Below are 56,425 nucleotides of genomic sequence, written 5' to 3'. Positions count from 1 at the left end.
ATTGGCCCCATCGGCATCTGGCTCGGCAAAGGGCTGGCGCTGTTTATTGAAGGGCTGTTCAGTATTTCGGCAAGCTTCGCCGGGCTGGTGGTGGGGGCGATTCGCCCGGTAGCGATCCTCACCGGCATGCACCACGCCATGACGCCGATTGCGCTGCAAAACTTCAGCGATCGCGGGTATGACATGCTGATGCCGATGATGTTTATGGCCAATATGGCGATTGCCGGTTCCACCTTTGCTATCTGGCGCTTGAGTAAAGATCGCCAGGAGAAGAGCGTCAGCTTGTCGGCAGCCATTTCAGCGCTGCTCGGCATTACCGAACCGGCGCTGTTTGGTGTCTTAACACGCTACAAAAAAGCCTTTATTGCCGCTACCGTTGCCAGCTCGCTGGCCTCAGCCTTTATCGCCTTCTTCGGCGTGCGGCTCTACGGCTATATTTTGTCGAGCATCTTCAGCCTGCCAGCCTACATAGGCCCCTACTTTATCTTTGCGCTGTCGGGCGTGGCGATTGCGCTGGTGCTCTCCTTTGCACTCACCACGCTGCTGCTGGCGAAACAGTAGCTTAACGTCGGTGCGCCAGGCGGCGCACCAGCCTCTCTCCTGCCATCTGCACGCCCTGCACCAGCACCACCAGAATTACTACCGTCCCGACCATCACCTGGTCGTTAAAGCGTTGATAACCATAGCGGATGGCAAGATCGCCCAGCCCGCCGCCGCCAATCACGCCTGCCATCGACGAGAAACCAATCAGCATCACCACCGTCAGCGTAATGCTCGCCAGCAGCGAGGGGAGCGCTTCGGGCAGCAGCGCTTTGCCAATCACATGCCACAGGTTGCCGCCCATCGAGAGGATCGCTTCAATACGACCATACTCAACCTCATCAAGGGCGTTTTCCGTTAAGCGCGCAAAGAAGGGAAAGGCGCCGATGGTGATCGGCACAATCGCCGCCGTGCTGCCCAGCGTGGTGCCGATCAACAGGCGCGTGAAGGGGATCAGCGCAATCAGCAGCACAATAAAGGGCAGTGAGCGGCCGACATTGACGATGCTGCCGAGTACGGCATTCAGCATTGGCATCGGTGCCAGGCCATTGCGGCGCGAGATAAATAACAGCACGCCAAGCGGCAGGCCAATCAGCACGGTAAACAGCGCCGCCAGCCCGACCATATAGAGTGTCTCCAGCGTGCCGTTCACCAGCAGCGGCCAGAGTTCGTCCCAGCTCATGCCACCACGCATAATGGCCTCCCGTTAAAACCGTGGCGGGCGAGAAACGCCTGCTCGCTTTGCGGATCGTGTAACAGCGACTGGCGCAGTTTTGATCGCGGCGTCATCAGCAGATCGGCGATTTTGCCATGCTCAATCAGCTCGCCATCCTCCAGCAGCGCCGCGTGATCGCAGAGGGTTTTCACCACCTCCAGCTCATGGGTGATCAGCACAATCGTCAGATTCAGCTTCTGGTTGATATCCGCCAGCAGCGATAGCACCGAGGCGGTAGTTTGCGGATCGAGGGCGCTGGTCGCTTCATCGCACAGCAGCACCTGCGGCCGGGTAGCCAGCGCGCGGGCGATGCCGACGCGCTGCTTCTGCCCGCCGGAAAGCTGCGAGGGGAAAGCGTGCGCTTTATCACTCAACCCCACCAGCCACAGCAGTTCCTCAATGCGTGACTGGCGCTGCGCTTTCGGCACGCCGGCAATCTCCAGCGGCACGGCGATATTTTGCGCCACCGTGCGGGCATGAAGAAGATTGAAGTGCTGGAAAATCATGCCGGTACGCAGGCGGTGCGCGCGCAGCCCGGCATTATCAAGCCGGGTGATGTCGCAGCCGTCGACGATAATGCGGCCCGCCGTGGGCCGCTCCAGCAGATTAAGGCAGCGGATCAGCGTGCTTTTTCCCGCACCGCTGCGCCCAAGAATGCCGTAGATCGCCCCCTTCGGTACGTGCAGCGAGAGATCCTTTAATGCCGGTCGGCCTGTTCCGGCATAGATTTTACTCAGCCCTTCGATGGCAATCATGACTGCGGCGCGACCGGGATCACCGAACCGTGATAACGCTTGCGAATAAACTCGGCCACCTGCGGTGAGGTGAGATCTTTAGCCAGCGCTTTGATGCGCGGATCGTTGGCAAGCTGTGGCGTGGTGACCAGAATATTGGCGTAGGGGTTATGCTCCGCGCTCTCCAGCCCCAGCGCATCTTTTGCCGGTGTTAGCCCCGCTTCCAGTGCATAGTTGCCGTTGATCACTGCCAAATCGACATCATCCAGCGAGCGCGGGATCTGCGGGGATTCGATCTCAAGGATCTTCAGGTGTTTCGGGTTTTCAGCGATGTTTTTCGGCGTCGCCTGGGTGGTGGCCGGATCGGTAAATTTAGCGTCGAGTTTTATCAACCCCTGGCTTTGCAGCAGAAACAGCGCGCGACTCAGGTTGGTGGGGTTATTGGGCACGGCAACGGTGGCGTTATCCGGCAGCGAGGTAAAGTTTTTGTATTTGCGCGAGTAGATGCCCAGCGGCTCGATATGCACCGTTGCCGCCACGGCAAACGGCTTGCCCAGCACCTTCTCCTGATCTTTCAGGTAGGGCAGGTGCTGGAAGTAGTTGGCGTCGACGTCGCCATTTGCCAGCAGTTCGTTGGCATTCGCGCCGTTGCTCAGCTCCACCACTTGCAGATCGAGCTTCGGATCGAGGGTTTTAATGTAGTTGAGGATCTCGGCGTGCGGCACCGGATCGGCGGCGACACGTAAGGGCGCGGCCTGGGCGGCGAAGCCCGCCAGCGAGAGAGACAGCGCGGCACCTGCCAGCGTCAATGCGACATATTTCATGGTCTTTTCCTTGTAGTTAGCGTCAGGCGATCAGCTGTTCTGTGCGGCTGCGCAGCACATCGCGGTAGTAACGTTCCGCCACGTCCGGGTGGGATCGCAGGCGGCCTTTCAGGTAGTTCCAGCCCACATCGCGCAGCAGCGGGTTGAGCGGATCGCTCTCCGGCCCGCGCGCCTCCTCTGCCAGATGAGGGGGGAGGGTGTAGAGCGGCACATTGGCTTCCAGCTGTGCGCCGAGGAAAAAGGCGATGGAGAGGCGCTCGCGATCCGCTGGCGGGGAAACCACCCGGTGCACCGTGGCGCGCAGATAGCCGTTAGTCGCCAGCTCCAGCAGTTCGCCGATATTGACCACGAAACTGCCAGCTCGCGGCGCGGCGTCGATCCAGCGATCGGGCGCGACCTCGACCTGTAACCCTTTTTGCTCATCCTGCAACAGGAAGCTGAGGAAACCGGAATCTTTATGCGCCCCGACGCCCTGCGCGCTCTGCGTGGCGTGCTGACCGGGATAGCGGATCAGTTTGATGTGCTCGTTAGGCTTGCTGCCATACAGCGCGTCGAACGCATCGGCGGGAAGTTGCAGCGCTTCGGCAAAGGCGCGCAGCAGGCGCAGCGCCATCGATGTCATGGCGCGCTGCCAGTCGAGCAGGGCGGGCTTCAGCGTCGGTAAGGCCTCTGGCCATAAATTTGGCCCCTGTAACCGTCGCCAGCGCGGATCGCTTTCGCTCAGTAACAGCGCCGGGCGCTCGGCGCCGATATCGAACTGTTCACGCCAGTCCGGCTGGCCGCGGGTGATCTCCGATGCGGCGCGGTTGTAGCCGCGAAAGTGGGGAGAGTGGATCATCGCTACCTGCTCTTTTTGCGCCTCGGTGAGAGCGAAAAAGCGGCGCGCTTCGCGCTGCACGGCATGCTGTAAAGCGTCGTCGACGCCGTGGTTAATCAGGTAGAAAAAGCCGATGTCGCGCGCGGCGTGGCGCAGGTCGGCGAGGAAGGCATCGCGTTCAGCGCTGCTGGTGTAACGGGCGAGATCGAGAACCGGTAAGGTGGCTGCGTTCACTGTTTTCTCCGCAAATAGTCGATAAAGGGGGATGTGTCAGGTTCGGGGTTGGGCGGCAACAACAACGCATGATCTTCTCCTGTTAGCGGGTTTAACTCAGCTTGCCTCAGGCGAGAAAATTGAACCAATAACCTTCTTTTCTAATTTATGACCGCGCAGGATCATGTGCTTTTGCGAAAAACGCATAACGCGCGCTGCTTGAAATGGCAACACATCTCCGATAGACTTTTGTTATGTTATAACAAAACAGATGAGTGAATTATGCGACCTGATATCCATCCCCATTACCGCACCGTGGTGTTTCACGACACCAGCGCCAACGAATACTTCAAAGTGGGTTCGACCATCCGAACGGATCGGGAAATTGAGCTTGAAGGGGTGAAATATCCCTATATCACCATTGAGGTCTCGTCTGCGTCGCACCCTTACTACACCGGTAAGCAGAAAGTGATCTCCAGTGAAGGCAGCGCGGCGCGGTTCCAGCAGCGCTATGGCCGGTTCTTTAACGATAAGAAGGCGTAAACCATGCAGGTACTCAATTCATTGCGCAGCGCAAAGCAACGCCACCCTGACTGCCAGATTGTCCGGCGCAAGGGGCGTATCTATGTGATTTGCAAATCGAACCCGCGCTTTAAAGCGGTGCAGGGTAAGAAGAAGAGACGTTAAGCGCGAAGCGATGCCAGCGAAGCGCGCTGCTTGCCGTCGGCGGTAAAGTTATCGGCGGCAAGCCAGCGTTGCAGCGCCTGGTCAACGGCGGGCCACTCGCCATCAATAATCGAAAACCAGTCCGTATCGCGGTTATGCCCCTTACGCACCATCGCCTGGCGAAAGCGCCCCTCAAACTGAAAACCTAACCGCAGTGCCGCCCGGCGCGACGGTTCATTCAGGCTGTGGCACTTCCACTCATAGCGGCGATAGCCGAGCGTGTTAAAGGCATAACGCATCAACAGCCAGTGCGCTTCCGTCGACGCAGGAGTGCGGCTGAGCAGCGGCGAAAAATGCACGTGCCCCACCTCCATCACCCCATTCTCGCTATCAATACGCATCAGCGCCAGGCTGCCGACCGGTTTGCCGGTGCGCAGATCGATCACCGCAAAATGGATGGGATCGCGCAGCGCACAGTTGCTCTCAACCCAGTGGCGATACTCCGCTTCGTTTTGTTCCGGCTCGCGGGTGAGCCAGGTCCAGCTTCGGTTATCCGGTGCCTGCTGGTGCGCCTGAAACAGCGCGGCAGCATGATCGACGCTGAGCGGTTCGAGGCGGCAGAAATGGCCTTCAAAAGTGAGACGTTGCGGAAAAGGGCGGGGCTGCCAGTCGGGCAGGGCCTCGCCGACAGGTTGTTGATATTGATTCAGCTGAGTCATCGTTTCTCCTTGAGAAGGCGGGTGGCGGTCGGTTTTTATCAGACCACAAATCGCAAAGGAGAGATATTCCTGAAAAGAGGGAGGAGCGTGCCGCGCTGTTACGCGCGGCAGCATGCCGGCTTAACCGGCAGAGTGCTGAGCCACAGACGCGGTGGGTTGCGCAGAGGCCGGGCGGGTGAGGGTATAAATGTCGTAAAACGACAGATCGCCCTTACGCGTGATCATCTTTTCCAGCTGGGCTTTCTCTTCAGCGCTGACTTTCGGCGACTGCATAATCGCGTCGATCAGGCTTTGCGGCACAAAGCGGGTGTTATACCACTCGCCGTTGTAGCAGACGCGGAAGTCGAGCACGTCGATATCTTCAAAGCGATAACGCGGGTAAACATCAAAGAAGAAGAAACCGTTCAGGACGATGAAAAGCACCACCAGCAGCCAGACGGAGCCGATAAGGGTGTCGGACAGCAGCATCACCGCCAGGGTCGCAAAGAAGGCCAGATACATGCCGATAAACAGACCCGGATGGTTGCGAATAAAACTGATGCTGAAGCGCGGTCGGTTGTCCCGTTTCTCGCGCTGGTTGATCTCTTCAATCGTTTCGGTGAGCAGCCGCTGTATTTCTGTCATCTTGGGCCTTTATTGATACTGATTTGCAGGTGGACACGCTATTTTAAGTTGCCGTCCAGTGTGAAAAAAGTAACAGTTTTGCCACAAAAAAAGATAACAGTTACTAAACGGTTGCTTCGGTCAGATGTTTGATAATACGTGCCGGGTTGCCGCCGACGACCACATTGGCAGGTACATCTTTCACCACCACTGCGCCGGAGGCAATCACTGCATTATCGCCGATGGTAACGCCCGGATTAATCACCGCGCGTCCGCCAATCCACACATTGTGACCAATCGTGACCGGCTTACCATATTCCACGCCGCTGTTTCGCTCGACAGGATCAAGCGGGTGCGTCGCCGTATATATATGAACGCCCGGAGCCAGCATACAGTTATCGCCAATATGAATCGGGCAGACATCGAGCATTACGCAATCGAAATTAGCGTAAAAGCTTTCGCCAAGGAAAATATTGTAACCGTAGTCGCAGCGGAAAGTGGGCTCGATATAAGCCCCTTCGCTCTGCCCGAGCAGATCGGCAAGAATCGCTTTACGTTCTGCTTTTTCATCCGGGCTGGAGTGGTTGTAACGGTGCAGCAGGTGCCGCGCGCGCAGCCGATCGGCGCGCAGAGTGTCGTCGCCCGCCCGGTAGGGAAGACCGGCGATCATTTTCTGTTTTTCATCATTCATTTTTTAGAGTGTACCTGGTACGGAGGTTGAACGATTGACTGTGGCAGAAATAACATCTCTTAACATTGAGAAGAATTAGCGAACAAATTTCCACACCGACGAGGGGATTTTGTCATAAAGCTTATTCATGGTCAGTTCAGCCAGACGATGATCGGCCGCTGAATAAAACACCGTAAGCTCGTCATCGGTCAGTTCGTATTTATTTTTTTCAATAACGCGTTCAAGCGTATCAATTGATTGGCAGCGCCTTAAACGCATCAAATAATCAATTTTTGTTAATGGTTTTTCGGACATATCTTTACCTTAGTGTTGAAAAATTAACAAGAGTGACTTACTGGATTAGCCTTGCTTACATTGACGAAACTGCGAAACAGCTTGCTGCCTGTTTTACGCCATTTCTGTAAGTCGTGTGTATTAATACCGTAACTGCTAAACAACATAAACGTGTCATCAAGGTATTCGTCGATCAATTCAATCAGTTTATTATCTTTGTCGTGCTTAATTTTATAATTCAGCGCGAAGGTTGCAATATGCTCAATCAGCTCATTTAACTGCAGGTTGATGGCTGATGTGGGATCGTTAACCCATCCATGATGGCTCTCTTCCAGATTGGCGAGGCACTCCTGGTGCAACGATTCGCAGAGAAATTTAAGCTGCGCAATATCATGCCTTTTCGGCGAGTATTCGTCCATAACGCATCCCCTTCTGAGTGGTAATTTTTTTACTAACCAAAGGCTGATTCAGGATGGGAACTTCTGCTCTGACCAGAGACATATGCTGATTTATGTTCGTTGATATAACTATAAGCCACTATGAATAGGATTTCATTGAGCTATCACGAAAAATTACAAATAATATCTTTTCCTGCGGAAAAAGCGGCGCGGCACAGCGAAAAGTAGCGATGCGAATCGTCTCATAAGGCTAAGTAAGTCAGCGGACTGCCTTACAATTCATTAAGTTAGCATGAGTCCGATTATTCCGCTTATAAGAATATTTTTCTGCCAGGATTTTTCTGACTTAAAGTAATATTAAGAGAAATTAAGATTATTACTGGAAAATATAGCACATTCGCAAATACACAGTGATTATATGCCTTAATGCTAACGCATAAATTAATCAGTTAAACAATAACGTATTTAATGATCCGATGAGTTGGAAAGCACAACGATGTAAAAAAGAAAAGGCCGCTATGCGCGGCCTTTTCTTATATCAGCAGAGAGGATCAGTGCTGTTCAACCTTGTGGCTGTGTTCAACATCGTCGTTGCGGCGGCTGAAGCGGCGGCGAACCACCACAAAGAATACCGGAACAAAGAAGATGGCCAGCACGGTCGCGGTGATCATCCCGCCCATTACGCCGGTACCGACGGCGTTCTGCGCGCCGGAGCCCGCACCGGAACTGATAACCAGCGGCAGTACCCCAAGGATAAACGCCAGCGAGGTCATCAGAATCGGACGCAGACGCATACGGACCGCCTCAAGCGTCGCTTCAATCAGCCCTTTGCCCTCTTTATCCATCAGATCTTTGGCGAATTCGACGATAAGTATCGCGTTCTTCGCCGACAAGCCAATGGTTGTCAGCAGGCCCACCTGGAAGTAAACGTCGTTGCCAAGACCGCGGAACGTCGCCGCGAGCAGGGCACCGATAACGCCAAGCGGAACCACCAGCATCACCGAGAACGGAATCGACCAGCTCTCATAGAGCGCCGCCAGACAAAGGAAAACGACGATAAGCGAAATGGCGTACAGCGCCGGTGCCTGGTTGCCGGAGAGGCGTTCCTGATAGGACATGCCGGTCCAGTCGAAACCGATGCCGGTTGGCAATTTACTTGCCAGCTGCTCCATCAGATCCATCGCTTCACCGGTACTGCGGCCCGGTGCAGCCTGGCCCAACAGTTCCATTGACGGCAGACCGTTGTAACGCTCCAGACGCGGTGAACCATACTCCCAGTGGGTAGTGGAGAACGCGGAGAAAGGCACCATCTGACCGTCCGTCGCGCGCACATACCAGTTGCCAATATCGTTTGGCAGCATGCGGTATTTCGCCTGCGACATAACGTAAACCTTCTTCACGCGACCGCGGTCGATAAAGTCGTTCACGTAGCTGCCGCCCCAGGCTGCACCCAGCGTGGTGTTGATGTCGCTAATCGACACGCCCAGCGCCTGCGCTTTCTCCTGATCGATATCGATCTTGAACTGCGGCGTATCTTCCAGACCGTTGGGACGCACGCCCACCAGCAGATCCGGATGCTGCGCAATCTCGCCAAACAGCTGGTTACGTGCCTGCGTTAACTTATCGTGACCGAGGTTAGCCTGGTCAATCAGCTGGAAGTCGAAGCCGGTTGCGGTACCCAGTTCAACAATTGCCGGCAGGTTAAAGGCGAAGACCATCGCATCTTTAATCTGCGAGAAGTGCGCGCTGGCACGACCTGCAATTGCCGGAACTTTGTTCTCCTCACCCGCACGCTCATCCCAGTTTTTCAGCGAAACGAACGCCAGACCGGTGTTCTGCCCGCGGCCCGAGAAGCCGAAGCCGTTAACGGTAAAGACCGAGTTAACGTTGGCTTTCTCATTCTCCAGGTAGTATTTCGTCACTTCGTCCAGCACCTTCTGCGTACGCTCTTGCGTCGCGCCGGCAGGCAGCTGGGCCATGGTCAGAAACACGCCCTGGTCTTCATCGGGCAGGAACGAACTCGGCAGACGGACAAACAGCACCGCCATGCCCGCAACGATAACAATATAGAGCAGCAGATAACGACCGGTGCTGCGCAGGATATTGCCCACGCTGTCGGTGTAGTGGTGCGTGCTCTTATCGAACATGCGGTTAAACCAGCCGAAGAAGCCTTTTTTATGCTCGCCGTGATCGCCTTTGGCGACCGGTTTCAGCATGGTGGCACAGAGTGCCGGCGTCAGGATCAGCGCTACAATCACCGACAGCACCATCGCGGAAACAATGGTAATGGAGAACTGACGATAGATTGCGCCGGTAGAGCCGCCGAAGAAGGCCATCGGAATAAATACCGCCGACAGCACCAGCGCAATACCGACCAGCGCGCCCTGAATCTGATCCATCGAACGCCGGGTTGCCTCTTTTGGCGGCAGACCCTCTTCCATCATCACACGTTCGACGTTCTCCACCACCACGATGGCATCATCCACCAACAGGCCTATCGCCAGCACCATACCAAACATGGTGAGGGTGTTTATCGAGTATCCGAAGGCGTTAAGAATGGCGAAGGTACCCAGCAGTACTACCGGCACCGCAATGGTCGGGATCAGCGTCGCGCGGAAGTTCTGCAGGAACAGATACATGACCAGGAAGACCAGTACGATCGCTTCAACCAGCGTTTTTACCACTTCGTTAATAGAGATCTTAACGAACGGGGTGGTGTCGTACGGGTAAACCACTTTCAGGCCGTGCGGGAAGAAAGGTTCGAGACCGGCAATGGTCGCGCGTACCGCTTCTGCGGTATCCAGTGCGTTCGCACCGGTCGCCAGTTTGATACCCAGACCCGCCGCCGGTTGACCGTTGTAGCGTGCGACAACGTCGTAGCTTTCGCCGCCCAGCTCAATCTTCGCCACGTCGCGCAGGCGAACCTGCGAACCATCGCTGTTCACTTTCAGCAGAATTTTGCCAAACTCGTCGGTCGAGGTGAGACGGGTCTGCGCGATGATCGAGGCGTTCAACTGCTGCCCTTTCACCGGCGGCGTACCGCCCAACTGCCCGGCCGCGACCTGGGCGTTCTGCGCTTTAATAGCCGTGATCACGTCGACTGGCGTCAGCTGGAAGTTATTGAGCTTGTTCGGGTCCATCCAGATACGCATCGCATACTGCGCGCCGAACAGCTGAACGTCACCCACGCCTTTGGTACGGCTGACCGGATCTTTAATGGTCGCGCCCACATAGTCGGCAATATCTTCCTGCTTCATTGAGCCGTCGGTACTGATCATACCGAGCACCATCAGGAAGCTACTGGAGGATTTCTCAACGCTCACGCCCTGTTGCTGCACTTCCTGCGGCAGAAGCGGCATCGCCAGCTGCAGTTTGTTCTGCACCTGAACCTGCGCGATATCCGCATCAGTACCGGAATCAAAGGTGATAGTGATCTGGACCGTACCAGAGGAGTCACTGGTGGAGGACATATAAAGGAGGTTATCGATACCGTTCATGTTCTGTTCGATAACCTGCGTTACGGTGTCCTGCACCGTTTTCGCATCAGCACCTGGGTAAGAAGCGGTGATCTGAACCGCAGGTGGCGCAATCGTTGGATACTGCGCCACCGGCAATTTGAGGATCGATAGCGCCCCCGCCAGCATGATGATAATCGCGATAACCCACGCAAATATGGGGCGATCGATAAAAAACTTAGCCATGTCTTAACGGCTCCTGTTTAAGTTAAGACTTCGGTTGCTCTGACTGGCCGTTGGCCTGGGCTTGCTCTTTCTTGTCAGATGTCACTTCCTGGGCCTTGACCTGCACGCCAGGTTTGACTTTTTGTAACCCTTCGATGATCACGCGATCGCCGCTTTTCAGGCCATCGGTAACCAGCCACTTGTCGCCAATGGCCTGGGTCGCGGTGATATTGCGGATTTCAACTTTGTCGCCTTCACCTACCACCATCGCCGTTGCGTCACCGCGCGGCGTACGGGTCACACCCTGTTGCGGAACCAGCAGGGCGTTCGGGTTAACCCCTTCTTCCAGCTTGGCGCGCACGAACATACCCGGCAGCAGCGTGTGGTCCGGGTTCGGGAACACGGCGCGCAGGGTGATTGAACCGGTGGTCTGATCGACGGTTACGCCAGAGAACTCAAGGGTACCGGACTGGTCATATTTCATGCCGTCGTTGGTCACCAGTTCCACTTTCGCTTTGCCGTTATCCTGCTTCAGCGAACCGTTAGCCATCTCCTGCTTGAGGCGCAGGAAATCGTTGCTGGATTGGGTGACATCGACGTAGATCGGGTCAAGCTGCTGCACGGTGGTCAGCGCAGTGGTCTGCCCGCTCTGCACCAGCGCACCTTCAGTAACGGTAGAGGTGCCGGTGCGGCCGCTAATTGGGGAGGTGACTTTGGTGTAAGCCAGGTTGATGCGCGCGTTCTCGACCGCAGCTTTTGCGGCGATAACCGTGGCGTTTGCCTGCTGCGCGTCTGCCTGCGCCGTATCATAATCCTGTTGGCTGATGTATTTGGTGCCCAACAGTTTCTTATAACGGTTCAGGGTCATCTGCGCGATATTCGCCGCTGCCTGCGCTTTGGCTAAATCGCCTTTCGCACTGTCGTAGGCGGCCTGATAGGTCGCTGGATCAATCTGATAGAGCGAGACACCCGCTTCGACGTCACTGCCTTCGGTAAAGTTGCGCTTCAAAATAATGCCGCTAACCTGCGGACGGACTTCAGCAATGCGATATGCAGTGGTGCGACCCGGCAGCTCGGTGGTGATCTGCAGAGGTGCCGCTTTCACCGTTACCACGCCGACTTCCGGCGCCTGGCCGGCTCCCTGCTGCTGCTGCGCAGGTTTATCGTCACATCCTGTAAGCGCTAAGCTGCCCGAAAGCATCAGAACGACCGCCAGAGGCGTTAGCCCTCTGTTTATGTTCATAAGTAAACCTCGAGTGTCCGATTTCAAATTGATCAATGGATCAAAGGCCCAAAAACCCATTGCTGCGTTTATATTATGGTCGTGCTATGGTACAAACATTCACAAATGTATGTAAATCTGACTCCTGTAAATTCACCGACATATGGCACGAAAAACCAAACAACAGGCGCTTGAGACGCGACAACACATTCTTGATGTTGCCATGCGGCTGTTTTCCCGGCAGGGCGTCTCATCAACTTCGCTGGCTGAAATTGCGCAGGCGGCAGGAGTAACTCGCGGCGCGATTTACTGGCATTTCAAAAACAAGTCAGATTTGTTTAGTGAAATTTGGGAACTGTCGGAGTCCAGTATTGGAGATCTTGAAACTGAGTATCGGGCAAAATTCCCTGGCGATCCACTCTCAGTATTAAGAGAAATATTGGTTTATATTCTCGAAGCCACCGTTGTCGAAGAGCGGCGTCGGCTGATGATGGAAATTATCTTCCATAAATGCGAGTTTGTCGGCGAAATGGCGGTAGTGCAGGAGGCGCAGCGCGATTTATGTCTGGAAAGTTACGATCGCATTGAAAATACACTCACTGAATGTATTCAGGCGAAATTATTGCCCGCTAATCTTTTAACCCGCCGTGTCGCGGTGCTGATGCGCGCCTATGTCTCCGGAATTATGGAAAACTGGCTCTTTGCGCCGCAATCTTTCGATCTGAAAAAAGAGGCGCGCGCCTACGTCGCCATCCTGCTGGAGATGTGCCAGTTCTGCCCGACGCTGCGCGACGACACGCCGGCTCTCAAGGCATAAGCAGGCCGCCAGGATTTCTCCTGGAGGCCGCTCACTCTTCTAGGTAGTTGTCTGCACGCGTGATATTCTTCGCGCGTGGCCACTCCGGCCGCTTTCCCGAACAGACAACGATCGCTCAAATTATGTTGCACACCAATCGCACACCTAACCCGTTCGCAGCATTTGCCGCCGCACTGTTTCTTATTTTTATCAGCTTCTCAAGCCTGGCGGCGTCCGCACAGAGCGGAAGTGATTTGCCTTCGCGCAGCGAAGTGCAGAATCAGCTCGACGCACTCAATAAACAAAAAGATCACTCCGCGCAGGAGAAGCTGGTTATTCAGGATCTCAATGAGACTCTTGATACGCTGGATAAAATCGACCGCGTCAAGCAGGAGACCGCGCTGCTGAAGCAGAAAGTGGCGCAGGCGCCGGAGCAGTTGCGTCAGGCTACCGATGCTCTTAACGCGCTGAATGATAAAGACAGCGATGAGGAGACGCGCAAAACCCTTGCCACGCTCTCGCTTCGTCAACTGGAGTCGCGCGTTTCGCAGCTGCTTGAAGATCTGCAAACCGCGCAGAACGATCTCTCCAACTACAACAGCCAGCTGGTGTCGCTGCAGACGCAGCCGGAGCGCGTACAGAATGCGATGTACAGCGCTTCGCAGCAGTTGCAGGAGATCCGCAACCGTCTGAACGGCACGGTTGCCGGCGAAGGGGCCCTGCGCCCGACGCAGCAAACGCTGTTACAGGCTCAGCAAACCCTGCTTAATGCGCAAATTGAACAGCTGCGCAAAAGCCTCGAAGGCAATACCACTTTGCAGGATACGCTGCAGAAGCAGCGGGATTATGTCACCGCAAACAGTAACCGCCTCGAACACCAGCTTCAGTTATTGCAGGAAGCGGTCAACAGCAAACGTCTGACGCTGACGGAGAAGACGGCGCAGGAGGCGGTGACGCCGGATGATACCGCGCGCATTCAGGCGAACCCGCTGGTGAGCCAGGAGCTGGAGATTAACCACCAGCTGAGCCAGAAGCTGATTGAAGCCACCGAAAGCGGCAACGCGCTGGTGCAGCAGAATATCAAAGTGAAGAACTGGCTCGACCGCGCCCTGCAATCCGAGCGCAATATTAAAGAACAAATTTCGGTGCTGAAGGGGAGCCTGCTACTGTCGCGCATCCTCTATCAGCAACAGCAGACGCTGCCCTCAGCCGATGAGCTTGAGGATATGACCAACCGCATTGCGGATCTGCGTCTGGAGCAGTTCGACATCAACCAGAAGCGTGACGCGCTGTTCCAGAACGAGAACTTCGTCGCCAAACTGGAAGAGGGTCACCAGAGCGAAGTCAACGACGAAGTACACGACGCGCTGTTGCAGGTGGTCGATATGCGTCGTGAGTTACTCGATCAACTAAACAAGCAGCTCGGCAACCAGCTGATGATGGCCATTAACCTGCAGGTCAATCAGCAGCAGTTGATGAGCGTGTCAAAAAGCCTGCAAGAGATCCTGACTCAGCAAATCTTCTGGGTAAACAGCAACAAGCCGATGGACTGGGAGTGGATCAAAGCCTTCCCGCAGACCCTGCGCGATGAGATCAAAGGCACCCGCATTACCGTCAACTGGGAAAAAGCGTTGCCTGCGGTGGCGATCGCGTTTCTCGCCGGGCTGCCGCTGCTGCTGATTGCCGGGCTGATCCGCTGGCGTTTGCGCTGGCTGAAAAAGTATCAGGCAAAGCTGGCGGAGCAGGTTGGGCAGCTTCGCAGCGACAGCCAGCTGCATACGCCAAAAGCGATTCTCATCGATCTGATCCGCGCCTTGCCGGTCTGCCTGCTGATTCTGGCGGCGGGGCTGATTCTGCTTACCATGCAGCTCAATATCAGCGAACTGCTGTGGGCATTCAGTAAGAAGCTGGCGCTCTTCTGGCTGGTCTTTGGCCTGTGCTGGAAAGTGCTGGAGAAAGAGGGCGTTGCCGTTAACCACTTTGGCATGCCAGCGCAGCTGACCAGCCACTGGCGGCGGCAGATTGTGCGCATCAGCCTCGCGCTGCTGCCGCTCCACTTCTGGTCGGTGGTCTCTGAGCTGTCGCCGCTGCATCTGATGGATGATGTGCTCGGGCAGTTTGTCATTCTGCTGAACCTGCTGGTGATCACCGCGCTGGTGTGGCCGATGTTCCGCGAAAGCTGGCACGATAAAGAGTCCCATGCGCTGCGCCTGGTCACCGTTACGGTGCTGGCGATTGTGCCGATTGCCTTAATGGTGCTGACCGCGACCGGCTACTTCTACACCACGTTGCGCCTTGCCGGGCGCTGGATCGAAACCGTCTATCTGGTGATTATCTGGAACTTGCTCTACCAGACGGTGCTGCGCGGTTTGAGCGTGGCGGCGCGGCGTATTGCCTATCGCCGTGCGCTGGCGCGTCGCCAGAATATGGTAAAAGAGGGCGCGGAAGGCGCCGAGCCGCCGGAAGAGCCGACCATTGCACTGGAGCAGGTTAACCAGCAGACACTGCGCATCACCATGCTGGTGATGGTGGCGCTGTTTGGCGTCGTCTTCTGGGCGATATGGTCAGACTTGATCACTGTGTTTGCCTACCTCGACAGCATTACGCTGTGGCACTACAACGGCACCGAAGCGGGGGCGGCGGTGACCAAGAGCGTTACTCTCGGCAGCCTGCTGTTTGCGATTATCGCCTTTGTGGTGGCTTGGGCACTGATCCGCAACTTGCCGGGTCTGCTGGAAGTGTTAGTCCTGTCGCGTCTCAATATGCGCCAGGGCTCCTCCTACGCCGTCACCACTATTCTGAACTACGTCATTATCGCGGTCGGAGCGCTAACGGTCTTCGGATCGCTCGGTGTCTCGTGGGATAAGTTGCAGTGGCTGGCGGCGGCGTTGTCGGTCGGTCTCGGCTTCGGGTTGCAGGAGATCTTCGGTAACTTTGTCTCAGGCCTGATTATCCTTTTTGAGCGCCCGGTGCGTATCGGCGATACCGTCACCATCGGTACCTTCTCCGGCACGGTCAGCAAGATCCGTATTCGTGCGACAACCATCACCGACTTCGATCGCAAAGAGGTGATTATCCCGAACAAGGCCTTTGTGACCGAGCGGCTGATCAACTGGTCGCTCTCCGATACCATCACCCGCGTGGTGATCCGTATCGGTGTGGCCTATGGCTCCGATCTGGAGAAAGTGAAGAAGGTGCTGCTGAAAGCGGCGATGGATCACCCGAAAGTGATGCACGATCCGGAACCGGCGGTCTTCTTTACCACCTTCGGGCCGAGCACGCTGGATCACGAACTGCGTCTGTATGTGCGTGAACTGCGCGATCGCAGCTATACGGTGGATGAGCTTAACCGCACCATCGATCGCATGTGCCGGGAAAACGACATCAATATCGCCTTCAACCAGCTCGAAGTGCACCTGCGCAATGAGAAGGGCGATGAGTTAACGGAAGTGAAGCGCGAGATAAAGGGCGACGATCCAACACCTGAAGTGTCGTAATGGTTAGCCCCTCTTCCTCAGGGAAGGGGGGCTACCGGCTGTAACTGCTTCTGTTCAAAATCCCGTTTGACGATCTCCAGCGCTTTTAACACCAGATCGGGGGCGATCTCATGCTGTTCAAGCAGCATAATCAGATCGACCGCCAGCTTGACCTCATCCGGGGCATTTTCCAGCGACATCATCTCTCCTTGGTTAACGGGTTAAACGCGCCAGCACGCGCTCAATATTCTCCAGCGCTTTGCGACAGCGGCCGAGCCGGACATCTAATGCTTCCACTTCTTTATGCAGCTTCTGCTGCTCGGCAAGTGTAGTAACCGACGCTAAACGTACGTTACGCTCGTTTTTCATCGCCTGCAGGCGGCGCTCATACTCCTGATGCTGCAAGCGCCGCCGCTGCCAGCGCGTAATGCCGGGCGAGGCGTGATCCCACTGGCGCAGTGGCCAGACGGCGCTCTCCCGCGTCAGCGCGGCGATTTGTGCGGTTAAATGCTCCGCCAGCCAGAGCGCCTGCGGCAAATGGTTGCGCGCCACGGTCTCGCGCAGCGCCGCCAGGTTTTTATCGGTCTCATTAAGATAAGCACGCATGCGCGTATCTTTTGTCTGAAAAAGATGGCGATCAAAACGGGCGCTGACGGTGACGTGATCCGCCAGCGGCGCGGCCTGCTGGCGTAACCGGGCAAGTTGCTGCTCCAGCCTCTCTAAAAGCGCGTCGCTTTTCATCTCTCATTCCCTCTTTTTCACGGCGATTATGGTACATTAGCCGCTTATTCCGGCAACGATTAGCACTATGCAACGCACTATTTTAATCATCATTGGCTGGCTGGCGGTAGTGCTCGGCACCCTGGGTGTCGTTCTGCCCGTTTTACCGACCACGCCTTTTATTCTGCTGGCCGCCTGGTGTTTTGCCCGCTCGTCGCCGCGTTTTCATCACTGGCTGCTCTACCGCTCATGGTTTGGCGGCTATCTGCGGCACTGGCAGCAGTATCGCGCCATGCCGCCCGGCGCAAAGCCGCGCGCGATTGTTATTACGCTTCTGACCTTCGCGGTCTCGCTCTATTTTGTGAAGATGATGTGGGTGCGCGTTTTGCTGCTGATCATCCTCGCGTGTCTGCTGATTTTTCTCTGGCGGATACCGGTGGTTGATGCAAAGCAACAAAAAACCTAATGCGCTGCGATGGCAGTTGCAATTCTCGCTCACTGCCAGTAAATTCGAGCGTTTTCGAGCACGGGGTCAACTGGTTAAAGCTTAACCAGAGGCCAATTGAGCCTTTATCATACGTCCCGTGAGTAATACCGTTTCTATCAGGCAAATATCCATGACAGCGACTGCGCAGCAGCTTGAATTTCTCAAAAACAGCATCAAAAGCATTCAGGATTACCCGAAGCCGGGCATCCTGTTCCGTGATGTCACCAGTTTGCTGGAAGACCCGAAGGCGTACGCCCTCAGCATTGAACTGCTGGTTGAGCGTTACAAAAACGCCGGGATCACTAAAGTTGTTGGTACCGAAGCGCGTGGCTTCCTGTTCGGCGCGCCGGTGGCGTTAGGCCTCGGCGTTGGCTTTGTGCCGGTACGTAAGCCGCGTAAATTGCCACGTGAAACTATCAGCGAGAGTTATGAGCTGGAGTATGGCACCGATCAGTTAGAGATCCATGTTGATGCGATCCAGGCTGGCGACACCGTGCTGGTGGTCGACGATCTGCTGGCAACCGGCGGTACCATCGAAGCGACGGTGAAACTGATCCGCCGTCTGGGTGGCGAGGTTACCGACGCGGCGTTCATTATCAATCTGTTCGACCTGGGCGGCGAAGAGCGCCTGAAAAAACAGGGTGTTACTAGCTACAGCCTGGTCTCGTTCCCGGGGCATTGATCCCGCGTACCTTCATCCCTCACGCCTGAGGGATGAAGTGCATTCTCAGCCGATGCTGTGTTAGCATTACCCCTCGTGAATCCACCTTCCAGCGTTTCAGAGCCTGCCAATGAGTTATCAGGTCTTAGCCCGAAAATGGCGACCGCAAACTTTTGCTGACGTCGTCGGCCAGGAGCATGTGCTGACCGCACTGGCGAACGGCTTAACATCAGGACGCATTCATCATGCGTATCTGTTCTCCGGCACCCGCGGCGTCGGAAAAACCTCTATTGCCCGTTTGCTGGCGAAGGGGCTTAACTGCGAAACCGGTATTACGGCGACACCGTGCGGTGTCTGCGATAACTGCCGTGAAATCGAGCAGGGCCGTTTTGTCGATCTGATTGAGATCGACGCCGCGTCGCGCACCAAAGTGGAAGATACCCGCGATCTGCTGGACAACGTCCAGTACGCGCCGGCGCGTGGCCGCTTCAAAGTCTATCTGATTGACGAAGTGCACATGCTCTCGCGTCACAGCTTCAACGCGTTGTTGAAAACCCTTGAAGAGCCGCCCGCGCACGTTAAATTCCTGCTGGCGACCACCGATCCGCAAAAACTGCCGGTGACGATCCTTTCCCGCTGCCTGCAGTTCCATCTTAAAGCGCTGGATGTCGATCAGATCCGCACCCAGCTTGAACATATTCTCACTGATGAGAAGATCGAATCCGAGCCGCGTGCGCTGCAACTGCTGGCGCGCGCCGCCGACGGCAGCCTGCGTGATGCCCTGAGCCTGACCGATCAGGCAATCGCCAGCGGCAACGGCCAGCTTTCCGCTGCGGTAGTCAGCGCCATGCTCGGCACGCTGAATGACGATCAGGCGCTCTCACTGGTCGAGGCGGTGATTGCCGCCAACGGCGAGCGGGCAATGGCGCTGGTCCATGATGCCGCCTCGCGTGGCGTCGAGTGGGACGCGCTGCTGCTGGAGATGCAGAGCCTGCTGCACCGCATCGCCATGGTTCAGCTCACCCCAGCGGCACTCGGCAGCGATATGGCATCGGTGGAGCACCGTCTGCGCGAACTCGCGCGCACCGTACCGCCTGCCGATATTCAGCTCTACTACCAGACGCTGCTGATTGGCCGCAAAGAGTTACCCTTCGCGCCCGACAGACGGATGGGCGTTGAGATGACCCTACTGCGCGCGCTGGCGTTCCACCCGCGCGCGCCGCTGCCTGCGCCAGAAGTGCAGCAGGCTTCGTTTGCGCCGGTCGCGCCGACGGCGGTGATGTCGCCGCAGCAGGTCGCTCCTGCACCGCAGGCGCAGCCCGCGCCCCAGCAAGATGTTCCGCTGCCGCCCTCTACCAGCCAGGTGCTGGCGGCGCGCAGACAGCTGCAGCAGGCGCAGGGAGCAGACAAAGCAAAAAAGAGTGAACCGGCAGCCGCAACCCGCGCGCGGCCGGTGAGTAACGCCGCGCTGGAGAGGCTCGCCTCTGTCACCGAGCGCGTACAGTCCCGCCCGGCGGCGGCAACGGCCGACAACAAGCCGGTGAAAAAAGAGGCCTATCGCTGGAAAGCGACCACCGTCGTTGAGACGGTAAAAGAGGTCATCGCCACGCCAAAAGCGCTGAAAAAGGCGCTTGAGCACGAGAAAACGCCGGAGCTGGCGAAGAAGCTGGCAGAAGAGGCGATCGAGCGCGACGCGTGGGCAAAAGAGGTGAGTCTGCTGAAATTGCCTAAACTGGTCGAGCAGGTGGCGCTGAATGCCTGGAAAGAGCAGGATGGCGCGCGCATCTGTCTGCACCTTCGCAGCGCCCAGCGCCATCTCCATTCGCCCGGCGCGGTGAAGACGCTCGGCGAGGCGCTTGGCGAATTGCACGGTTCTGCGGTTGAACTGACTATTATTGAAGATGATAATCCGGCGGTGCGTACGCCGCTGGAGTGGCGTCAGGCCATCTATGAAGAGAAGCTCGCGCAGGCGCGCGAGTCGATTATTGCGGATAGCAATATCCAGACCCTGCAGCGCTTTTTCGATGCGGATCTGGATGAAGAGAGTATCCGCCCCCTTTGACAGGAAGAGCGATACTTCCCGTTTTCAACCCTGAATGTGACTTATCAACCTGGTGAGTCACCACAGCTAAAGAGAGAAGCCTATGTTTGGAAAAGGCGGTCTGGGTAACCTGATGAAACAGGCCCAGCAGATGCAAGAAAAGATGCAGAAAGTGCAGGAAGAGATCGCGCAGCTGGAAGTGACCGGCGAATCAGGCGCGGGTCTGGTGAAAGTGACCATCAACGGCGCGCATAACTGCCGTCGCGTGGAGATCGATCCGAGCCTGCTCGAAGACGACAAAGAGATGCTGGAAGATCTGGTCGCCGCTGCATTCAACGATGCTGCACGCCGCATTGAAGAGACGCAGAAAGAGAAGATGGCCTCTGTCTCTTCCGGTATGTCCCTGCCGCCAGGCTTTAAGATGCCGTTCTGATGCAAACCAGTCCGCTGTTAACGCAGCTTATGGAAGCGTTGCGCTGTCTGCCGGGCGTCGGCCCGAAGTCGGCGCAGCGCATGGCATTTACGCTGCTGCAGCGGGATCGCAGCGGCGGCATGCGCCTCGCACAGGCGCTCACCCGGGCGATGTCGGAGATTGGTCACTGCGCGGATTGCCGCACCTTTACCGAGCAGGAGGTGTGTAACATCTGCACCAACCCGCGACGTCAGGAAAACGGTCAAATCTGCGTGGTGGAAAGCCCGGCGGACATCTACGCCATTGAGCAAACCGGTCAGTTTTCCGGTCGCTACTTTGTGCTGATGGGCCACCTGTCGCCGCTGGACGGTATCGGGCCGGATGATATCGGTCTTGACCGGCTGGAGCAGCGCCTTGAATCCGAAAAGATTCAGGAGGTGATCCTCGCCACCAACCCGACGGTGGAAGGGGAGGCGACCGCTAACTATATTGCCGAGCTGTGCGGGCAATATGGCGTGGAAGCCAGCCGTATCGCCCACGGCGTGCCGGTGGGCGGCGAGCTTGAGATGGTGGATGGCACCACGCTTTCCCACTCTCTCGCCGGGCGTCACAAGATTCGTTTTTAACCAGACGGGGGCAGAAATTTTTGCCTCCGCTTGAAATTCCCCGCCGTTATCCCCACTTCTCCCTCAACGCTTTTTCCACCTTGTAAATGGCATTGTTGAGGTTTTCCCAATGAAAGGACAAGAAACACGTGGCTTCCAGTCAGAAGTAAAACAGCTTCTGCATTTGATGATCCACTCTCTTTATTCCAACAAAGAAATCTTCCTGCGTGAGCTTATCTCCAACGCCTCGGATGCGGCGGATAAACTGCGTTTCCGCGCGCTCTCCAAACCCGATCTCTATGAAGGCGACGGCGACCTGCGCGTGCGCGTCTCCTTTGATAAAGAGAAACGTACCCTGACCATCGCCGATAACGGTATCGGTATGAACCGCGATGAAGTGATTGACCATCTGGGGACGATTGCCAAATCCGGCACCAAAGCCTTCCTCGAGTCGATGGGTTCCGACCAGGCGAAAGATAGCCAGCTGATCGGTCAGTTCGGCGTGGGTTTCTACTCGGCATTTATCGTTGCTGACAAAGTGACCGTGCGCACCCGCGCGGCGGGCGAAAGCGCCGAAAATGGCGTCTTCTGGGAATCGGAAGGCGCGGGCGAATACACCGTTGCCGATATCACCAAAGCCGATCGCGGTACCGAGATCACCCTGCATCTGCGCGAAGGGGAGGATGATTTCCTCAACGACTGGCGCGTGCGCTCCATCATCAGCAAATACTCCGACCATATCGCGCTGCCGGTTGAGATCGAAAAACAGGAAGAGAAAGACGGCGAAACCGTTGTCACCTGGGAGAAGATCAACAAAGCGCAGGCGCTGTGGACGCGTAACAAGTCTGAAATCAAAGATGACGAGTACAACGAGTTCTACAAACATATCTCCCATGATTACAGCGATCCGCTGATCTGGAGCCATAACCGCGTTGAAGGGAAGCAGGAGTACACCAGCCTGCTCTATATCCCGTCGCAGGCACCGTGGGATATGTGGAACCGCGATCATAAGCACGGCCTGAAACTCTACGTTCAGCGCGTCTTTATCATGGACGAAGCCGAGCAGTTTATGCCGAACTACCTGCGTTTCGTGCGCGGGCTGGTCGACTCCAACGATCTGCCGCTTAACGTCTCCCGTGAAATTCTGCAGGACAGCAGCGTCACCCGCAGCCTGCGCACCGCGCTGACCAAACGCGTGCTGCAGATGCTGGAAAAACTGGCGAAAGATGACGCGGAAAAATACCAGACCTTCTGGCAGCAGTTCGGCCTGGTGCTGAAAGAGGGGACCGGCGAAGACAGCGGCAACCTGGAGACCATCGCCAAACTGCTGCGTTTTGCCTCCACGCACAATGACTCCTCCGCACAGACCGTGTCGCTGGAAGAGTACGTCTCGCGCATGAAAGAGGGCCAGGAGAAGATCTACTTTATCACCGCCGACAGCTACGCCGCGGCGAAGAGCAGCCCGCACCTTGAGCTGCTGCGTAAGAAAGGCATCGAAGTGCTGCTGCTTTCCGACCGCATTGATGAGTGGATGATGAGCTACCTGACCGAGTTCGACGGTAAGCCGTTCCAGTCTGTAGCGAAAGCCGATGCCTCACTGGACAAGCTGGCTGACGAAGTGGATGAGACCACCAAAGAAGCGGAAAAAGCGCTGGAGCCATTTGTTGAGCGCGTGAAAACCCTGCTTGGTGAGCGCGTGAAAGAGGTACGTCTGACTCACCGTCTGACCGATACTCCGGCCGTTGTGGTGACCGATGCTGATGAGATGAGCACGCAGATGGCGAAGCTGTTTGCCGCGGCTGGTCAGAGCGCGCCGGAAGTGAAATACATCTTCGAACTGAACCCGGATCACGCGCTGGTGAAACGCGCGGCGGATACCCAGGACGAAGGGCAGTTTAACCAGTGGGTTGAGCTGCTGCTCGACCAGGCGCTGTTCGCCGAACGCGGTACGCTGGAAGATCCAAACCAGTTTATTCGCCGCATGAACCAGCTGCTGGTTTCGTAAGCAGCACCAGGGAGGCCACCGCGCCTCCCTTTTTTATTCCCGCTTTTGCCGTTTAAGAAAAAGGTAGCATTACCGTTTCAGCGTCCGCGCCTTTCTTGAGCCTGCCTCCTCTTGATGGTATCTTTTAGCGCTTTTGAAAAATTGAACCAACATTTGAGGGGATTTTCGCAATGCGTATTATTCTGCTGGGCGCTCCGGGCGCAGGTAAAGGAACTCAGGCGCAGTTCATCATGGAGAAATACGGTATTCCGCAAATCTCTACGGGTGACATGCTGCGTGCCGCAGTAAAATCTGGCAGCGAGCTGGGTAAACAGGCGAAAGATATCATGGACGCCGGCAAGCTGGTCACCGACGAGCTGGTTATTGCGCTGGTGAAAGAGCGTATCGCCCAGGAAGATTGCCGCAACGGCTTCCTGCTGGACGGTTTCCCGCGCACCATTCCGCAGGCGGATGCGATGAAAGAAGCCGGCATCAACGTCGATTTCGTGCTGGAATTCGCCGTACCGGACGAGCTGATTGTCGATCGTATCGTTGGTCGTCGCGTTCACGCCGCCTCTGGCCGCGTTTACCACATCAAATACAACCCGCCGAAAGAGGAAGGGAAAGATGATGTGACCGGCGACGAGCTGACCACCCGTAAAGACGATCAGGAAGAGACCGTGCGTAAGCGCCTGGTCGAATACCATCAGCTGACGGCACCGCTGATCGGCTACTATCAGAAAGAAGCGGAAGCGGGTAACACCCGGTACGTTAAAGTTGACGGCACCAAAGCGGTTAGCGACGTACGCGCTGAACTGGAAAAAATCCTCGGGTAATTTCCATTTCCCCCGGCTATATGCTGGGGGAAACTATCAATCACAGCAATTGGTTCCGTTTACCCGCTTTTCGGCTACAATAATCAACCAGTTAAATGGTTAAGAGGCGCGAATGAGTCAGGCAAAAACGGGCATTTTGTTGGCCAATCTCGGCACCCCCGATGCACCCACCCCCCAGGCCGTTAAACGGTATCTGCGGCAGTTCTTAAGCGACAGACGCGTGGTCGATGCGCCCCGCTTGCTGTGGTGGCCGCTGTTACGCGGCGTGATCCTGCCTATTCGTTCTCCCCGCGTGGCGAAACTCTACAAATCCGTCTGGATGGAAGAGGGCTCACCATTAATGGTCTACAGCCGCAGGCAGGAAAAGGCGTTAGCCGCTCGCTTGCCGGATGTGCCTGTTGCGCTTGGCATGAGCTACGGTTCACCGTCGCTGGAGAGCGCGGTCGAGGCGCTGATGGCGCAGGGCGTCGAACATATCGTTGTGCTTACGCTCTATCCGCAATACTCCTGCTCGACGGTTGCCGCCGTCTGGGATGAGCTGGCGCGTATTCTCGGCAAAAAACGCTTTATCCCCGGCATCTCCTTTATTCGCGACTACGCCGATAACGCAGACTACATCGCGGCGTTGGCGAACAGCGTGCGCGCCTCGTTTGCGCAGCATGGCGAACCGGATCTGCTTCTGCTCTCTTACCACGGTATTCCGCAGCGTTACGCCGCGCAGGGGGATGACTACCCGCAGCGCTGCCGCGATACCACCCGTGAGCTGGTTTCCGCTCTCGACCTGCCGCCGGAGAAGGTGATGATGACCTTCCAGTCGCGATTCGGCCGCGAACCGTGGCTGACGCCTTACACCGATGAGACGCTGAAAATGCTCGGTGAGAAGGGCGTGAAGCACATTCAGGTAATGTCACCGGGCTTTGCCGCCGACTGTCTGGAGACGCTGGAGGAGATCGCCGTGCAGAACCGCGAGTTCTTCCTCGAAGCCGGGGGCGAAAAGTATGAATACATTCCTGCACTGAATGATTCACCGGGGCATATTGAGATGATGGTCAACTTAACGGCCAAATATCGCTGATCGCTGCGCGGGCCGAGTGTGATACCATGCACGGCCCGAATGTATTGCACGTAGCACAAAGATGAAATTTCCCGGTAAACGTAAGTCCAAACACTATTTCCCCGTCAACGCCCGCGACCCCTTATTGCAGCAAATTCAGCCTGAGAGCGAAACCGGCACCAGCTGGGTGGTCGGCATCGACCAGACGCTGGTGGATATCGAAGCGAAAGTGGATGATGCGTTTATCGCACGTTTCGGCCTCAGTGCTGGCCATTCGCTGGTGATCGCCGATGATGTCGCCGAAGCGCTCTATCAGGAACTGGTAAGCAATAACCTGATTACCCACCAGTTTGCGGGCGGCACCATTGGCAACACCCTGCACAACTACTCGGTGCTGGCCGATGACCGCTCGGTTTTACTGGGCGTGATGTGCGATAACGTGCAAATCGGCGGTTACGCTTACCGTTACCTCTGCAACACCTCCAGCCGTACCGATCTTAACTACCTGCAGGGCGTTGAGGGGGCGATTGGCCGCTGCTTTACGCTGGTCAACGACAGCGGTGAGCGCACCTTCGCCATCAGCCCCGGTCATATGAACCAGCTGCGCCCGGAAAGTATTCCTGAAGAGGTGATTGCTGGCGCCTCCGCGCTGGTGCTCTCCTCCTATTTAGTGCGCTGTAAGCCCGGCGAACCGATGCCGGAGGCGACCATGCAGGCGGTAGCCTATGCCAAAAAGCACAACGTGCCGGTGGTGCTGACGCTGGGTACCAAATACGTTATCGCCGATAACGTGCCGTGGTGGCGCGACTTCCTCAAAGAGAACGTCTCGATTCTGGCGATGAATGAAGAGGAGGGGCACGCCCTGACCGGTGAGAGCGATCCGCTGATGGCGGCGGATAAAGCGCTGGACTGGGTCGATCTGGTGCTCTGCACCGCCGGGCCTGTCGGCTTATATATGGCGGGCTTTACCGAAGATGAGGCGAAGCGCAAAACCCAGCATCCGCTACTGCCGGGCGCGATTGCCGAATTTAACCAGTATGAGTTTAGCCGTGCGATCCGCCATAAGGATTGCGAGCATCCGCTGCGCATCTACTCCCATATCGCTCCTTATATGGGCGGGCCGGAGAAGATCATGAACACCAACGGCGCAGGCGATGGCGCGCTGGCGGCGCTGCTGCATGATATTACCGCTAATAACTATCACCGTAACAACGTGCCAAACTCCAGTAAGCATAACTTCAGCTGGCTGACCTACTCGTCGCTGGCGCAGGTGTGCAAATACGCGAACCGCGTCAGTTACCAGGTGCTGAACCAGCACTCCCCGCGCTTAACCCGCGGCCTGCCGGAGCGGGAAGATAGCCTCGAAGAGGCGTACTGGGAGCGTTAAGGAAAAGGCCAGTAGCGAAGCCGCTGAAACGGCCCAGGCCGGATAAGCGGTTACGCGCCATCCGGCATTCTCACCGCGGCACCGATTGCCGGATGGCGGCTCCGCCTTATCCGGCCTACAAAAGCGTAGCCCGCTGGAACGGCGTAGGCCGGATAAGCGCCAGCGCCATCCGGCATTATCACCGCGGCACCGATTGCCGGATGGCGGCTCCGCCTTATCCGGCCTACAAAAGCGTAGCCCGCTGAAACGGCGTAGGCCGGATAAGCGCCAGCGCCATCCGGCAATCTATCAGCGATACCGACTTTGCTTTTATCTCTAATATGACAGCGAGGGGTTATGTCCCCGTTGAAATCGGCGAGCCGAAGCGTGAATGACAAGGTCTGGACGCCAGGGATGGCGGACAGAGGCGAACCGAGACAGGGACTCGTTCCAGAAATGGAACGAGTAAGTCGAGTCGAGCCGGCCGCAGTCAGGCACGCGGGAGGTGAGCGCAGTGCGCAGCACCGATTTCCTTGCGGGGCCGCGGGGATTGATAAGGGGAGCGCGGCCGCTTCCCTTATCCCGTTCACCGCATAAGAGGTTAATGAAACTCCCGAACGCCTGGTGAACGGAACGATCCCACCAATGCAACATGCCAGGCCAATTGCCGGATGGCGCGTACCGCTTATCCGGCCTACGCGGTTTCCGCGGCTTCATTTCCTGCTGGCGTATTCGCCAGAATATTCAACATCGTGTTGGCGATCTCGCGCTCACCCATCACCACCTGGTTTGCACCGCGTTCGCTGATGTAATCCACCTCATCGTCATAATGGGCGCGGGCGATAATCTCAATGTTCGGGCACTTCTCGCGCGCGGTGGCGACAATCTCACCCGCTTCATAGCCGTTCGGGATGGTCAACAGCAGCCAGCGGGCGCAATCCAGATGCGCCAGATTCATAATCTCTTCATTCGCCGCGTTGCCCAGCACCGCGCGGACACCGCGCTCGCGCAGCTCATCCACCCGCGTGCGCGAGGTTTCAATCACCACCAGCGGAATGCCCTGGGCAATCAGCTTCTCGCCGAGCAGGCTGCCGACGCGGCCAAAGCCGACCAGCAGCGCATGGTTGCAGATATCAACCGGGATCTGCTTCTCATCTTCCGTCGCCTCTTCCAGCGTCTGCTCCTCCAGCGTCTCGGTCTTATCGAGATACTTCTCGAGGATCGTAAAGAGGATTGGGTTGAGCATAATCGACAGGATCGCCCCTGCCAGCACGAGGTTTTGCCCCTCCTGCGGCAGCAGATCCAGCGCCATCCCCAGCCCTGCAAGAATAAAGGCGAACTCACCAATCTGCGCGAGGCTGGCGGCGATGGTTAATGCGGTACGCGGCGAGTGGCCAAACATGCGCACCAGCAGAAAAGCCGCCGCCGATTTACCAAAGACAATAATTGCCAGCGTTGCCAGCACCGCCAGCGGCTGATCGACAAGGATCATCGGATCAAACAGCATGCCGACGGAGACGAAGAAGAGCACGGCAAAAGCGTCGCGCAGCGGCAGCGTGTCGTGCGCCGCGCGGTGGCTCAGCTCGGACTCATTAAGCACCATGCCAGCGAAGAAGGCGCCGAGGGCGAAGGAAACATCAAACAGCTCAACCGCGCCGAAAGCGATACCGAGCGCCAGCGCCAGCACCGAAAGGGTAAACAGCTCGCGGGAGCCGGTTGCGGCGCTGCGCGCCATGATCCACGGCACCAGGCGGCGGCCAACCAGCATCATAATGGCGATAAAGGCCACCACTTTACCGATGGTGATACCCATATCCACCGCCAGCGAGGCAAGGCCAACATCGCCTTTCTCCATCATGCCTGCTACTGCGGGCAGCAGCACCAGCGTTAACACCATCACCAGGTCTTCAACGATCAGCCAGCCGATAGCTATCTGCCCGCGCTGGCTATCCACCAGTTGTCGCTCCTCAAGGGCGCGCAGCAGCACCACGGTACTGGCGGTCGAGAGACAGAGACCAAAGACGATGCCGGTCATCAGCGACCAGCCAAGCCCGGCAGAGAGCGCCATACCCAGCAGCGTCGCCACGGCTATCTGTGCGATCGCGCCGGGAATGGCGATGGCCTTTACCGCCATCAAATCCTTCAGGGAGAAGTGCAGGCCGACGCCGAACATCAGCAGTATCACGCCCAGCTCTGCGAGTTCAGGTGCCAGTTTGGTGTCCGCCACAAAACCTGGCGTAAACGGCCCCGATAACACGCCCGCTAATAAGTAACCCACCAGAGGGGAAATGCGCAGTTTGTTGGCAATCATGCCGAGGATAAAAGCGAGCACAAGCCCGCCGACAATGGTGGTAATAAGCGGTGTGGCGTGATGCATTCCGTCTCCTTTCGTTGATGCGTGGATCCCACGGTCGTCGACCGATAGCTGAGTTACAGTTTATGACAATTTTGCCGGCCGCGTTTGTTAATAATTGTTGAATTATGAAGAAAACAGCAATTTGGATGAAAAAAATCGCCAACCGGCTCTGCCATAACATAACTAAGGGCGCTAACGCCGTTTTAAAGGATAAATGGCAGAGAAAACCAGGGCTTTCCCCGAGCAGAAAGGCAGGGAAGTCAGCGTGATGGTGAGCGAATATGGTGATCATCCTGTGCAAACAGGGGAAGATGCGCTTTCTGCCTGCTCATTCAATGCAACCGTGCATCGTTACGCTTGTTGCGCTCACGCGCCTGCAAGATTGCGGTTGCGCCTCTTTTATGAACAATGAAGCGGCAGGCGGGAAATAAAAAGTGACGCGCAATAAACGCTGCCCGTCATAGTCACCAGAACTTATTTGTCTATTATTGACGAGCGCTGTATTTTCTCCTTTCACCAATGGGGTCAGGGAGAGAAGCATGAGCGTGTTAAAGAAGAGCATTACGGTGAGCCTGCTGGCGGCGCTGGGCGCATTAAGCCTGCCGGCGCAGGCTTACGAGCAGGATAAAACCTATAACATCACCATCCTGCACACGAACGACCACCACGGTCACTTCTGGCGCAGCGAGTATGGCGAATATGGCCTCTCGGCGCAGAAGACGCTGGTGGACGGTATTCGCAAAGAGGTGGCGGCGCAGGGCGGCAGCGTGCTGCTGCTTTCAGGCGGTGACATCAATACCGGCGTACCGGAGTCCGATTTGCAGGATGCCGAGCCCGATTTCCGCGGCATGAACCTTATCGGTTATGACGCAATGGCGGTCGGCAACCACGAGTTCGATAACCCGATGAGCGTCCTGCGCCAGCAGGAGAAGTGGGCGAAGTTCCCCTTCCTCTCCGCCAATATCTACCAGAAGAGCACCAATCAGCGCCTCTTTAAGCCGTGGATGATCTTCAACCGTCAAGGGCTGAAAATTGCCGTTATCGGCCTGACCACCGACGACACGGCCAAAATCGGCAACCCGGAGTACTTCACTGATATCGAGTTCCGCCAACCGGCCGTCGAAGCGAAGCTGGTCATTGATGAACTGAATCAAAATGAAAAACCCGATGTGATTATCGCCACCACCCATATGGGTCATTACGACAACGGCGAGCATGGTTCCAACGCGCCGGGCGACGTCGAAATGGCGCGCAGCCTGCCGAAAGGGGCGCTGGCGCTGATTGTGGGCGGTCATTCACAGGATCCGGTCTGCATGGCCTCGGAGAATAAAAAGCAGGCCGATTATGTGCCCGGCACACCGTGCGCACCGGATCAGCAAAACGGCACCTGGATTGTGCAGGCCCATGAGTGGGGTAAATACGTTGGTCGCGCGGATTTCCAGTTCCGTAACGGCGAGATGAAACTGGTGCGCTACCAGCTCATTCCGGTCAACCTGAAGAAGAAAGTGACCTACGACAACGGCAAGAGCGAACGCGTGCTCTACACGCCGGAAATTGCCGAAAACGCGCAGATGCTCTCGCTGCTGACGCCGTTCCAGAACAAAGGCAAAGCGCAGCTGGGCGTGAAGATTGGCAGCACCACTGGCCGTCTTGAAGGGGATCGCAGCAAAGTGCGCTTTGTGCAGACCAACCTGGCGCGGGTCCTTCTCGCGGCGCAGATGGCGCGCACCGGCGCGGATCTGGCGGTGATGAGCGGTGGTGGCGTTCGCGACAGCATTGAAGCGGGCGATATCACCTATAAAGATGTGCTGAAAGTGCAGCCCTTCGGCAACACCGTCGCCTACGTTAATCTCAGTGGTAAAGAGCTGCTGGATTACCTGACAGCCGTGGCGCAGATGAAGCCCGATTCCGGCGCCTATCCGCAGTTTGCCAACGTCAGTTTTGTGGCGAAAGGCGGTCAACTGAGCGACGTGAAGATCAAAGGCGAACCGCTGGATGCGGCGAAAAGCTACCGTCTGGCGACCCTGAGCTTCAACGCCACTGGCGGTGATGGTTATCCGCGGCTGGATGATAAAGCCGGATATGTGAACACCGGCTTTATCGATGCTGAAGTGCTGAAAGAGTTCATCCAGAACAACTCACCGCTGGATGTGAATGCTTACGAACCGAAAGGCGAAGTGAGCTGGCAGTAACGCCTCACTCGCGGCGGGCGATATCGGCAAATTGCGCACCCAGCAGTTTCGCCAGATCGCTCGCCGCCAGTTCAATATCCAGCCCGCGCTTACCGCCGGAGATATAGATGGTGTCGAAGGTTTGTGCGGGCGCATCGATCAGCGTCGGCAGGCGTTTTTTCTGCCCGAGCGGGCTGATGCCGCCCACCAGATAGCCGGTGGTGCGCTGCGCTACCATCGGATCCGCCATATCGACTTTTTTCGCGCCCAGCGCTTTAGCAACCTTCTTCAAATCGAGCATCCCGGCCACCGGCGTCACCGCCACGGCCAGCTGCTTCATATCGCCGTTGACCGCTACCAGCAACGTTTTATAAACCCTGTCGGCATCCAGCCCCAGCTTGCGCACCACTTCATCGCCGAAGTTGGTCTCGTTAGGGTCATGATCGTAGCTGTGGAGTTGAAAAGCGATGCCATTTTTTTCCAGTAACTTTACGGCGGGCGTCATAATAATCCTTCTTATCAAGCGTTTTCACGCCGTAAGCATACGCCTGCACCCACCCGGGAAAATAGTAGCATCTTGCGCTAATGGGCCATTTTTTCCGCTAACAGCGAGGGAAGATTGCCGTCGCCATAGAGATGCAGCGCGCCTGCGGCCACCACATAGCGCCCCGGCGGCAGGCGGAACAGATAGTCGCACCATGCGCGGTTACGCTGATGCATCAGCACATCGTGCAGCGGCTGGCTAAAGGTTGAGGGCAGACTGAGGTTTTCGTCGCGCGGCGGGCTTTCCAGCCACCAGCTCATCATTACCTGTAACAGGCGCGCATTCTCATGCCAGTGGGTGAGGGTGTCCTGCAACAGTTCGCTACCCTCGTCCGGCAGCTGGCGCAAAATATCGAGCTGGCTGGTGGTGCCCTCCAGCTCCATGATCGCCACATTAAAACGCTGCGCTGCTTGTAAAAGCTGGTAGTCGATGCCGTAATCGGACCGCAGCCCGAGCCGCTGCGCCTGCGTTGCTTGTAACACCAGCGCGATGTGCCAGGCCGGGCGCGTCTCAAATGCCGCACGGCTTAACGACAGGCTCTCCAGCGTGCTCTCTAACGAAGCGAGCAGCGCCGGGCTGAGGCGGGTGTCGAGCGGGTCGGCGTCAGGAAGGTTAGCAAACGGCGAGTCGGAACCGGCGATATCCGCCTCGACAATCAGCGCATCGGCCTCGCGCACCTTTTGCAGCAGCGCGGCGGGCAGCGGCGCCATGCCGTGGGTGCCCATATGAATGCTGCCGACCAGGTGAAGGTGCCGGTCGCCGGGCAACTCAACGTCTAATGCGGGCCAGGGGTAGCGGCGCTGACGAAGCGCGAGAAGAAAAGCTTTCAATCGTTGAAACAGGCTCATACGCGCTTCCTGAGAGTAAAAAGGCATGCTAACGCGCGAAGCGGGAGGGTGTAAACCCCGCCGCAGGTGGCGGCGGGGCGGGGGGCTTAGTCGCGCGGAGTAAAGCGCAGCAGCCGGTTGGCGTTACTGACTACGGTAATCGAGGAGAGCGCCATCGCCGCTCCGGCTACCACCGGGTTGAGCAGTGTGCCGGTGAGCGGCCAGAGAATCCCGGCGGCAATCGGGATGCCAAGGGAGTTATAAATAAACGCCCCGAGCAGGTTCTGCTTCATATTGCGCAGCGTGGCGTTGGCAATCGCCAGCGCATCGGCCACACCCATCAGGCTATGGCGCATCAGCGTAATGGCCGCCGTTTCAATCGCCACGTCGCTGCCGCCGCCCATCGCAATACCGACATCGGCCTGCGCCAGCGCCGGAGCATCGTTGATGCCATCACCAATCATCGCCACCTGGCGGCCCTGCTGCTGGAGCTGTTTGATCGCCTCGGCTTTGCCATCCGGCAGCACTCCGGCAATCACCTCATCAATGCCCGCCTCTTTGGCAATGGCGTTTGCGGTGGTCGGGTTATCGCCGGTCAGCATCACCAGCCGGTAACCGGCGCGGTGCAGGCGTTGCAGTGCCTGCACGCTGTCGTCACGCAGCGGATCGCGAATGGCGAACAGCGCCCGCGCTTTGCCCTCTACCGCCAGCAGCACTGGCGTCGCGCCACGGCTGGCCTGGGCGGCAATCTCCTCATCCAGCGCGCGCGTATCGATCTGCTGTTCCGCCAGCAGCGCCTGGTTGCCGAGTAGCACGCGCTGCCCGTCAATCTCGCCGCTGACCCCCAGCCCGCGCAGGGTGCGGAACTGCTTCACTTCCGCCAGCGCATCGCTTGCGGCTTTTTCCACAATCGCGTGCGCCAGCGGGTGGCTGGAACCTTGCTCAAGCGCTGCCGCGAGGCGCAGGGCGCTCGTTTCATCCCCCTCCAGCGCGGTGATGCTCACCACTTCCGGTTTGCCGCGCGTCAGGGTGCCGGTTTTATCAAACACCAGCGTATCAAGGGTGCTGGCGCGTTGCAGCGCATCGGCATCGCGTACCAGCACGCCAAACTCTGCCGCACGCCCGACGCCGGAGATAATCGACATCGGCGTCGCCAGCCCGAGGGCGCAGGGGCAGGCGATAATCAGCACCGTGGTGGCGATCACCAGCGTATAGACAATCTGCGGTGCCGGGCCGAAGAGGTACCAGATGGCGCCGCTCAGCAGGGCGATGGCGACGACCACCGGAACGAACACCGCTGAAATACGGTCAGCGAGCTGGCCGATCTCCGGTTTACTGCTCTGTGCCTGGCGCACCATGCGGATAATGCGCGACAGCGTGGTGTGGCTGCCCACGGCGCTGGCGGTAAACAGGACGCTGCCATCCTGCACCACGGTGCCAGCGTGGATCGTCTCGCCCGCGCCTTTTTGCTGCGGCACTGGCTCGCCGGTCAGCATTGCTTCATCAAACCACCCCTCGCCGTCGCGGATCTCGCCATCCACCGGTACGCGATCGCCGGTGGTCAGGCGCAGCGTCATGCCCGGCTGCACTTCGGCCAGCGGGAGGTTTTTTTCGCCCTCAGGCGTGACCACCCGCGCCGTTGGCGGGGTTAAATCGAGCAGGCGCTCCAGCGCTTTTGATGAGCGCTGGCGGGCGCGCGCTTCCAGCATATGGCCGAGGTTAATCAGACCGATAATCATCGCGCTGGCTTCGTAATAGAGGTGGCGGGCTTCCATCGGAAACCACTGCGGCCAGATATTGACGCTCATCGAGTAGAGCCAGGCCGCGCCGGTACCAAGGGCAACCAGCGTGTCCATCGTCGCGGTGCCGTTACGCAGGCTTTTCCATGCGCTGGTGTAGAAGTGCCCACCGGCAAACACCATCACTGCCAGCGTGAGCACGCCAATGCCGAGCCACAGCGAGCGGTTGGCCTCAGTAACCATCATATTGTCGCCGATCATCCCCCACAGCATGATCGGCACGCCGACCAGCAGGGCGACAATCGCCTGCCAGCGAAAGCGCTTCAGGGTGGCGAGCGCCGTCTCCTGCTGGCGCTCACGCCGCTTAATATCATCTTCAATCGCTTCCGCGCCGTAGCCCGCCTGCTCGACGGCGCTGACTAATTCTGCGGCGGGCGCGCTGCCCATCACCAGCGCAGTGCGCTCCGCCAGGTTTACCCGTGCCTGCGTGACGCCCGGAACTGCCTGTAAGGCTTTTTGTACCCGGGAGACACAGCTGGCGCAGCTCATGCCGTTGATCAACAGCTGCTGGCTGTCATCAAGATCGTGTGCTGCCGGAAGCTCTGGAGTGGCCGCTGTCAGTGCTTCCGACGGGAGTGATGACTCTGCCAGCGGTTTAGCCTTTGGGTGGCTGACGCTCGCGCCGTATCCGGCCTCTTCAATCGTCGCGATAAGCGCTTCGGCGCTGGCGCTGCCCGTCACCTGGGCATGCTCGATGGTGACATCGGCCGCCTCAACGTCGGGGCGTTTTTCCAGGCTCTCTTTTACACGTTTAACGCAATGGCCGCAGGAGAGGCCATCCAGGTTTAGCTCTATGGTTTGAGACATACGCAATCTCCTCAGGGATGTGGCTTTTGATAACACGTAACAAGCTTAAACCTTCCCGCGAGGGGAAGGTCAAGTTCAGGTCGGCACAAAATAGCTCACACGGCAAAAACCGCCGCCAGAAATAACAAACCCCGCGTTGAGCGGGGTCTGGCATCATTTGGCGGTTAATACTCAGCCATATTTACGCGCGAATTCTTCGTCGGAATTGCACAGGTAAATAATAAATTCGATAAAGGAGATGATTGCCGGAATACAGGTCCAGAAGAACAGCAGATAAAGAATGCCCTGTCCCGGTTTACCTAAATAGAATTTGTGCGCGCCGAAGCCGCCAAGGAAGAAGGCGAACAGCGCAGCGGAGATGCGGCTTTTCTTGCCAGCGGTGCTCTGCGGCGCGCCGCAGCCCGGACATGCAACCGCTTCTTTATGTATCTCCTTTCCGCAACCGCGGCAAAAAGCCATATCACTCATAAACAACTCCTGTGTGTCGAACTTTTATCATTATTTGAAAATCCCGCGCTATGGTATAGCGAAGCGGCAGGTCGGCAAATAAAAATATTTACCACATGCATATATTTGTTTTGCGATAGGGTAAGGATTAATATTATTTCCCGGTCATATAACAGGCGTCGCACTATTTGCCGCCTTCTGCGTCCGGACGAATGATGGGGAAGATGATGAATATCAGCGATGTGGCAAAAAAGACCGGTTTAACCAGTAAAGCGATCCGTTTTTATGAGCAGAAGGGGCTGGTGACGCCGCCTTTGCGCGGGGAAAACGGCTATCGCAGCTACAACCAGCAGCATCTCAATGAGCTGACGCTGCTGCGCCAGGCGCGTCAGGTGGGATTTAATCTCGAAGAGTGCGGCGAGCTGGTGAATCTGTTTAACGATCCCGCCCGTCACAGCGCCGATGTGAAAGCCCGCACGTTACAGAAAGTGGCCGAGATCGAGCGCCATATCAGCGAATTGCAGGCGATGCGCACCCAGCTGTTGACGCTGGCAGAAGCCTGCCCCGGCGACGAGGGTGCCGACTGCCCGATTATGGACAACCTTTCCGGCTGCTGTCATCGCCAGGCAAAGGGTTAAGCAGAAAGGTCACCGTGCCGCGATACCAGCGTGAAGCGGCAAGCCTCGCTATCTCGCGCTCATCGCACATCCCGCCCGCCACGACGCCCAGTTTAAACGGAATGCGCAGACCGGCGAGCGCAGGCAGGTAATCGGTAAAGTTCGCCACCGTACGGCGTCCCTGATAGCTCTGCACTACCAGTTCATCCACCGGCAGGGCATTCAGCGTGGCCACGCTGCCGGTTTTCGCCCAGTCCAGCAGCCCGGTTACCCCCAGCGCATAGTGCGCGGGCAGCGTATGCCGCAGCCGTTGCAGAAAGCGGGCGTACTCATCGAGCCGCCAGGTAGCGGCATCGAAATCGATCTGCAGGCCAACGACTTCGTTTCCCGCCGCCTGCCAGCGCGCCAGCAGGCTGTTGAGGCGCAGCAGCAGCGTATCCGGCACGTCGAGAGTGGCAAAGCGCACCGTCAACCAGATGCGCGGAAAGACCAGCCGGTTAACGGGCAGCCCTTTGCGCTCAAACACCGTTTTACCGCCGTGGATCACCACTTCACCCTGATGGAGATAGACCACATCGGCCTGGCGCAACGCTTCGCCGGGGCGCACGCCGGACCAGAGCCAGAACGCCTGCTCCTGCCCCTTCGCCGGGCTTAATGAAGCGAGCAGGGCAGCAAGCGCGATTACCAGTAGTAGCGCAGTTCGTTGGCCCATATGCTTCCGGGGTAACGGCTCTTCAGTTGCTGGAACCAGGCTTTGCGCACCGATTTCTCCACATCTTCGCCGCCGCAATCGTTATAGCCCGAGGGGGCATAACACATCACCGCGCGGTAGAGGGCATAACTCTTATCTTCCGGCTCCGCTTTCGGGTTATTGATCACCTGCTGATAGGCGACCAGCCGCTGCGGCACGCCGGGCAATGCTTTCATGGAGGTGGCATCGTCAAGGGCATCATTGCCACCGCGATCGGCGCCCAGCGAGACCCTCGCCTGCGTGGTGCGGAAGAATTCGCCGAGGCAGTTCAGCGCATGGCCATCCGTTGGCGTTTTGCTCAGCGTAGTGACGGTCTTCTCCAGCGCGGCACAGGTGTAGCGGCTCGCCTCATCGCTGCCTTGCCAGTTAAAGACGTTGAGATCGACATCCGAGAACGCCTCATCTTTTACCGGCGGCGTAATGGCGGCGATCAGCTTTTTATCCTGTAACCAGTCGGCGTAGTTTCCGGCGGTCAAATCGCGCATCAGCAACGTATGCAGGGCGATCGTGCGCTCTTCGCTGTTCGGCCCGTTTTGTGCCTGCGCGAGCAGCAGCGGGCGCGAGGCTTTGGTTTTCAGCACCAGCGAGCGAAAGCGCAGGTTAGTGACCCGGCTCTTCGCTGCGAAAATCTCATCGACCTTCTCACTCGCCACCAGCGTGGCCGCCAGTTTGGCCTGCAACAACTGCTGCTGTTCGACGTCACGGCTTAAATCGAGCAGGCGCAGCCAGTGGCTTTGCGCCTCGGGCCAGGCTTTTTGCGCCATCAGCGCATCGCCATACAGCACCTGTTCGCTAAAGGCGAGAACGTCATGCTCCGCCAGCGCTTTTGCCGGGGTGATACCGCTGACCACCGTGGCGTAATCCTGCGAGCTGTAAGCCAGTTGCAGACGAAGATAGTTCCACAGCGCGCTGTGCTGGTTGTTGTCGAACTCCGCTTTATGGCTCTCAAGCCAGGCCTTATCGATACAGGGCATATTTTCCCGGCAGGGCGATTCGCGCATCCAGCGCAGGGCGGCAATAAAGGTCATCAGCGAAGCATTCGGCGCGCTGACAAACGCATCGCCTCCCCAGCTAACATCCTTACTCAGCAGCTTGTTGTCGCTCTCATTGATCAGCGTAACCAGCGCATCGCCGCTGGTGGCGGCTGAGAGCGCGTTTTCATAACGCACTGCGAGGCTGTCCCACTGCTGAAGATACCAGTCGATGCGGCGCAGCATCCCCTGCGCCGAGGCGGCATAGCGCCCCTGCGGCCACTGCTTGAGGTAACTCTCCGCCGCGCTTCGCGCCTGCTCAGCGTGGGGCTTATCAATTTTCGCAACGTCAAAGTCGCCATACTCGCCGTTGGCATTTTCGCTGCTGGCGTTGAGCGCATTGCGCATCAGCATGTAACTCGCCGTCTCGGCAAGCCACGGCTGCGTGCTCTTTGTCAGCGAAGTGAAAAGCGGTTCGGCGGCGGCATAATCACCGGCATAGAAGCTGTTAGCGGCCTGAAGATAGGTGCGAAAACCCGCCGCCGCTGAATTCTCCGGGAAGGAGAGGGTGCTGATCGCCTCTATACTCTGCGAAGATTCATTAGCCGCGATGCGCGCGGTCGCCAGCGCCTGGCGCTGCGGCGCGTTCAGGGATTTATCCTCAAGCAGGGCGGCGAAGAAGGCTGAAAGCGTCTCGTTATTTTGTGAAACAAAACGGGTTTCACCGTCGCTGCCCGCGTCATCAACCGCTGCGTCATTGCCGTCGGCAATCAGGCGCAGCAGGGCGGGCGGCAGCGTGTTGTCGCTCGCGACGCCCAGCGCATTCATCTGCTGGCGCAGCGTGGCGGCAAGCGTTGAGGCTTCTGTCGCGGCAGCAGGCGGCGCGTCATCGTGATGCACACCGAAGTAGACGTTGCGGCTGCGGGTAACATCTGCTGGCATCGGCTGGCGCAGCGGATAGAGGCCTTTGCTGTCGCCCAGCAGGCGCAGCAGGTTGTCGCGGGTATCGGTGTGGATGGCGATAACCGGCGGCGTAGAGAGGTAGCAGCCGGGGCTGCCCCATGTGCAATCATCAATATCGGAAGAGGCCAGCGCGGATGCGCTGGCGCCAAGCGCGAGCAGGATGCCCAGCGCGAGCTGTTTTTGCGGGCCCATAGCCGGGATCCTTGGGTTAAGTTAGTCGCTTACGGGAGTGATACGCAGCGTAATACCTTCAATGGCGATGACCTCGACGCGCGTACCGGCGGCGAGATCGGTATCGGCGCAGACCGGCCATGAGCTGTCGCCCACGCGCATATGTCCGCGACTGTTGACCAGCGCATTATCCAGCGTGAAACGGCGACCGAGCAGCTGTTGCCCGCGCAGGTTGAGCGAGGCGTCGGCGGGGTTTTGCTGTTTTACGCGTTTTGACAACCACAGCCACCAGAGCCAGGCGGCCAGCAGCGTCAGCAGGGCAAACAGCACCCCCTGCCACTCCCAGCTAAACGGGATGACCCACGCCAGCAAACCGGTGGCGACGGCCGCAATGCCGCTCCATAACAGATAGCCGTTGCCGCCGAGCATTTCGGCGGCGAGCAGCAGCCCACCCAGCGTTAGCCAGGCGAGGTAGGTATGTTCAAGCAGCAGTTCGGCGATCATTTTTTACGCTCGTTGGCGCTATCTTTCACCAGCTCTGCAATACCGCCAATGGCACCCAGCAGGCTGCTGGCATCCAGCGGCATCATCACCACTTTGCTGTTGTTGGCGGAGCCAATCTGCTGCAGCGCTTCGGTATATTTCTGCGCCACAAAGTAGTTCACCGCCTGGATATCGCCGGAGGCGATCGCTTCAGAAACCATCTGCGTGGCGCGGGCTTCCGCTTCCGCCGAACGCTCACGCGCTTCTGCCTGCAGGAAGGCAGACTGACGTTCACCTTCTGCTTTCAGGATCTGCGACTGCTTATCCCCTTCGGCTTTCAGGATCTCCGCCTGGCGGATCCCTTCGGCTTCAAGGATGTAAGCGCGTTTAGTACGTTCCGCTTTCATCTGCGCGTTCATTGAGGAGACCAGCTCCGCTGGCGGGCGCACATCGCGGATCTCAATACGCGTTACTTTGATGCCCCACGGGTTTGTGGCTTCATCGACAATGTGCAGCAGGCGGGTGTTGATGCTGTCACGCTGGGAGAGCATCTCATCCAGCTCCATCGAGCCGAGTACGGTACGGATGTTGGTCATGGTCAGGTTGACGATCGCCAGCTCCAGATTGCTCACCTCATAGGCGGCGCGCGGCGCGTCGATAACCTGAATAAAGCAGACGGCGTCAATGGTGACGTTGGCGTTATCTTTGGAGATGATCTCCTGGGAAGGGATGTCGAGCACCTGCTCCATCATATTGATCTTACGACCAATGCGATCCATAAACGGCACGACAAGGCTTAGACCCGGTTGCAGTGTGCGGGTAAAGCGGCCAAAGCGTTCCACGGTCCACTGGAAGCCCTGGGGGACAATTTTTACACCGGAAAAGACAATAACCAGCGCGACGACGATAAGAACGATAATGACGATTGGCATCAAAAAAAACCTCCTGTTTAATTTGATGCCATCTTAGCCCGAATTGGCGACGAAAGCAGCCCGATCGCCAAATTTGGCAGGGTGATCAGTAAAGCAGCGAGTAGAGCTGACGACGGTATTTCGACGCCAGCGCGTCGCCGGTGCCGAGCGCGGCGAGGATCTCTTGCAGCGTTTTGCGCGCGTCGCCGTTCGCCGCGCCAAGATCTTTACGCAAGTGGTTAAACAGCAGCTCCAGCGCCTCTTCATTACGCCCAACCTGATGCAGCTGCAACGCCAGTTGGGTTGCCAGCGCCGCATCCTCCGGGTTATCGGCAACCTGCTGTTGCAGTTGCTGGATTTCCGGCGTATCGGCCGCTTTGCGCAGCAGGTCGATCTGCGCGATCAGCCCCTGGTAACGGGTGTCCTGATCCTGCAACGGCACCACTTTCAGCACCGCTTCCGCTTCGTCGGCGCGGTTTAACACAATCAGCGTTTCCGCCAGCAGGAAGCCGATTTCGCTCTGCTGGTTAGAGAGCTGCCACGCCTCTTTCAGCAGCGGCAGCGCCTCAGCGTGGTTGCCTGCCTGCATCAATTCCATCGCCTGCTGCGCTTTTAGTTCTTCTTCACGCGGCAGCACTTTGTCGAGCAGGGCGCGGATCGCCTCTTCCGGCTGCGGGCCCTGGAAACCATCGACCGGCTGACCGTTCTGGAAGAGATAGACCGTTGGAATGGCGCGCAGGCCAAACTGCGAAGCGACCATCTGCTCGGCATCGCAATCCACTTTCGCCAGAATAAACTGCCCGTTGTACTGCGCGGCCAGCGTTTCCAGGACCGGTGTCAATTGCAGACAGTGTTGGCTGCGCTCGGACCAGAAATAGAACAGCACCGGGGTCGCAACGGACTGTTCCAGCACCTGTTGCAGGTTCGCTTCGGTAATATTGACGATATTCTGTACGGACATGGCAATTTCTCTGTTTAAACAAGTAAGAATGAGATGGGGACGCGACACGCGCCTTCAACTCATCCGTGCAAAATTTTATCCATCATGCTCGCTGGCAGTAGACGTTTCAGCAGGCTAACCGCCCAGGTCACCAGCGTGACGGGGTAGCGTAATTTCGGATGTTTACTCTCAAAAGCATGGCGCACTTTGGCGACCACCGCCTCCGGGCCGAGGGTAAAGCGCGCGGCGATGCCGGGGTTTTCTACCGGTTTATCGCGCTGCGTCTGGTTGACGTTATCGGTAAAACGCGTGCGGATGGGGCCAGGCTCAATCAGGCTCACTTTAATACCGGTGTGGCGCAGCTCCATGCGCAGCGCATCGGACCAGGCTTCCAGCGCATATTTACTTGCGGCATAAGCACCGCGACCGGGCGTGGAGATCAGGCCCATCACCGATGAGGTCATCACAATGCGCCCTTCGCCGTGCGGCAGCATGGCCGGAAGCAGACGCAGCGTGAGCTGATGAGTGCCAAAAAAGTTGCTGGAAAACTGCTGCTCCAGCTGTTCACGGCTGATGGAGTCAAGGGATCCATACACGCCGTAACCGGCGTTATTGAAGAGGCCATAGAGGCGGTTACCGGTCAGGGCGATCACTTCATCCGCTGCGCGATCCACGCTCGCCGCGTCATCAAGATCGAGCAACACGCCGGTGAATCCCTCTTGCTCCATGCGTGCCACATCGTCGGTTTTACGGCAGGCCGCCAGCACACGAAACCCCTGACGCTTTAGCTCGCGCGCACTCTCCAGACCAATACCGCTGGAACATCCTGTTATTAAGACCGTTTTTTGCATAACTTTACCTGGGGACGCGCCTGAATATTCAGGAGGCGTGATTAACTAAAGGAGCCAGTCGCGTGGCCATCCAGTCGGCAATAAACGGCTGGGCATCGCGATTGGGGTGAATACCATCATCCTGCATCCACTGCGGTTTCAGATAGACTTCTTCCATAAAAAAGGGCAGCAGAGGAACATCCAGCTCGCTGGAAAGCTTCGGGTAAATGGCACCAAAGGCCTCAGTATAACGACGACCGTAGTTGGCGGGCAGCCGTATTTGCATCAGCAGCGGCTTCGCATCGGCGCTCTTTACCGTCTGGATAATCTGGCGCAGCGTCTGTTCCGTTTGCTGCGGCGGAAAACCGCGCAGGCCGTCATTGCCGCCGAGTTCGACCAGCACCCAGCGCGGTTTATGCTCTTTTAACAGCGCGGGCAGGCGCGCCAGGCCCTGCTGCGAGGTGTCGCCGCTGATGCTGGCATTCACCACCACAGGCTGTTGCTGCCACTTGTTATTGAGCAGCGCAGGCCAGGCCGCCGTTGCCGCCATCCGATAGCCCGCACTCAGGCTGTCACCAAGAATCAATAGCGTGTCCGCCGCCGCGGCGCGAAAGGTTAACAAAAGCAAAAACAGGAAGGGCAAATGCCAGCGGAAAACATTGTTGAAGTTCATCATCTTAAGAAGTCCGTCGGTCAGGGGGAGCAGGAGCTTTCAATCCTTACCGGAGTTGAGCTGGTTGTCAAACCAGCTGAAACCATCGCGCTGATTGGCGAGTCCGGTTCCGGGAAGTCGACGCTGCTCGCCATTCTCGCCGGGCTGGATGATGGCAGCAGCGGCGAAGTGCATCTGCTCGGCAAACCGTTACACAAAATGGACGAAGAGGCGCGCGCGCAGTTACGTGCGCAAAATGTCGGGTTTGTTTTTCAATCCTTCATGCTGATCCCGACCCTTAACGCGCTGGAAAACGTGGAACTGCCTGCGCTGTTGCGCGGTGAAAAGAGTAGCGAAAGCCGCAGCAGCGCCAAAGCGTTGCTCGACGAGTTGGGGCTGGGCAAACGCCTCGATCATCTCCCGGCACAACTTTCCGGCGGCGAGCAGCAGCGCGTGGCGCTGGCCCGCGCCTTTAATGGTCGTCCGGCTGTGCTCTTCGCCGATGAGCCGACCGGCAATCTCGATCGGCAAACGGGCGACAAAATCGCTGACCTGCTCTTCTCAATGAACCAACACTACGGCACCACGCTGCTGCTGGTGACCCATGATGCGCAACTGGCGGCGCGCTGCGACAGACGTCTGCGGCTGGTCAACGGCGAACTGCGGGAGGAAGCATGATTGCCCGCTGGTTCTGGCGCGAATGGCGCTCGCCGTCGCTGCTGATTGTCTGGATGGCGCTGAGCCTCGCGGTGGCCTGCGTGCTGGCGCTCGGCACTATCGGCGATCGCATGGAGAAGGGCTTAAGCCAGCAGAGCCGGGATTTTATGGCCGGCGACCGCGCCCTGCGCAGCTCGCGTGAAATTCCGCCTGGCTGGCTGGAGGAGGCGCGTAAAAGCGGTCTGCAAGTGAGTGAGCAGGTGAGCTTCAGCACCATGACGTTTGCTGGCGATACGCCGCAGCTGGCGAGTGTTAAAGCGGTGGATAATCGCTACCCGCTCTATGGCGAGCTGGAGACGCAGCCCGCCGGGCTGAAACCGCAGCCGGGCACGGCGCTGCTCGCTCCGCGTCTGATGGCACTGCTGAATGTGAAACCGGGCGACACGATTGAGGTGGGCGATGCCACGCTGCGCATCGCTGGCGAAGTGACGCAGGAGCCCGATTCCGGCTTTAACCCCTTCCAGATGGCACCGCGCCTGCTGATGAACAGCGCTGATGTGGCAAAAACCGGCGCTGTCTTGCCGGGCAGCCGCGTCAGCTGGCGGGTGAAGTTTGCCGGTACGCCCGCGCAGTTAGAGAAGTATGAGACGTGGCTGCTGCCGCAGCTTGGCGCGGATCAGCGCTGGTATGGGCTGGAGCAGGATGACGGCGCGCTGGGTAAATCCTTACAGCGTTCGCAGCAGTTCTTGCTGCTATCGGCGCTGCTGACGCTGCTGCTGGCGGTCGCCGCCGTCGCGGTGGCGATGAGCCACTACTGCCGCAGCCGCTACGATCTGGTGGCGATTCTGAAAACCCTCGGTGCCGGTCGCGCGCAGCTGCAAAAGCTGATTGTTGGCCAGTGGGCGCTGCTGCTTGGGCTGGCGGTGATCACCGGCGGCGCGCTGGGGCTGCTGTTTGAAAAGGTGCTGATGCTCCTTCTCAAACCGGTGTTGCCCGCTGCGCTGCCGCCCGCAAGCTACTGGCCGTGGCTATGGGCCATCGGTGCAATCGTGGTGATCTCGCTGCTGGTGGGGCTGCGTCCCTATCGTCTGCTGCTGGCGACGCAGCCGCTGCGGGTGCTGCGCCGCGACGCGGTGGCGAATGTCTGGCCGCTTAAGATCTATCTTCCGGCGGTAGCGATTATCACCGTGCTCCTGCTCGCCTGGCTGATGGGCGGCAGCATGTTGCTGTGGGCGGTGCTGGCGGGAGCGGTAGTGCTGGCACTGCTCTGCGGCGTGGTCGGCTGGCTGCTGCTTAATGTGCTGAAGCGCCTGACTCTGAAAGCGCTGCCGCTGCGTCTGGCGGTGAATCGTCTGCTGCGCCAGCCGTGGTCGACCCTGAGCCAGCTGTCGGCTTTCTCCCTCTCGTTTATGTTGCTGGCGATGCTGCTGGTGCTGCGCGGCGACCTGCTTGACCGCTGGCAGCAGCAGTTACCGGCCGAAAGCCCGAACTACTTTCTGATTAATATCGCCCCGGAGCAGATTGCGCCGCTGAAAACCTTCCTTGCTGAGCATCAGGTGATCCCGGCGGCGTTCTACCCGATTGTGCGGGCGAGAATGACGCAGATTAACGGCCAGTCGACGGAGGGCAACGCCGACGAGGCGCTGAACCGCGAACTTAACCTCACCTGGCAGCAGCAGCGGCCGGATCACAACCCGCTGACCGCAGGCAACTGGCCGCCGAAAGCGGGTGAAGTCTCGGTGGAGGAGGGGCTTGCCGAGCGGCTTGGTCTGAAGCTGGGCGACACGGTGACTTTTACCGGCGATACGCAGGCGTTCAGCGCAAAAATCTCCAGCCTGCGCAAGGTGGACTGGGAGAGCCTGCGGCCCAACTTCTTCTTTATCTTCCCGCCGGGTGCGCTCGACGGGCAGCCGCAGAGCTGGCTCACCAGCTTCCGGCTGGAGGGGAACAACGGTATGTTAACGCAGCTTAACCGCGCCTTTCCGACCATCAGCCTGCTCGATATTGGCGCGATTTTAAAACAGGTCGGCCAGGTGCTGGAGCAGGTGAGCCGGGCGCTGGAAGTGATGGTGGTGCTGGTTACCGCCTGCGGCGTGTTACTGCTGCTGGCGCAGGTGCAGGTCGGTATGCGTCAGCGTCACCAGGAGCTGGTGGTCTACCGCACGCTGGGAGCGGGCAAACGGCTGCTGCGCACTACCTTGTGGTGTGAGTTTGCGCTGCTGGGGCTGGTCTCCGGGCTGGTCGCCGCCATCGGCGCGGAAACGGCGCTGGCGCTGCTGCAAACCCGCGTGTTTGATTTCCCGTGGCAGCCCGACTGGCGGCTGTGGATCACGCTGCCGCTCTGCGGCGCGCTACTGCTCTCCCTGTGCGGCGGCTGGTTAGGTAGCCGTTTGTTAAAGGGTAAGGCGCTGTTTCGTCAATTTAGTGGCTAATCCTGCCTGAAAAAGCGGCACCGATAATTCAATCGGTGTCGCTCTGTTTCAGCGTGTAAACAATTAAACGATAGTTGTTTAGTAGCACAAAACATTAAAAAAACTTCGCCCACCAGAATCTTATAAAAGCTATGATGCGCGCGCTAATTAACAGTTAGTTGTATCTATTCCCAAGGAAAAACAATGAAAATAAAAATAAGCGCCCTGGCGACAGCCATTGGCGCAGCAGTGGCGTTGGCGTCTTTCACAGCACAAGCAGAAATTACTGTTCTGAAACAAAACCCGCAGGCGGGCGATCCCCTTAGCCGCCTGAACTTCACCGTCGGCGGATCGATTCGTCCGCAGTTCCAGAATATGACCGGTAACGATGGCAAATACGCCTATAAACGTAACGGTTTTGACGGCGGCTCCCGCTTCCGTTTCGCAGCGGATTACTACCTGTTCGATGACATCAGTTGGGTCAGCTACTACGAGCTGGGCGTTGATATCCCGAAATTGTTCGACTGGGATAACCACTACGCGGAAACCGCGCACAACACCACGCGCCGTATGCTCTACACCGGTCTGAAAAGCCAGACCTGGGGCACCTTAACCTTCGGTCAGCAGAACAGCGTTTATTACGATGTGGTCGGCGCGAAAACCGATATCTGGGACTACGACATGCTGGCGCAGGCACCGGGTAACGGCATCAAAGGCGATTACGACGGCTCTTATCGTTCACGCAAAATGCTGAAATATAAGAAAGCCGTTGGTGACGCGGATATTTATGCTTCTTACCTGTTCAGCGATGATTACCTGGCGACCGACGGCAACCGTTACAAACGTAAAAGCGGCGGTTCACTGGGTCTCGATTATCACCTGACCGACGATCTGACCTGGGGCGCGGCGTGGAACTACACCCGTGCGGATATGCGTCAGCCTTCTACCGGCGACAGCAAAACCTACGATCAGAACATCCTTGGCACCGCGCTGAGCTGGACCCCGGATAACTGGACCTTCTCTCTGGGCGGCGGCTGGTATCAAAACTTCATGCTGACCAAGAAGAAGGATGTGCATAACTACTTCGCGGGCGATGCGTGGGGCGTTGAGTACTTTGCCGGGTATAAATTCCCGATCGCACAGTACGCGGTGAAATACATTCAGCCGTACGTGATGGGTGACCGTCTGGAGTTCGCCAACGGCCGTAATTATCAGCGTATCGATAATGGCGTGGGTGTAACCGTGCAGCTGGATTATGGTTTCCGTGTTGATTACGAACACGTATTTACCTCCAGCACCGACAACCTGGGCGATATGAACCTGGTTCGTCTGCGTTACGATTTCTAATCGACACCTGTGCGGCCTGCCTCTGATGCGCAGGCCGCATAGCACGCTACCAATGCCTGATGGCGCTTTGCTTATCAGGCCTACGGAAATGTACCAACGTAGGCCGGATAAGGCATCGCCGCCATCCGGCAATCGGTCTGGCATTGTGCCCGGTTGCCATAAATGCCTGATGGCGCTTCGCTTATCAGGCCTACGGAAATGTACCAGCGTAGGCCGGATAAGGCATCGCCGCCATCCGGCAATCGGTCTGGCATTGTGCCCGGTTGCCATAAATGCCTGATGTCGCTTCGCTTATCAGGCCTACGGAACTGTGCCAGCGTAGGCCGGATAAGGCATCGCCGCCATCCGGCATTTCTCCTCTCTCACCCTGACAAGTTGAATTTTTTTCAATTACCGCTGCGCTGGCTTTGTGCCATCTTATTCCCCGGCCTTATCGACAAGGCGCACACTGAACGCGACGCACTGCACGCCGCGTCACACAGCACATCATTACCATCAGGGAGAATGTATGGGACCTCGTCTCGGTTTACGCGCGCTTTTTGGCGCACTACTTCTGGTTTGCGGTCTGCCTTTCGCGCAGGCCAATAGCGATCCACACACCATCGTTTTCGGCGTCGCGCCGGGGCCGTATGGCGATATGGTTAAACAGGCGATTGCCCCTTCGTTGAAAGAGAAGGGCTATAAAGTTGTGGTACGCGAATTCAGCGATTACGTGCAGCCAAACATGGCGCTGGCTAACGGCAGTATCGATGCCAACCTCTTCCAGCACAGCCTCTATTTCGATAAATTCACCGCCGATAAAGGCCTCAAGCTCAGCAAGCTGATCGCCGTGCCGACAGCCGGGATGGGTTTTTACTCGCACAAAATCAAAAGCCTCGATGAGCTGAAGAAGGGCGACATCATCACCCTCTCAAACGACCCTACCAACCTGGCGCGCGGGCTGCGCTTCCTGCAATCGCTGGGGCTGATTACCATCAAAGACGCTATCGATCCGACCAAAGCCTCCGAGCGCGATATCGCCAGCAACCCGAAAGGGCTGGTGTTTAAACCGCTGGAAGCCGCGCAACTGCCGCGTACGCTTGATGGCGTCACCGCCTCGCTGGTAAACGGCAACTTTGCGGTCGCCGCCGGGATGGATCTCGCTTCGGCGATCAAGCAGGAGAAGCTCGACGAGAACCTGAAAAACATCATTGCTGTGCGCAGTGAAGATGCCGACAAGCCCTTCGCGAAAGATATCGTGACGGCGGTGAAATCCCCGGCTTACCGCGCGGTGATCGACGATCCGAAAAATATCTTTGCCGCTTTCCAGAAACCCGACTGGATGCAGAGCGCGGATAAACAATAACAGCGGATGAGTGATCGGGCAGGCTGCGGCCTGCCTTTTGTTTTTTGCCGTTTGAGGTTGGCATGATTGAACTAGATAACGTTTGCGTCGATTTTCCGGCCGGGCGCGGTGGCAGCGGCGCGACGCGCGCCGTCGAGGCGGTCTCGCTGCGCATTGCTGCCGGAGAGATTTTCGGTATTGTTGGCACCAGCGGCGCGGGAAAAAGTACCCTGCTGCGCACGCTTAATGCTCTGCAACGCCCAAGCGAAGGGCGAGTCAATATTAACGGCGTCACCATTTCTGATTTAGAGGGCGTGACGCTGCGTAAGGCGCGCCAGCGCATTGGCATGATTTTCCAGCACTTCAACCTGATGCACACCCGCACAGTGGCGCAGAACGTCGCCTTCAGCCTGAAGGCTGCGGGGTGGGAGCGGAGTAAAATTGCGCCACGCGTGGCGGAGATCCTCGCACTGGTAGGCTTAAGCGATAAAGCGAATCGCTACCCGGTGCAGCTTAGCGGCGGGCAGAAGCAGCGTGTCGGTATTGCGCGCGCCATCGCCAACCACCCGGACGTGCTGCTCTGCGATGAGCCGACTTCCGCGCTGGATCTGGAAACTTCTGCCACCATTCTGGCGCTGCTTAAAGAGATTAACGCGCAGATGGGGATCACCATTGTGCTGATCACCCATGAGATGAATGTCATCAAAACTATCTGCGATCGCGTGGCGGTGATGTCGGCGGGCAAAGTGGTAGAAGAGGGCGAGGTGTTCGATATTTTTGCCCATCCGCAGCACCCGTTTACGCAGCAACTGGTGTCGCACACTCTCAACCTGACGCTGCCCGCGCGTCTGCATGAACATCTTCCCGGTCAGCTGCTGAAGGTGCTGTTTATTGGCGACTCTGCCGAGCAGCCGGTGCTTTCGGACGCTGCGGTGAAATTCGGCGTGGCGGTCAATATTCTGCACGGCAAAATCGAGTATATCGGTGAGCGCGCGTTGGGCATTTTAGTGGTGCAGCTGACGGCGGAAAATCCGCAGGCAGTCAGCGATGCCGTGGCGTACATTCACAGCCGGACGGCGCAGGTGGAGGTGATCCGTGGATGATTTACTGGCTGATTTGAGCCTCGCCTTTGGCGAAACATTCCAGATGCTCAGCATCTCAACGGTGCTGGCGATTGTCGGCGGCCTGCCGCTCGGTTTCCTGATTTTCGTCACCGACAGGCATCTGTTCTGGCAAAACCGCGCCGTCTACCTGTTGAGTTCCATTCTGGTGAACATTATCCGCTCGGTGCCGTTTGTCATCCTGCTGGTGTTGCTCCTGCCGCTGACGCAGTGGCTACTCGGTAACACCATTGGGCCTATAGCGGCGTCGGTGCCATTATCGGTGGCGGCTATCGCCTTTTATGCGCGGCTGGTGGACAGCGCGCTGCGCGAAGTGGACAAGGGGATTATTGAGGCGGCGGAAGCTTTTGGTGCCAGCCCGCTGCGCATTATCTGCACCGTGCTGCTGCCGGAAGCGAGCGCCGGGCTGCTGCGCGGCTTAACCATTACGCTGGTCAGCCTGATTGGCTATTCCGCGATGGCGGGGATTGTCGGCGGCGGCGGGGTCGGCGACCTTGCGATCCGTTTCGGCTATTACCGGTATGAAACCCAGGTGATGATTGTCACCGTCGTGGCGCTGATTATTCTGGTGCAGATTGTGCAGGTCGTCGGCGACTGGCTGGCAAAACGCGCCGATAAACGCGACCGGCATTAGACCCAAATGGGATGTGCCTGATGGCGCTTCGCTTATCAGGCCTACCAAACCCATTGGCATCAGGGTCTGTAGGCCGGATAAGGCAACGCCGCCATCCGGCAATTGAGTGCGGTGCGGCACATGCCTGATGGCGCTTCGCTTATCAGGCCTACAAACCCATCGACGTCACGGTATGTAGGCCGGATAAGGCACCGCCGCCATCCGGCAATTGAGTGCTGTGCGGCACATGCCTGATGGCGCTTCGCTTATCAGGCCTACAAAACCCATCGACGTCACGATATGTAGGCCGGATAAGGCATCGCCGCCATCCGGCACGCTTCACTGTGCTGCCAGCCAGGCAGAAACCTCTTTGAATGTGCCGCGAAAATGGACGATCGGCGCGCGTTTCTCCAGCTGGTAGCGATACATCGGATCGTAATAGACCTCCAGCAACGGGGCGAGCCAGGCGAAATGCGCCTCTGTGGTGCCGCGGCTTCGCTGCTCAGCCAGCGCCGCCTCCAGATGGAGAGTCAGTTGCTCATAGCGCTGTAAACCGAGCCGGCGGCGAATGGCAAACAGCCCGTGGCGCAGATACTCCGCGTAAGTCTCCCATCCTTCCTCTTCACCGTCACGGTCAATAAAAGCCTGCAGGGTCTGCACAAAATACTCCTCGCGCAGCCGCTCAAGGCGCAGCTCAAACGGATCGTCGACAATCACCAGCGGCGATTGCGCCATACGCTCGCGCAGAGCTTCGGGCAGATGGTTTGCGCCAATCGCCCGGCCTTCATCTTCCAGCAGCCAGAACGGCGGCGACACTTTTAGCAGCGCGGCCGCCAGGTGGTTTTCAAACGTCGCCTGCGCGTGCTGCGCCTTAGCCGTGCGGCCAAACGACGAACCGCGATGGTGGGCAAGCCCCTCCAGATCGATTCCGTTGCGGTGCTCGCGTACCAGCAGGGTTTTGCCGCTGCCGGTACAGCCGCCCACCAGCAGTAGCGGGCGCTGAATGCGCGCCTGTGTCGCCTCAATTGCCGCCTGGCGCAGTGCTTTATAGCCGCCTGCGACCAGCGGTAGATCAATCTGCCGCTCGCGCAGCCACTGCTGCACAATATGCGAGCGCTGGCCGCCGCGCGCGCAGCAGAGCAGGGCTTGTGGCGCGGTTTTATGGGCTGCGACCCACGCCGCAATTCGCTGCTCGCGGGTATCGCCATTAACCAGTTTATGGCCGAGCCGCAACGCGGCTTCTGCACCGTCGCGTTTATAGCAGGTGCCGACGGCAGCGCGTTCGCTGTCGTTCATCAGCGGCAGGTTGATGGCGGCGGGCATCGCGCCTTTGGCAAATTCAACCGGGGCGCGGAGATCAATAAGGGGCGTGTTATCCCGCAGGATGGCGAGATAATCGGTGGCGTCGTTCATCGGGCGTCCTTCTGCAAAAACTGGTGCCGATTTTACGCCGGAATGTGTCGGGTGTGGGGGAATTTTGCCGGATGGCGCTTCGCTTATCCGGCCTACGGTGTAGGAGCGGAGGGATTTTGCCTGATGGCGCTTCGCTTATCAGGCCTACAAAACCCGTCGGGGTCATGCAATGTAGGCCGGATAAGGCGCAAGCCGCCATCCGGCAGCTGTGACCCTTACAGTTTCGACTGCGCCCAGGCAATGCCGCTGGCATACTCGGGGGGCAGTAACGGCACCAGCGCTTCCAGCGTCGCGCTGAGGCGACCTGTATCGCTGTCATTCAGGTTGAGATGGCCCACTTTGCGCCCGGCGCGCACCTCTTTGTCATACCAGTGCAGATGCACCAGCGGCAGCTTCAGCCAGTCGTAGTTAAGATCGCTGCCGATCAGGTTGATCATCACCGACGGGCTGTTGACCACCGGCGGCGGCAGGGGTAAATCGACTATCGCGCGCAGATGCAGCTCAAACTGGCTGATCGAGGCACCATTTTGCGTCCAGTGACCGCTGTTGTGCACGCGCGGTGCCAGCTCATTGATCAGCAGCCCGCCAGGAGTCACGAAACACTCCATTGCCATCACGCCGACATAGTTCAGCTCATGCATAATCGCCGACAGCATCGCTTCCGCCTGCTGCTGCTGTTTAGCATTCGGCTGCGGGAAGACCACGCTGGTGCGCAAAATCCCGTCCTGATGCAGGTTGTGAGTCAGCGGATAAAAAACGGTGCTGCCATCGTGGGCGCGGGCACCGACCAGCGACACTTCGCCGGAGAAGTTGATCCCCTGCTCAACGATGCACTCGCCGTAGCACTCCTCCGGCAGCTGATCGATATCGGCTGCGCGTAAACGCCACTGGCCGCGACCGTCGTAACCGCCAACGCGGCGCTTCACGATCGTCAGTTCGCCCAGGCGCTCGAACACGCCTGGCCACTCGCTTTTATCGGCCAGCAGCTGCCACGGCGCGGTGGCAAGGTTAAGTTTGTCGAACAGCTGTTTTTGCGTGAAGCGATCGGCAATCACCGGGAAAACGTCGCGGTTCACAAACGCCGGATGGCGTGCCAGCTCGCGGGTTAACGCGGTTTCTGGCCAGCGCTCAATCTCGGCGGTAATCACGCTCTGCTGAAATGGCACCGCTTCCGGTGCGTCGTCCAGCCCGACCGGCCAGACGGCAATGCTTAACGGCTCGCCCGCCTGGCGCAGCATGCGCCCAAGCTGACCGTTGCCCAATATACAGACCTGTTTCATGCCGCACCCCGTGGATCCGGGTTATCCAGCACTTCATCCGTCTGCCCCTGGCGCCAGTCGGCCAGGCGCTGATGCAGCGCGGCATCATGCTGGGCGAGGATCTGCGCTGCCAGCAGCGCCGCGTTTGACGCGCCCGCTTTACCAATCGCCAGCGTACCGACGGGAATACCGCGCGGCATCTGCACGATGGAGTAGAGGCTGTCGACGCCGCTTAAGGCTGCGGTTTGTACCGGCACACCCAGCACCGGCACCAGCGTTTTGGCGGCAATCATGCCCGGCAGATGCGCCGCGCCGCCAGCGCCTGCGATAATCACCTGAAAGCCGTTTTGCTCCGCCTGTTCAGCAAAGCTAAACAGTTTATCGGGCGTACGGTGGGCAGAGACGATTTCAACGTGGTGCGGGACATTCAGGGTATCGAGGATTTCTGCAGCGAATTGCATGGTGGCCCAATCGCTTTTAGAACCCATAACAATGGCGATGCGCGCCGGTTGGTTGCTTAAAGACATGCGTCTCAAAACTCCTGTGGGTGTGCTTCAGACTACTTCAGAGGGCAGAGAGAATAGCATGGAAAAAAGGCAAGGAAAACGGTTGCGCAGTGAAGTTTGCCTGATTCGTGGGTAAGCCAGTTGGGGTTTCAGAAGGGGAATTGCACCAGTTCAACGTCGCTTTCGCTGACGCGGATCATTGAGCCTTCGCTGTGCCAGGCACCGAGTACGGCGCGAAAGGCGGGCGCCTCATTCGCGGTCAGTGGATGAACGGCCGGGCGGTGGGTGTGACCGTGGATCAGCCACTGGACGCGATGCTTTTCCATCGCCTCAATTACGGCCTGCTGGTTGACGTCCATGATCGCCAGCGATTTGCTGCTGTTGGCGGCACGGCTGTCGGCGCGCATTTTTGCCGCGACGCGGTGGCGAATAAACAGCGGCAGGGCGAGAAACAGAGTTTGCAGCCACGGCTGATGCACTTTGGCGCGAAAGGCCTGGTAGCCAGCATCGTCGGTGCAGAGCGTATCGCCGTGCATAATCAGCACCTTACGCCCATACAGCTCAAGCACTTTTTCCTGCGGGAGAAGCTGCATACCGCTTTCGCGGGCGAAGCGTTTGCCGATCAGGAAATCGCGGTTGCCGTGGATGAAATAGCAGGGGACACCGCTGTCGACAAGGGCGCGGAGGGCGGCTGCGACGCGCTGGTGCAGCGGGTTGGGATCGTCATCGCCGATCCAGGCTTCGAACAGATCGCCCAGAATGTAGAGCGCATCGGCCTCACGGGCAACGCCGTCTAAAAAATGGAGAAAACCGGCGGTGATCGCCGGTTCTTCAGTGTGCAGATGCAGATCTGCGATAAAGAGTGTTGCCACGAATTACTCGCTGACGTCCACGCTTTCGATGATCACATCTTCTTTCGGAACGTCCTGGTGCATGCCGCTGCGACCGGTAGAGACCGCTTTGATTTTGTCGACCACGTCCATACCTTCAACCACTTCTGCGAAGACGCAGTAGCCCCAACCCTGCAGGTTTTCACCGCTGAAGTTCAGGAAGTCGTTGTCCGCGACGTTGATGAAGAACTGTGCGGTTGCGGAGTGCGGAGCCTGGGTACGCGCCATTGCCAGCGTGCCACGGGTGTTTTTCAGGCCGTTGTTGGCTTCGTTTTTGATCGCGTCTTTCGTGACTTTCTGATTCATGCCCGGTTCGAAACCGCCGCCCTGAATCATAAAGCCGTTAATCACACGGTGGAAAATCGTGTTGTTGTAGAAACCTTCACGGCAGTAGTCCAGGAAGTTTTTAACTGTTTCAGGCGCTTTGTCATCAAAGGTTTTGATTACGATATCGCCGTGATTAGTGTGGAAAGTAACCATTATTGCATCCTGTTCTGATAGTGTGGTGCGTAGACCCGCGTTTGGGTCAGAGATAGTGGCTTGTTATAGCATAACCGCGAGGCTGGATCACCTTGCAAAGTGAGCTGCTTCGGGTTTGAATTACAGGTAATATATACGGTTTTCACGCCCACACACGTCTACATGGAATCTTCGATGTTAAAAATTTTTAATACACTGACGCGCCAAAAAGAGGAATTCAAACCTATCCATGCCGGGGAAGTCGGCATGTACGTGTGTGGTATCACTGTTTACGATCTCTGTCACATTGGTCATGGCCGTACTTTCGTAGCCTTTGACGTCGTCGCCCGCTACCTGCGTTTCCTCGGCTATAAGCTGAAGTATGTGCGCAATATCACCGATATCGACGATAAGATCATCAAACGTGCCAATGAGAACGGTGAAGATTTCGTTGCGCTGGTCGATCGCATGATCGCCGAAATGCACACCGATTTTGACGCACTCAATATTCTGCGCCCGGATAACGAACCGCGCGCGACGCACCATATTCACGAAATCATTGAGATCACCGAAAGCCTGCTGGCGCGCGGCCACGCCTACGTGGCGGATAATGGCGATGTAATGTTCTCCGTGCCAAGCGATCCGAACTACGGCCAGCTTTCGCGCCAGGATCTCGACCAGCTGCAGGCAGGCGCACGCGTTGAAGTGGCAGATATCAAACGCAACCCGATGGATTTCGTGCTGTGGAAGATGTCCAAGCCGGGCGAGCCGAGCTGGCCGTCGCCGTGGGGCGAAGGGCGCCCAGGCTGGCACATTGAGTGTTCGGCGATGAACTGCAAACAGCTGGGGTCGCATTTTGATATTCACGGCGGCGGGTCGGATCTGATGTTCCCGCACCATGAAAACGAAATCGCCCAGTCGACCTGTGCGCACGATGGCGAGTACGTTAACTACTGGATGCACTCCGGTATGGTGATGGTTGATCGCGAGAAGATGTCAAAATCGCTGGGTAACTTCTTTACCGTGCGCGACGTGCTGAAGTATTACGATGCGGAAACCATTCGCTACTTCCTGATGTCCGGCCACTACCGCAGCCAGCTCAACTACAGCGAAGAGAACCTCAAGCAGGCCCGCTCGGCGCTGGAGCGTCTCTACACCGCGCTGCGCGGAACCGATGCTTCGGTCGCGGCTGAGGGCGGTGAAGCCTTCGAAGCGCGCTTTATTGAAGCGATGGATGATGACTTCAACACGCCGGAAGCCTACTCGGTGCTGTTTGATATGGCGCGTGAAGTGAACCGCCTGAAAACGGAAGATGCTCATTCAGCAAACGCGCTGGCCTCGCATATGCGTAAACTCGCGGGCGTACTGGGTCTGCTGGAGCAGAACCCGGATCTCTTCCTGCAAAGCGGCGCGCAGTCAGATGACGGCGAAGTTGCTGAGATTGAGCAGCTTATTCAGCAGCGTCTGGATGCGCGTAAAGCGAAGGACTGGGCGGCGGCTGATGCCGCGCGCGATCGCCTGAATGAAATGGGCATCGTGCTGGAAGATGGCCCGCAGGGCACCACCTGGCGCCGTAAGTAATCCCGCAAAGCGGACAGCCGTTCGCGCTGTCCGCTTATCGAAGCCGCCATCCGCGCTGTGCCGGATGGCGG

General features: G+C 57.8%; 54 protein-coding genes and 1 other annotated feature (1 of these 55 cut by a window edge). Of the genes, 24 read left to right on the top strand and 30 right to left on the bottom strand.

The window, feature by feature from the left end; genetic code table 11:
- A protein-coding gene (locus ABIC80_RS19540; RefSeq protein ID WP_429178339.1) for a PTS transporter subunit EIIC crosses the window boundary here: on the top strand, positions 1-561 show its 3' end. Its footprint begins 801 nt before the window's first position; 561 of the gene's 1,362 nt are visible here — the last part of the coding sequence; its start codon lies beyond the left edge, outside the window; it ends in the stop codon at positions 559-561.
- Between the two features lies 1 nt (position 562).
- On the opposite strand, the gene ABIC80_RS19535 is transcribed toward ABIC80_RS19540, so the two are convergent.
- The 4 genes from ABIC80_RS19535 to ABIC80_RS19520 are packed head-to-tail and all read right to left on the bottom strand — an operon-like array spanning position 563 to position 3,864.
- Entirely contained in the window at positions 563-1,222 is a 660-nt protein-coding gene (locus ABIC80_RS19535) for a methionine ABC transporter permease (protein WP_429178376.1), read from the bottom strand.
- Positions 1,219-2,010, bottom strand: a complete 792-nt coding sequence (locus ABIC80_RS19530; RefSeq protein ID WP_200581032.1) for a methionine ABC transporter ATP-binding protein — start codon at positions 2,008-2,010, stop codon at positions 1,219-1,221. Before ABIC80_RS19530 ends, ABIC80_RS19535 begins: the two co-directional genes overlap by 4 nt.
- Positions 2,007-2,813 carry a MetQ/NlpA family ABC transporter substrate-binding protein gene (locus tag ABIC80_RS19525; protein ID WP_042712879.1) on the bottom strand — a complete coding sequence of 269 codons (807 nt, stop codon included), beginning with the start codon at positions 2,811-2,813 and terminating at the stop codon, positions 2,007-2,009. The genes ABIC80_RS19530 and ABIC80_RS19525 overlap by 4 nt, the downstream gene beginning before the upstream one ends.
- A 22-nt stretch (positions 2,814-2,835) precedes the next feature.
- Positions 2,836-3,864: an isopenicillin N synthase family dioxygenase gene (locus ABIC80_RS19520; protein WP_263753084.1), complete on the bottom strand. Its 1,029-nt coding sequence runs from the start codon at positions 3,862-3,864 to the stop codon at positions 2,836-2,838.
- A 261-nt stretch (positions 3,865-4,125) separates the two neighbouring features.
- Here ABIC80_RS19520 and ABIC80_RS19515 point away from each other — a divergent pair, with 261 nt between their 5' ends.
- A complete protein-coding gene (locus ABIC80_RS19515; protein WP_023478283.1) occupies positions 4,126-4,386 on the top strand; it encodes a type B 50S ribosomal protein L31 in 261 nt (86 codons plus the stop codon).
- Between the two features lie 3 nt (positions 4,387-4,389).
- Positions 4,390-4,530, top strand: coding sequence for a type B 50S ribosomal protein L36 (ykgO, locus tag ABIC80_RS19510; RefSeq protein ID WP_023478279.1), 141 nt, complete (start codon positions 4,390-4,392; stop codon positions 4,528-4,530).
- Here ykgO and ABIC80_RS19505 read toward each other — a convergent pair.
- The 7 genes from ABIC80_RS19505 to acrA all read right to left on the bottom strand — a co-directional run bounded on the left by ABIC80_RS19505 (position 4,527) and on the right by acrA (position 12,116).
- Positions 4,527-5,228: a GNAT family N-acetyltransferase gene (locus tag ABIC80_RS19505; RefSeq protein WP_429178337.1), complete on the bottom strand. Its 702-nt coding sequence runs from the start codon at positions 5,226-5,228 to the stop codon at positions 4,527-4,529. The two genes, ykgO and ABIC80_RS19505, sit on opposite strands and share 4 nt — an antisense overlap.
- Positions 5,229-5,348: 120 nt before the next feature.
- The gene (locus ABIC80_RS19500) at positions 5,349-5,852 is read right to left on the bottom strand and encodes a YlaC family protein (RefSeq protein ID WP_042714469.1); all 504 of its coding nucleotides are present in this window, start codon (positions 5,850-5,852) and stop codon (positions 5,349-5,351) included.
- Between the two features lie 103 nt (positions 5,853-5,955).
- A complete protein-coding gene (gene maa, locus ABIC80_RS19495; protein ID WP_429178335.1) occupies positions 5,956-6,522 on the bottom strand; it encodes a maltose O-acetyltransferase in 567 nt (188 codons plus the stop codon).
- Positions 6,523-6,597: 75 nt separating this feature from the next.
- Positions 6,598-6,816 (bottom strand): HHA domain-containing protein, encoded by a 219-nt coding sequence (locus tag ABIC80_RS19490; protein ID WP_023478287.1) that lies wholly within the window; start codon positions 6,814-6,816, stop codon positions 6,598-6,600.
- Between the two features lie 23 nt (positions 6,817-6,839).
- Positions 6,840-7,214: an Hha toxicity modulator TomB gene (tomB, locus tag ABIC80_RS19485; RefSeq protein ID WP_042714473.1), complete on the bottom strand. Its 375-nt coding sequence runs from the start codon at positions 7,212-7,214 to the stop codon at positions 6,840-6,842.
- 530 nt (positions 7,215-7,744) lie between these two features.
- Complete coding sequence (acrB, locus tag ABIC80_RS19480; protein ID WP_263753081.1) at positions 7,745-10,894, bottom strand: multidrug efflux RND transporter permease subunit AcrB; 3,150 nt, start codon at positions 10,892-10,894, stop codon at positions 7,745-7,747.
- 22 nt (positions 10,895-10,916) lie between these two features.
- Positions 10,917-12,116, bottom strand: a complete 1,200-nt coding sequence (acrA, locus tag ABIC80_RS19475; RefSeq protein ID WP_042714476.1) for a multidrug efflux RND transporter periplasmic adaptor subunit AcrA — start codon at positions 12,114-12,116, stop codon at positions 10,917-10,919.
- 142 nt (positions 12,117-12,258) lie between these two features.
- Between acrA and acrR the strand changes: the two genes are divergently transcribed.
- Together acrR and mscK are read left to right on the top strand one after the other, a co-directional pair.
- Positions 12,259-12,912 (top strand): multidrug efflux transporter transcriptional repressor AcrR, encoded by a 654-nt coding sequence (gene acrR / locus ABIC80_RS19470; protein WP_023478285.1) that lies wholly within the window; start codon positions 12,259-12,261, stop codon positions 12,910-12,912.
- Positions 12,913-13,034: 122 nt separating this feature from the next.
- Positions 13,035-16,388: a mechanosensitive channel MscK gene (mscK, locus tag ABIC80_RS19465; RefSeq protein ID WP_429178333.1), complete on the top strand. Its 3,354-nt coding sequence runs from the start codon at positions 13,035-13,037 to the stop codon at positions 16,386-16,388.
- 17 nt (positions 16,389-16,405) lie between these two features.
- On the opposite strand, the gene rsmS is transcribed toward mscK, so the two are convergent.
- Together rsmS and priC are read right to left on the bottom strand one after the other, a co-directional pair.
- Entirely contained in the window at positions 16,406-16,567 is a 162-nt protein-coding gene (gene rsmS, locus ABIC80_RS19460) for a pleiotropic regulatory protein RsmS (RefSeq protein ID WP_429178374.1), read from the bottom strand.
- A gap of 13 nt (positions 16,568-16,580) precedes the next feature.
- A complete protein-coding gene (priC, locus tag ABIC80_RS19455) occupies positions 16,581-17,108 on the bottom strand; it encodes a primosomal replication protein N'' (RefSeq protein WP_429178332.1) in 528 nt (175 codons plus the stop codon).
- Between the two features lie 67 nt (positions 17,109-17,175).
- Between priC and ABIC80_RS19450 the strand changes: the two genes are divergently transcribed.
- From ABIC80_RS19450 to ABIC80_RS19410, 9 genes are all read left to right on the top strand, one after another.
- Entirely contained in the window at positions 17,176-17,553 is a 378-nt protein-coding gene (locus ABIC80_RS19450) for a DUF454 family protein (RefSeq protein WP_042717622.1), read from the top strand.
- Positions 17,554-17,704: 151 nt separating this feature from the next.
- The gene (apt, locus tag ABIC80_RS19445; RefSeq protein WP_023478292.1) at positions 17,705-18,256 is read left to right on the top strand and encodes an adenine phosphoribosyltransferase; all 552 of its coding nucleotides are present in this window, start codon (positions 17,705-17,707) and stop codon (positions 18,254-18,256) included.
- A gap of 109 nt (positions 18,257-18,365) precedes the next feature.
- On the top strand, positions 18,366-20,297 hold the full coding sequence (dnaX, locus tag ABIC80_RS19440) for a DNA polymerase III subunit gamma/tau (RefSeq protein WP_429178330.1): 1,932 nt from the start codon (positions 18,366-18,368) through the stop codon (positions 20,295-20,297).
- Positions 19,630-19,694 (top strand) — a sequence feature (DnaX frameshifting element). It overlaps the preceding gene by 65 nt.
- Positions 20,298-20,379: 82 nt before the next feature.
- Positions 20,380-20,709, top strand: coding sequence for a YbaB/EbfC family nucleoid-associated protein (locus ABIC80_RS19435; protein ID WP_023478246.1), 330 nt, complete (start codon positions 20,380-20,382; stop codon positions 20,707-20,709).
- Positions 20,709-21,314, top strand: coding sequence for a recombination mediator RecR (gene recR, locus ABIC80_RS19430; RefSeq protein WP_023478251.1), 606 nt, complete (start codon positions 20,709-20,711; stop codon positions 21,312-21,314). Before ABIC80_RS19435 ends, recR begins: the two co-directional genes overlap by 1 nt.
- Positions 21,315-21,423: 109 nt before the next feature.
- The gene (gene htpG / locus ABIC80_RS19425; RefSeq protein WP_076769501.1) at positions 21,424-23,298 is read left to right on the top strand and encodes a molecular chaperone HtpG; all 1,875 of its coding nucleotides are present in this window, start codon (positions 21,424-21,426) and stop codon (positions 23,296-23,298) included.
- Positions 23,299-23,468: 170 nt separating this feature from the next.
- The gene (adk, locus tag ABIC80_RS19420; protein ID WP_042713820.1) at positions 23,469-24,113 is read left to right on the top strand and encodes an adenylate kinase; all 645 of its coding nucleotides are present in this window, start codon (positions 23,469-23,471) and stop codon (positions 24,111-24,113) included.
- 112 nt (positions 24,114-24,225) lie between these two features.
- Positions 24,226-25,188: a ferrochelatase gene (hemH, locus tag ABIC80_RS19415; protein WP_429178328.1), complete on the top strand. Its 963-nt coding sequence runs from the start codon at positions 24,226-24,228 to the stop codon at positions 25,186-25,188.
- A 61-nt stretch (positions 25,189-25,249) separates the two neighbouring features.
- A complete protein-coding gene (locus ABIC80_RS19410; RefSeq protein ID WP_263753078.1) occupies positions 25,250-26,554 on the top strand; it encodes an inosine/guanosine kinase in 1,305 nt (434 codons plus the stop codon).
- 673 nt (positions 26,555-27,227) lie between these two features.
- On the opposite strand, the gene ybaL is transcribed toward ABIC80_RS19410, so the two are convergent.
- The gene (gene ybaL, locus ABIC80_RS19405) at positions 27,228-28,910 is read right to left on the bottom strand and encodes a YbaL family putative K(+) efflux transporter (protein ID WP_054804529.1); all 1,683 of its coding nucleotides are present in this window, start codon (positions 28,908-28,910) and stop codon (positions 27,228-27,230) included.
- Positions 28,911-29,103: 193 nt separating this feature from the next.
- On the opposite strand from ybaL, the gene ABIC80_RS19400 reads away from it, so the two are divergent.
- Both ABIC80_RS19400 and ushA read left to right on the top strand, forming a co-directional pair.
- Positions 29,104-29,301, top strand: a complete 198-nt coding sequence (locus ABIC80_RS19400) for a hypothetical protein (protein WP_429178326.1) — start codon at positions 29,104-29,106, stop codon at positions 29,299-29,301.
- A gap of 127 nt (positions 29,302-29,428) precedes the next feature.
- Positions 29,429-31,081 (top strand): bifunctional UDP-sugar hydrolase/5'-nucleotidase UshA, encoded by a 1,653-nt coding sequence (gene ushA, locus ABIC80_RS19395; protein WP_305206699.1) that lies wholly within the window; start codon positions 29,429-29,431, stop codon positions 31,079-31,081.
- Positions 31,082-31,085: 4 nt separating this feature from the next.
- Here the strand turns inward: ushA and ybaK are convergent, their stop codons facing one another.
- From ybaK to ABIC80_RS19375, 4 genes are all read right to left on the bottom strand, one after another.
- On the bottom strand, positions 31,086-31,565 hold the full coding sequence (ybaK, locus tag ABIC80_RS19390; protein ID WP_023479038.1) for a Cys-tRNA(Pro)/Cys-tRNA(Cys) deacylase YbaK: 480 nt from the start codon (positions 31,563-31,565) through the stop codon (positions 31,086-31,088).
- 77 nt (positions 31,566-31,642) lie between these two features.
- Complete coding sequence (locus ABIC80_RS19385; RefSeq protein WP_042713903.1) at positions 31,643-32,452, bottom strand: TraB/GumN family protein; 810 nt, start codon at positions 32,450-32,452, stop codon at positions 31,643-31,645.
- A gap of 86 nt (positions 32,453-32,538) precedes the next feature.
- Positions 32,539-35,037, bottom strand: coding sequence for a copper-exporting P-type ATPase CopA (copA, locus tag ABIC80_RS19380; RefSeq protein WP_429178324.1), 2,499 nt, complete (start codon positions 35,035-35,037; stop codon positions 32,539-32,541).
- A gap of 171 nt (positions 35,038-35,208) precedes the next feature.
- A complete protein-coding gene (locus ABIC80_RS19375) occupies positions 35,209-35,505 on the bottom strand; it encodes a TM2 domain-containing protein (protein WP_094419560.1) in 297 nt (98 codons plus the stop codon).
- 206 nt (positions 35,506-35,711) lie between these two features.
- Here ABIC80_RS19375 and cueR point away from each other — a divergent pair, with 206 nt between their 5' ends.
- Positions 35,712-36,122: a Cu(I)-responsive transcriptional regulator gene (gene cueR / locus ABIC80_RS19370; RefSeq protein ID WP_139568912.1), complete on the top strand. Its 411-nt coding sequence runs from the start codon at positions 35,712-35,714 to the stop codon at positions 36,120-36,122.
- On the opposite strand, the gene ABIC80_RS19365 is transcribed toward cueR, so the two are convergent.
- The 7 genes from ABIC80_RS19365 to tesA form a co-directional block, all read right to left on the bottom strand.
- Positions 36,076-36,813, bottom strand: coding sequence for a DUF3142 domain-containing protein (locus ABIC80_RS19365; RefSeq protein WP_429178322.1), 738 nt, complete (start codon positions 36,811-36,813; stop codon positions 36,076-36,078). The genes cueR and ABIC80_RS19365 overlap by 47 nt on opposite strands.
- Positions 36,783-38,978, bottom strand: coding sequence for a hypothetical protein (locus ABIC80_RS19360; protein WP_429178320.1), 2,196 nt, complete (start codon positions 38,976-38,978; stop codon positions 36,783-36,785). The genes ABIC80_RS19365 and ABIC80_RS19360 overlap by 31 nt, the downstream gene beginning before the upstream one ends.
- A gap of 21 nt (positions 38,979-38,999) precedes the next feature.
- Positions 39,000-39,461, bottom strand: a complete 462-nt coding sequence (locus tag ABIC80_RS19355; RefSeq protein WP_094192980.1) for an NfeD family protein — start codon at positions 39,459-39,461, stop codon at positions 39,000-39,002.
- Entirely contained in the window at positions 39,458-40,372 is a 915-nt protein-coding gene (locus ABIC80_RS19350) for an SPFH domain-containing protein (RefSeq protein WP_023479088.1), read from the bottom strand. Before ABIC80_RS19350 ends, ABIC80_RS19355 begins: the two co-directional genes overlap by 4 nt.
- A gap of 85 nt (positions 40,373-40,457) precedes the next feature.
- Positions 40,458-41,312, bottom strand: a complete 855-nt coding sequence (locus tag ABIC80_RS19345; protein ID WP_054804535.1) for a thioredoxin family protein — start codon at positions 41,310-41,312, stop codon at positions 40,458-40,460.
- Between the two features lie 59 nt (positions 41,313-41,371).
- The gene (locus ABIC80_RS19340) at positions 41,372-42,142 is read right to left on the bottom strand and encodes an SDR family oxidoreductase (protein WP_200135398.1); all 771 of its coding nucleotides are present in this window, start codon (positions 42,140-42,142) and stop codon (positions 41,372-41,374) included.
- A gap of 28 nt (positions 42,143-42,170) precedes the next feature.
- Positions 42,171-42,794, bottom strand: a complete 624-nt coding sequence (tesA, locus tag ABIC80_RS19335) for a multifunctional acyl-CoA thioesterase I/protease I/lysophospholipase L1 (protein WP_164483652.1) — start codon at positions 42,792-42,794, stop codon at positions 42,171-42,173.
- Between tesA and ybbA the strand changes: the two genes are divergently transcribed.
- The 6 genes from ybbA (at position 42,765) to ABIC80_RS19305 (ending at position 50,267) form a co-directional block, all read left to right on the top strand.
- Complete coding sequence (ybbA, locus tag ABIC80_RS19330; protein WP_054804540.1) at positions 42,765-43,451, top strand: putative ABC transporter ATP-binding protein YbbA; 687 nt, start codon at positions 42,765-42,767, stop codon at positions 43,449-43,451. The genes tesA and ybbA overlap by 30 nt on opposite strands.
- Positions 43,448-45,862 (top strand): putative ABC transporter permease subunit YbbP, encoded by a 2,415-nt coding sequence (gene ybbP, locus ABIC80_RS19325; RefSeq protein ID WP_200135397.1) that lies wholly within the window; start codon positions 43,448-43,450, stop codon positions 45,860-45,862. Before ybbA ends, ybbP begins: the two co-directional genes overlap by 4 nt.
- A 183-nt stretch (positions 45,863-46,045) precedes the next feature.
- Positions 46,046-47,188: a porin gene (locus ABIC80_RS19320; protein ID WP_429178319.1), complete on the top strand. Its 1,143-nt coding sequence runs from the start codon at positions 46,046-46,048 to the stop codon at positions 47,186-47,188.
- Between the two features lie 508 nt (positions 47,189-47,696).
- Positions 47,697-48,533 (top strand): MetQ/NlpA family ABC transporter substrate-binding protein, encoded by an 837-nt coding sequence (locus ABIC80_RS19315; RefSeq protein ID WP_139569087.1) that lies wholly within the window; start codon positions 47,697-47,699, stop codon positions 48,531-48,533.
- Positions 48,534-48,595: 62 nt separating this feature from the next.
- On the top strand, positions 48,596-49,615 hold the full coding sequence (sfbB, locus tag ABIC80_RS19310) for a virulence-associated ABC transporter ATP-binding protein SfbB (RefSeq protein WP_263753065.1): 1,020 nt from the start codon (positions 48,596-48,598) through the stop codon (positions 49,613-49,615).
- Positions 49,608-50,267 (top strand): methionine ABC transporter permease, encoded by a 660-nt coding sequence (locus ABIC80_RS19305; RefSeq protein WP_023479087.1) that lies wholly within the window; start codon positions 49,608-49,610, stop codon positions 50,265-50,267. The genes sfbB and ABIC80_RS19305 overlap by 8 nt, the downstream gene beginning before the upstream one ends.
- Before the next feature lie 318 nt (positions 50,268-50,585).
- Here the strand turns inward: ABIC80_RS19305 and mnmH are convergent, their stop codons facing one another.
- The 5 genes from mnmH to ppiB all read right to left on the bottom strand — a co-directional run bounded on the left by mnmH (position 50,586) and on the right by ppiB (position 54,794).
- Positions 50,586-51,659 carry a tRNA 2-selenouridine(34) synthase MnmH gene (mnmH, locus tag ABIC80_RS19300; protein WP_429178317.1) on the bottom strand — a complete coding sequence of 358 codons (1,074 nt, stop codon included), beginning with the start codon at positions 51,657-51,659 and terminating at the stop codon, positions 50,586-50,588.
- Between the two features lie 215 nt (positions 51,660-51,874).
- On the bottom strand, positions 51,875-52,939 hold the full coding sequence (gene purK / locus ABIC80_RS19295) for a 5-(carboxyamino)imidazole ribonucleotide synthase (protein ID WP_263753063.1): 1,065 nt from the start codon (positions 52,937-52,939) through the stop codon (positions 51,875-51,877).
- Complete coding sequence (gene purE, locus ABIC80_RS19290; RefSeq protein ID WP_242389333.1) at positions 52,936-53,445, bottom strand: 5-(carboxyamino)imidazole ribonucleotide mutase; 510 nt, start codon at positions 53,443-53,445, stop codon at positions 52,936-52,938. Before purE ends, purK begins: the two co-directional genes overlap by 4 nt.
- 128 nt (positions 53,446-53,573) lie before the next feature.
- Positions 53,574-54,296 (bottom strand): UDP-2,3-diacylglucosamine diphosphatase, encoded by a 723-nt coding sequence (gene lpxH, locus ABIC80_RS19285; protein ID WP_429178315.1) that lies wholly within the window; start codon positions 54,294-54,296, stop codon positions 53,574-53,576.
- 3 nt (positions 54,297-54,299) lie between these two features.
- Positions 54,300-54,794 carry a peptidylprolyl isomerase B gene (gene ppiB, locus ABIC80_RS19280; RefSeq protein ID WP_023479044.1) on the bottom strand — a complete coding sequence of 165 codons (495 nt, stop codon included), beginning with the start codon at positions 54,792-54,794 and terminating at the stop codon, positions 54,300-54,302.
- A gap of 174 nt (positions 54,795-54,968) precedes the next feature.
- Between ppiB and cysS the strand changes: the two genes are divergently transcribed.
- Positions 54,969-56,354: a cysteine--tRNA ligase gene (gene cysS, locus ABIC80_RS19275; RefSeq protein ID WP_094419571.1), complete on the top strand. Its 1,386-nt coding sequence runs from the start codon at positions 54,969-54,971 to the stop codon at positions 56,352-56,354.
- Positions 56,355-56,425 lie beyond the last annotated feature (71 nt).

It is taken from the genome of Kosakonia sp. 1610, assembly GCF_050435845.1.
Classification (GTDB): Bacteria; Pseudomonadota; Gammaproteobacteria; order Enterobacterales; family Enterobacteriaceae; genus Kosakonia; species Kosakonia cowanii.
Note: the sequence above shows the minus strand (reverse complement) of the source record. Positions and strands in the feature narration are given on the sequence as shown.

What these genes read in the sequence shown, in the direction of transcription:
- ABIC80_RS19535 (WP_429178376.1), bottom strand. Translation starts at nt 1,222, where the DNA reads ATGAGCTGGGACGAACTCTGGCCGCTGCTGGTGAACGGCACGCTGGAG.
- ABIC80_RS19530 (WP_200581032.1), bottom strand. Translation starts at nt 2,010, where the DNA reads ATGATTGCCATCGAAGGGCTGAGTAAAATCTATGCCGGAACAGGCCGA.
- ABIC80_RS19525 (WP_042712879.1), bottom strand. Translation starts at nt 2,813, where the DNA reads ATGAAATATGTCGCATTGACGCTGGCAGGTGCCGCGCTGTCTCTCTCG.
- ABIC80_RS19515 (WP_023478283.1), top strand. Translation starts at nt 4,126, where the DNA reads ATGCGACCTGATATCCATCCCCATTACCGCACCGTGGTGTTTCACGAC.
- ykgO (WP_023478279.1), top strand. Translation starts at nt 4,390, where the DNA reads ATGCAGGTACTCAATTCATTGCGCAGCGCAAAGCAACGCCACCCTGAC.
- ABIC80_RS19505 (WP_429178337.1), bottom strand. Translation starts at nt 5,228, where the DNA reads ATGACTCAGCTGAATCAATATCAACAACCTGTCGGCGAGGCCCTGCCC.
- ABIC80_RS19500 (WP_042714469.1), bottom strand. Translation starts at nt 5,852, where the DNA reads ATGACAGAAATACAGCGGCTGCTCACCGAAACGATTGAAGAGATCAAC.
- maa (WP_429178335.1), bottom strand. Translation starts at nt 6,522, where the DNA reads ATGAATGATGAAAAACAGAAAATGATCGCCGGTCTTCCCTACCGGGCG.
- ABIC80_RS19490 (WP_023478287.1), bottom strand. Translation starts at nt 6,816, where the DNA reads ATGTCCGAAAAACCATTAACAAAAATTGATTATTTGATGCGTTTAAGG.
- tomB (WP_042714473.1), bottom strand. Translation starts at nt 7,214, where the DNA reads ATGGACGAATACTCGCCGAAAAGGCATGATATTGCGCAGCTTAAATTT.
- acrB (WP_263753081.1), bottom strand. Translation starts at nt 10,894, where the DNA reads ATGGCTAAGTTTTTTATCGATCGCCCCATATTTGCGTGGGTTATCGCG.
- acrA (WP_042714476.1), bottom strand. Translation starts at nt 12,116, where the DNA reads ATGAACATAAACAGAGGGCTAACGCCTCTGGCGGTCGTTCTGATGCTT.
- acrR (WP_023478285.1), top strand. Translation starts at nt 12,259, where the DNA reads ATGGCACGAAAAACCAAACAACAGGCGCTTGAGACGCGACAACACATT.
- mscK (WP_429178333.1), top strand. Translation starts at nt 13,035, where the DNA reads ATGTTGCACACCAATCGCACACCTAACCCGTTCGCAGCATTTGCCGCC.
- rsmS (WP_429178374.1), bottom strand. Translation starts at nt 16,567, where the DNA reads ATGTCGCTGGAAAATGCCCCGGATGAGGTCAAGCTGGCGGTCGATCTG.
- priC (WP_429178332.1), bottom strand. Translation starts at nt 17,108, where the DNA reads ATGAAAAGCGACGCGCTTTTAGAGAGGCTGGAGCAGCAACTTGCCCGG.
- ABIC80_RS19450 (WP_042717622.1), top strand. Translation starts at nt 17,176, where the DNA reads ATGCAACGCACTATTTTAATCATCATTGGCTGGCTGGCGGTAGTGCTC.
- apt (WP_023478292.1), top strand. Translation starts at nt 17,705, where the DNA reads ATGACAGCGACTGCGCAGCAGCTTGAATTTCTCAAAAACAGCATCAAA.
- dnaX (WP_429178330.1), top strand. Translation starts at nt 18,366, where the DNA reads ATGAGTTATCAGGTCTTAGCCCGAAAATGGCGACCGCAAACTTTTGCT.
- ABIC80_RS19435 (WP_023478246.1), top strand. Translation starts at nt 20,380, where the DNA reads ATGTTTGGAAAAGGCGGTCTGGGTAACCTGATGAAACAGGCCCAGCAG.
- recR (WP_023478251.1), top strand. Translation starts at nt 20,709, where the DNA reads ATGCAAACCAGTCCGCTGTTAACGCAGCTTATGGAAGCGTTGCGCTGT.
- htpG (WP_076769501.1), top strand. Translation starts at nt 21,424, where the DNA reads ATGAAAGGACAAGAAACACGTGGCTTCCAGTCAGAAGTAAAACAGCTT.
- adk (WP_042713820.1), top strand. Translation starts at nt 23,469, where the DNA reads ATGCGTATTATTCTGCTGGGCGCTCCGGGCGCAGGTAAAGGAACTCAG.
- hemH (WP_429178328.1), top strand. Translation starts at nt 24,226, where the DNA reads ATGAGTCAGGCAAAAACGGGCATTTTGTTGGCCAATCTCGGCACCCCC.
- ABIC80_RS19410 (WP_263753078.1), top strand. Translation starts at nt 25,250, where the DNA reads ATGAAATTTCCCGGTAAACGTAAGTCCAAACACTATTTCCCCGTCAAC.
- ybaL (WP_054804529.1), bottom strand. Translation starts at nt 28,910, where the DNA reads ATGCATCACGCCACACCGCTTATTACCACCATTGTCGGCGGGCTTGTG.
- ABIC80_RS19400 (WP_429178326.1), top strand. Translation starts at nt 29,104, where the DNA reads ATGGCAGAGAAAACCAGGGCTTTCCCCGAGCAGAAAGGCAGGGAAGTC.
- ushA (WP_305206699.1), top strand. Translation starts at nt 29,429, where the DNA reads ATGAGCGTGTTAAAGAAGAGCATTACGGTGAGCCTGCTGGCGGCGCTG.
- ybaK (WP_023479038.1), bottom strand. Translation starts at nt 31,565, where the DNA reads ATGACGCCCGCCGTAAAGTTACTGGAAAAAAATGGCATCGCTTTTCAA.
- ABIC80_RS19385 (WP_042713903.1), bottom strand. Translation starts at nt 32,452, where the DNA reads ATGAGCCTGTTTCAACGATTGAAAGCTTTTCTTCTCGCGCTTCGTCAG.
- copA (WP_429178324.1), bottom strand. Translation starts at nt 35,037, where the DNA reads ATGTCTCAAACCATAGAGCTAAACCTGGATGGCCTCTCCTGCGGCCAT.
- ABIC80_RS19375 (WP_094419560.1), bottom strand. Translation starts at nt 35,505, where the DNA reads ATGAGTGATATGGCTTTTTGCCGCGGTTGCGGAAAGGAGATACATAAA.
- cueR (WP_139568912.1), top strand. Translation starts at nt 35,712, where the DNA reads ATGAATATCAGCGATGTGGCAAAAAAGACCGGTTTAACCAGTAAAGCG.
- ABIC80_RS19365 (WP_429178322.1), bottom strand. Translation starts at nt 36,813, where the DNA reads ATGGGCCAACGAACTGCGCTACTACTGGTAATCGCGCTTGCTGCCCTG.
- ABIC80_RS19360 (WP_429178320.1), bottom strand. Translation starts at nt 38,978, where the DNA reads ATGGGCCCGCAAAAACAGCTCGCGCTGGGCATCCTGCTCGCGCTTGGC.
- ABIC80_RS19355 (WP_094192980.1), bottom strand. Translation starts at nt 39,461, where the DNA reads ATGATCGCCGAACTGCTGCTTGAACATACCTACCTCGCCTGGCTAACG.
- ABIC80_RS19350 (WP_023479088.1), bottom strand. Translation starts at nt 40,372, where the DNA reads ATGCCAATCGTCATTATCGTTCTTATCGTCGTCGCGCTGGTTATTGTC.
- ABIC80_RS19345 (WP_054804535.1), bottom strand. Translation starts at nt 41,312, where the DNA reads ATGTCCGTACAGAATATCGTCAATATTACCGAAGCGAACCTGCAACAG.
- ABIC80_RS19340 (WP_200135398.1), bottom strand. Translation starts at nt 42,142, where the DNA reads ATGCAAAAAACGGTCTTAATAACAGGATGTTCCAGCGGTATTGGTCTG.
- ybbA (WP_054804540.1), top strand. Translation starts at nt 42,765, where the DNA reads ATGCCAGCGGAAAACATTGTTGAAGTTCATCATCTTAAGAAGTCCGTC.
- tesA (WP_164483652.1), bottom strand. Translation starts at nt 42,794, where the DNA reads ATGAACTTCAACAATGTTTTCCGCTGGCATTTGCCCTTCCTGTTTTTG.
- ybbP (WP_200135397.1), top strand. Translation starts at nt 43,448, where the DNA reads ATGATTGCCCGCTGGTTCTGGCGCGAATGGCGCTCGCCGTCGCTGCTG.
- ABIC80_RS19320 (WP_429178319.1), top strand. Translation starts at nt 46,046, where the DNA reads ATGAAAATAAAAATAAGCGCCCTGGCGACAGCCATTGGCGCAGCAGTG.
- ABIC80_RS19315 (WP_139569087.1), top strand. Translation starts at nt 47,697, where the DNA reads ATGGGACCTCGTCTCGGTTTACGCGCGCTTTTTGGCGCACTACTTCTG.
- sfbB (WP_263753065.1), top strand. Translation starts at nt 48,596, where the DNA reads ATGATTGAACTAGATAACGTTTGCGTCGATTTTCCGGCCGGGCGCGGT.
- mnmH (WP_429178317.1), bottom strand. Translation starts at nt 51,659, where the DNA reads ATGAACGACGCCACCGATTATCTCGCCATCCTGCGGGATAACACGCCC.
- purK (WP_263753063.1), bottom strand. Translation starts at nt 52,939, where the DNA reads ATGAAACAGGTCTGTATATTGGGCAACGGTCAGCTTGGGCGCATGCTG.
- purE (WP_242389333.1), bottom strand. Translation starts at nt 53,445, where the DNA reads ATGTCTTTAAGCAACCAACCGGCGCGCATCGCCATTGTTATGGGTTCT.
- ppiB (WP_023479044.1), bottom strand. Translation starts at nt 54,794, where the DNA reads ATGGTTACTTTCCACACTAATCACGGCGATATCGTAATCAAAACCTTT.
- cysS (WP_094419571.1), top strand. Translation starts at nt 54,969, where the DNA reads ATGTTAAAAATTTTTAATACACTGACGCGCCAAAAAGAGGAATTCAAA.